The following is a 56088-nucleotide window of genomic DNA, read 5'->3' on the forward strand; positions in this document are numbered from 1 at the left end:
GGGTGGCGAACGGGCGCGCGGACGTGCCCGGCGCGGAGTCGTCACCGTGGGGGTCGACGAACAGTTCGATCACGGGGGTAGCGCCTCCAAGTTCTGTTTATGGCGTACACACGGTGTATATCATAAACAGAGGAGGAAGTATGACGCGAGGCAGAGCCGAAGATCCCGACCATGTGGTGGAGCTGCTGTGGCGCGAAGGCGCCGCGGAGCCGCGTCCGGGGCTGAGCCTCGACCGGATCGTGCGCGCGGGCGTCGAGCTGGCCGACGCCGAGGGCCTGGCGGGGCTGTCGATGCGGAAGGTGGCCGAACGGCTGGGCTTCACCACCATGTCGCTCTACCGGCACGTGCCCGGCCGCGACCAGCTCATCGACCTGATGTGCGACGAGGTGGCGGGCGAGACGGCGGGCGGGTCCGCGGCGGCGGGTGACGGATGGCGGGCGCGGCTGGAGGCGTGCGCCCGTGCGGGCTGGGAGCTGCGCCGCCGCCATCCATGGCTGGCGGAGGTGCGGGGCGGCCGGCACGTACCCGGCCCCAACATCATCGCCCGCTACGAGCAGATGCTGAGCACGGTGACCGACACCGGCCTGACCCCCGCCGAGGTGATCGCCGTGGTCGGCCTCGTCGGCAGGTTCGTCGACTCCGAGGCGCTGCTGCTGGTCGAGGCGGCCGAGACCGAGCGCCGCAGCGGCGTCAGCGAGGAGGAGTGGTGGGGAGGCCGCGACACGCTGTTCGAGCGCCTGTACGGCTACCCCACGCTGACCCGGCTGTGGGAGCAGGGCGGCTTCGACCGGCCGGAGGACCCCTTCGAGTTCGGCCTGGCGCGGCTGCTGGACGGCATCGAACTCCTGATTCGGCAGCGTTACGAATCTCGTGACGAAACAGGGGGATGTGTCGTGTGCGGCGCGCCCGTTGACCAGCCCGCGGCCGGGCGTCCCAGGGCGTACTGCTCCGCCTCCTGCCGTCAGCGCGCCTATCGCAGGCGCACCGCCGGCCAGGATTGACGTGTGTGGGGCGGCCCCCGGGGCGGCTCCACACACGTGTGTGGCGGAAATCCGCACGGGCCGCCCCTGGAGGTGCTGGCACCGGCGTACGCGCCTGCGTCGGCCCGCACCCCGTAACCGGTCACCCGCAGATCGCCGTGGCCTCACCGGCACCGTGAACCGGCTGGTCGGCGACCGCGCGCGGCACCTTCGCGCGGTCGCCGGGGGATCACGTGTCCCGGGAGCCGGAGAAGGTCCGCCGGTAGTGTTCGGCCGCCTGAGCCATATCGTTGCTGAGCAGCTCGAAGAACCGGCTCGCGGTCTTGAGCCGCACACTGGCCGGGGACTCGGCGCCGAGGACGTCGACGCCTTCCCGGATGGTGTCGGACCACAGCGCCATTGACCGGGTGCCGACCAACCACGCCCGGTACCAGACGTCGTCGTCGATGAGATACCGCTCGCGCCGGTTGTCACGCTCGCGTTTGACGAGCCCCAGTTGCTCGAGCGAGCCGACGGCCTTGGAGATCGACGCGGGGCTGACCTGCAGGCGTTCGATCAGGTCGGCGACGGTCAGGCTGCCGGTGTCGCTGGTGAGCAGGCACACCAGCACCCTGGGCGCCATCGGCGGCCACCCCCCGGAGATGATCGAGATGAGTTTCTGCTCGAACTCGCGCACCGCGCGGGGGTCGCGCGCGGCGGCCTCCGCGTCGGGCGGTGTGTGCAGCGGCGAGCTCGGCCGGCGGCGGGCGCGCCATTCGGTGGCCTGCTGCGCTCGGGCAGCGCGATAGCCGTACGGGCCGCCGTTGCGCGCGATCTCCCGGCCGATGGTCGACCTCGGCCGGCCCAGGCGGCGGGCGATCTCCGCATAGCTGAGCCTCGCCGCCAGTCCTTCGGCGATCTTGCGGCGGTCCTCGTACGTCAGGTGGCCTCCCGGCATGCGCCCTCCCTTGTCGCGGGACGCCCGAAGTATGCCGCCCGGACGCGCCTGATTGCTACACCCGGGATGGACGTTGTTGCATTTGCCGACAGCGTCCTTGCGCCAACAACCTCGCTTTGAGCTGCGGTGATGATGTTTACGACTTGCTGAATCCTCAAACGCATCCGTAGCTTTTCCACCTGCGTGAACGATCGGCGTTCACGTGGAGGAGTCTGACATGGCTGCCAAGATATGCCTTGTGACCGGTGCCTCGTCCGGCATCGGCCACGCCACCGCAATGGAGCTCCTGCGCGCGGGACACGTCGTGTACGGCGTCGCGCGGCGAGCTCACATGATGGGGCCGATCCGCGAAGCGGGAGGTCACGCCCTGCCGGTGGACGTGACCAAGGAGGAGGGCCTCCAGCGGGTCGTCCGCACCATCCTGGACGAACACCAGCGGATCGACGTCCTGGTGAACAACGCCGGAGCCGTCCTGCACGGCGCGGTCGAGGACACGCCGCTGGCGCTGGCCCGGGACGAGTTCGACGTCAACCTGTTCGCGCCGGCCCGGCTCGTCCAGCTGGTCCTGCCGCAGATGCGCCGGCAGCGATCCGGCACGATCGTCAACGTGTCGTCGATCGGCGGCGAGATCGCCCTCCCGCTCGGCGCCTGGTACTACGCCTCCAAGCACGCCCTGGAGGCCTTCTCCGACACGCTCCGCATGGAGACCCGGCAGTTCGGCATCGACGTCGTCGTCATCCAGCCCGGCATCATCAGGACCGATTTCGAGGCGGGGACCGCGCGGCAACTGCGGGAGATCTCCGGGAACGGGGCGTACCGGGAGATGGCCGAGGCCATGGCTCGCGCCGCCGAGGCGCCGGCGGGCCACCAGAGCGACCAGGCCACCGACCCCGGTGTCGTCGCGAGGGCGATCCGGGAGGCCGTCGAGTCGGACCGGCCGGAGACCCGCTACGTCCTGGGCTGGCAGGCCGAGGCTCTCCTGGAGCTCAACAGCTCGCTTTCCGACCGCGAGTTCGACGCACGGGTTACCGGAGGCCTCGCATAGCGGACCGCCGCCCGCGTCCTCTCCGGGCCTGAAGCGGCCCTGGAGCTTCCAAAGACTCGTGATTCGGAGAAATCCATGACCTCTGCCATCGCCGTTTCCGGGCTCGTCAAGGCCTACGGGCCGGTACGCGCCCTCGACGGGCTCGACCTCACCGTGGACGCCGGAGAGGTGCACGGCTTCCTCGGCCCGAACGGGGCGGGCAAGAGCACCACCATCCGCATCCTGCTGGGCCTGATCCGGGCCACCTCCGGCAGCGCCGGACTGCTGGGCGGCGACCCTTGGGCCGACGCCGTCGAGCTGCACCGGCGGCTGGCGTACGTGCCGGGCGACGTGGAGCTGTGGCCCAACCTCACCGGAGGCGAGGCCATCGACGTGCTCGGCCGGTTGCGGGGCGGGCTCAACGACAAACGCAGGAACGAGCTGATCGAGCGGTTCGAGCTCGATCCGAAGAAGAAGGCGCGGACCTACTCCAAGGGGAACCGCCAGAAGGTCGCCCTCGTCGCCGCACTCTCCGCCGACGTGGAGCTGCTCATCCTCGACGAGCCCACGAGCGGGCTCGACCCGCTGATGGAGGCGGTGTTCCAGCAGGTCGTCGCCGAAGCCAAGGCCGCGGGCCGTACCATCCTGCTGTCCAGCCACATCCTCGCCCAGGTCGAAACCCTCGCCGACCGGATCACCATCATCCGGGACGGAAAGGTCGTGGAGTCGGGCACGCTGGCGCAGATGCGGCACCTGACCCGGACGACGGTCGTGGCGGAAACCGCCAGTACGGTCACCGGCCTCGACCAGCTGCCCGGAATCCACGACCCGAAGGTCGCAGGCGGGAGGGTGCGGTTCGGGGTGGACGCCGAACACCTCGGCGCCGCCATCCGCCACCTCACCACCTTCGGCATCGACTCGCTGGTCAGCCACCCGCCGACGCTCGAGGAGCTCATGCTCCGGCACTACGCGCACAAGGAGGCGGCATGACCACCACGGTCTCCCCGGCGCGCAGCCGTACGGGATCGAAGCCGGCGGGCAGCCACCTGACCGGCACCGGCGCGATGGTACGGCTGGCGCTGCGCCGTGACCGCGTCAAGCTCACCCTCTGGCTGGTCGCCATCACGGCCCTCGTCCCGCGCTTCTACTACGCCGCCGTGACCGCGGTCGTCCCGACGCCCGAGGCCCTGGCCGAAGCCTCGCAGATGATCCGCGTCTCCTTCATGAGGGTGCTCGGCGGGCCTCTGTTCGGGGACGTCACCACGCGGAGCTACTTCCTCGCCGCCTACTGGGTCGAGTTCCTGCTGGCCGCCGCGATCATGAACATCATGCTCGTCACCCGGCACACCCGGGCGGAGGAGCAGACAGGCCGCGCCGAGCTCGTCCGGGCGGCCGTCGTGGGCCGGCACGCCCAGCTCACCGCGGCACTGATCGCCGCCCTGATCGGCAATGCCGCGCTCGCGGTGCTCACCACTGCCGCGACGATCAGCATCGGGTTTCCCTTCGGCAGCGCGCTGCTGTTCGGTGCCTCCCTCGCCGCGGTCGGGCTGGTGTTCGCCGGGGTCGCCGCGGTCACCGCCCAGGTCACCGAGCACCCGAGAGGCGCCAACGGGCTCGCGGGCATCGTGCTCGTCACAGTGTGGCTGCTGCGCGGCGCGGGAGCGATGCAGGGCCAGGAGGGCGGACCGCTGTTCTGGCTGTCCCCGATCGGCTGGTCGCAGCAGACCCGCGTGCTGGCCGGCGAGCGCTGGTGGCCGCTCGGCCTTTCGGCTCTCGTCGCCGCGCTCCTGGTCGCGGGCGCCTACTCCCTGGTGAGCCGCAGGGATCTCGGCGCCTCCTTGGTGGCCCCGCGTCCCGGCCGCGCGTCGGCGCCTTCCTGGCTGCGCTCGCCGTTCACGCTCGCCCTGCGGCTCCAGCAGGGGGCCATCGCCGGGTGGGGCGCCGCGTTCGTCGCCATCGGTTTCATCCTGGGCGCCATGACCGGAGGAATGGAACAGACCAATCTCCCCATCTTCGCCGCCGACGCGGACTTCGGACGGGCCTGGCTCAGCCTCATGGTGTTCACCGGGTCGCTCTACACCGGGGCCTTCGCGGTCCTGTCGGTCATCCGGCTCCGGGCGGAGGAGGTGCGTGGTCGCATCGCTCCCGTGCTGGCCGGGCCGACCGGCAGGCCGACGTGGTACTGGTCGTCCCTGCTGGTCACCGCGCTCGCCGTGGTCGTCCTGCCGGTGGTGTACGGCGCCGCGCTCGGCATCGGCGCCGCCGTGTCGACCGGCGACCTCGGCCTCGCGGGAGAGGTCGTCCGGGCGAGCCTGATCCGCGCCCCGGAGGTCCTGGTGCTGCTCGCCGTCCCCGCCGCTCTCCTCGGGCTCGCCCCGCGGGCCATGAACGCGGCCTGGGCCGTGCTCGTGTACAGCGGGTTCATCCAGATCCTCGGGCCCTACATGAAGCTGCCGGACTGGCTGGTGAACACCTCGGTGCTCTCCCACCTTCCCTGGCACCCGATGGGCGCCTTCGCCCCGGTGGCCACGGTGGTGCTGCTCGCGATCGCCGCTGTGCTGACGATCCTCGGTCTGTACGGCCTGCGCCGCCGCGACCTCGCCTCCGGCTGACTATCGTGACCGCGTGGATCGCATCGAGACCCCTGTGGTCGTCCTCCTCCCGCTGCACCCCGAGCACGCCGACGAGATGGCCGGCGTGCTCTCCGACCCGGGCCTGCACACGTTCATCGGCGGGGAGCCCCTCACCGCGCAGGAACTGCGCGCCCGCTACGAGCGGCTGGTCGCCGGGCCACCCGGCTGGCGCAACTGGGTGGTCTGGTCGCGCGAGGAGGAGCGCCTGGTCGGGTACGTGCAGGCGACGATCGACGGCGGGTCCGCGGAGATCGCCTGGGTGATCGGGACACCCTGGCAGGGCCGCGGGCTGGCCACCGCCGCCGCCACGGCCCTGGTCGGCCGGCTCGCGGAGCAGGGGATCGGCACGGTCGTCGCCCACATCCACCCTGACCACGCGACCTCGGCCGCCGTCGCCACCGCCGCCGGTCTGCGCCCCACCGACCGATGGCACGACGGCGAGGTCCGCTGGGAACTCAAGATTCCCTACGCTTGATCCCCTCAGAAAGACATCGCCGACATCGTCGCGTTCGTGGCCTCCGACGGCAGCCCTGTGTCGCCGTTCACGGTACGCAAGCGGAATGCTCGTAGTCGCGTTTTCGCAGGTCCGTAGGGGAGCGCGGAAACCTGGCACGGTGAAAGCACCCCGCGGTGTCCCGGGGTCCTGCCGTAGCTTCTGTGTCACGCCGCGGGTGCTTCCAGAGGCGCCGGTCGGGATCTCCCGGTGGCCGCCGATCGGCGTGCAGGCGCCCGTGAAGGCCCGGTCACCGGCGCGTCTGCCGGGGGGCGATGACGGTGGCCAGGCCGTCGAGCAGGCGTTCGAGGCCGAAGGTGAACAGTGATTCCAGGTCGAGCTCCGCGCCAGGATCCGTGACCTGGGCGATCAGCGGCCCGTCTACGGACAGCTTGGCCCTGCCCCACTGCTTGCTGGTCATCCCCGTGTCCAGCTCGGCGGCGGCCTCGCTCTCGATGTTGATCGCCGTCCCGCGCACATAGTTGACCACCGTGGCGTAGATGTGCAGCCGGGTGCCCGGGTCCAGGTCGAGGCCGTCGAGGGCGTGCAGGGTCCACAGCCCGTACGCCATCTGCCCCGGCAGCGTCACCGGCCGGGTGATGGACACCAGCCGCGGCAACCAGGGATGGCGCTGGTAGGCCGCCCATTGCAGTTGCGCGGCCACCCGCAGGTGGGAGCGCCATCCCGGCGGCGGCTCCGGATATTCGATCTCGGCGAACGCGGCGTCGGCGATCAGCTGGGTGAGCTCGGCCTTGCCTTCGAGATGCCGGTAGAGGGCCATGGTGGCGACCCCGAGGTCGGCCGCCACCGCCCGCATGGACAGCGCGGCCAGGCCGTCGGCGTCGGCGATCTCCATGGCCACGCGGACGACGCGGTCACGTTCGAGACCTCCGGCCGAGCGCGAGGGCATTCTCCGGGCGGCGATCACGGCACCGACCCGGGACGTAGACTCGATGGCGCCCGCCTGCTTGAGCGCGGCGAGCGCCTTGCTGGCCGTGGCCATCGCGACGCCCCACTCGCGCATGATCGCTCGGGTGGTGGGGACGGGGTCGCCCGGCCGCAGCTCTCCATCGGCGATGCGCCGCTCGATGTCGGCGACGATCCGGAGGTACGGCGGTTGCGGAGCGTTCACGCCGGCCATGCTGCCACTTCTCAGCGGTCAGGCATCCAGGTGCCGTGCAGGCCGAGCGGCACCCTGACAGGGAGGTGGACGCGCGCGACGGGCTCACCCGTGAAGTCCTGGGCCGGGAGGATCACCAGGTCGCTCGCGTTCCGGACAGGATTGTGCACGTACGTGAGCAGGTACCCCTCGTCCTCGCCTCGCCCCGCCGCGGCGAACACGGCCTCCCCGACCGCCTCGTCCTTGCCGAACCCGTGCACCTCGGTCGTCCCCCGTTCCAGGTCATGCTTGACCAGGGCGTTGGTGAAGGCGTCGTCCGGCGGCATGCCCTCGGGGGCGAACGGGATCCCGTACAGGGCGGTCGCGGCCGAGTAGCCGTACCGGTACGGGCGGGTGGTGCGCGCCTCGTTCACCCGAGGGAAGTCCTGCGGCCGGTCGTCGACGCGCCGCTGGTGGATCTTGTCGGGCGTGATCGTCCAGCGGTCCAGCGTGGGCCGGATCGCCCCGGGGTCGGCGGGATCGAACGGGCCCTCGGCCGTGACCAGGTCCACCACGACCGAGTCGCCGTCGTCGTAGGCGTTGAGCGTGTGGCTGACGTGGATCGGGTCGATGTCCAGCCACCGTACGTCGCCGCCCGCCCGCGGCATGACGCCCACCCGCGTCGGGTGCTCCGGCAGCCACCGGCAGTCGAACCCGTCGAAGCCCAGTGGCGTGTCCCACAACACCACGTGGTTCTCGGTGAGCGCGAAGTCGTGCATGAACGGTGTCCGCGTCATGGGGATGGCGGTGGTCTGGGTGACGGTGCCCCCGGTGTCCGTCACGATGTGCTGGACGTAGTCGTGGCCCACCATGTACGACAGCGAATGCAGCTCGCCGGTGAGCGGGTCGTGCTTGGAGTGCGCCCCCGCCGTGAACCCTTCCGCGGTCCCTCCCAGCGCGCACACGCCCACGGTGTTCAGCTCCTCGTCCAGTTCGGCGGGCGGCAGGCCGCCTTCCGCCATGGCGAAGGTGCGTTGCGCGTGCTCGATCACGTGCACCATGGGGGCGAAGCCCGGTGTGCGTACGAAACGGTTGCGGTACCACTCGGCCCGGCCGTCACGCAGCCGCACCCCGTGCACCATCCCCTGGCCCATGCCCCAGATGTGCACAACGGGGTCTTCGACGCCCAGCGGGTTGGGGCCGTTGCGCAGGTAGCGGCCGTTGAGCTCGGCCGGGATCCGCCCGGTGACGGGCAGGTCGTAGGCGGTGACTTCTTCGGTGACGGGCGCGAAGGGCCCTTGCAGGTACTTCATGTGGACACCGTACGCACGAGCGCGGCTGACCCTGGGGAAGCGGCGGGAAATGCCGTCCTCTGCACTAGTGCAACGAGCCGGGTGCCCGTTTGACGTGCCGCCGCCCGTCGCGCCAGTTCGGGGGCGGTGCCGTGGGCCACGATCCGGCGCCGTTCAGCACGAGGATGACGAAAAGGCCGGGGTCAGGGCGGGGCCGCCGCGTCTTCGGCCAGCGATGCGCGGATCTGCTTCCGCGAGACGATCCCCAGCTTCACGAACACCTTGCGCAGATGCCATTCGACGGTGTGCGGGCTGATGAACAGCTGGGAACCGATCGCGACGTTCGTCATGCCGTCACCGGCCAGGCGCGCGATCTGCGCCTCCTGAGCGGTCAGCGGCACGCTCGCCTCGAGGGAGCGCCGGCCCGCCTTCTCCCCGTACCGCGAGGCCATCGACCACCTCCGGCGCGGCCGGGCCGCCGGGTACCTCGCCCGCACCCACCTGGTGTACGGCGAGTGGCTGCGTCGCGAGAACCGGCGCGTCGACGCCCGCGAGCAGCTGCGCACCGCCCACGAGATGCCGCACCGCTTCGGCGCCGAGTCCTTCGCCGAGCGTGCCCGCCGGGAGCTCCTGGCCACCGGCGAGACCCTCCATCACCTCCCGCCATCAGCTTCCGCAGGCGCTGCCCGGCCAGGGCCACGACCTTTCCTGATCCCGACCGAATTGCTCCTTCGGGTGGTCGTTGGTTCGGCGGGGGCGTCGTCATTCTCGAATTCAGGTGGACAATGTTCCGTCTGTGCGACCATGGGCGAGTGTCTCCGGTTTCCGATGCCATCACGTGGACTGCTGTTATTGCCGCTTCGATCCAGGCGATTACAACGGTCCTTTACGTTCGTCATGGACGGAGAACGAGCGAGTACAGCTCACATTCGGCAGTGGTGAACACCCTTTGTGTCAGGCTGGTGCTGCTCGGCCTGGTGTTCGTCGCCCTGTGGGTGGTAACGGTCGGCTACGTGGTGGAACTCAGGCACGTTGAAACGCTGTCCTACGTTGTGATCCGCGACGAGCTGGACATCATGTTCGTCCGGTGGGCGCTCTTCATCGGTGACGTTGTCACCTGGGCGATTCTTTTTTCTCTGGCGCCTGCGGCACTTGGTGCGATCATCAGCAACCTGGTCACCGGACACATGAGCAGGCCGCAGGCTCTTGCCTTCATGGCGACGCTGGTCACGATCACGGCAGCCGGTGTGTCGGGGATCGCCACCAAAATGAGCATCGACAAGCACTTCGCCATTCCCTGGCTGGTGGTCGTCATCGCCGCTGTCGGTGGCCTTGCGCAAAGTGCCGGCGGTCCGGTCGGACGATCAAGTGATGGCCGGGCACATCAAAGCCCTGGCCGAGGACGGGTGTTGACCGTTCTGGGATGGACACTGGGCGCCCTGGCATTGTCGGTGGCTCTCATCGGTGGCCCGCTGTACGGGGACCTTGTGTCCGTGGCGGATCTGCCGTCGTGGGTCCCTCCGCTGATCGCGGTCGCCGTCGTGGTGCCCGCGCTTCTGCTCTCCGCTGTCAGCGCCGTTCTGCTGAAACGGGGAAGGCGGCACCGCCACCGGATCATCCCGTCTTTCGAGGAGTTGGCAGGGGAGCGCTATCTGCTCTATCTGCGGCCGTTCGCCATTGACCGTGCGATGGCCTTTCCTCCGGATGAGGCTCCAGGCTGGAGTACCCGCTCGCCCTTCGAGCTTCCCGGGACACATGAGGAATTCCTGTTGCGTCCCTTTCGACGCCTCGGCCGTGTCGTCGCTATCGGGCAACCCGGCGAGCGCCTGCCGGAACTGGGGGCGGAGCGCGGTTATCTGCCGGTCGACGACTGGCAGGACATGGTGAGCAGGCTGATCCACGGCGCACACGCAGTGATCATGACAGCGGTCCCCGGTCCCGGGACGATGTGGGAGTTCACCGAAGCGCTACGCACCACCGCACCCGTCCGGCTGCTGTTGCTCATCTACGGCGACGAGCTTTACCACGCTTTCCGGGAAGGCGCCGCTCAGGAGTACGCGTCGAGGTCGTCCGCCGAGACAGACGTCAACTGGCCACCACTACCGCATTTACCGGAGATTCCGCCGCCCGCTCCGCACACCAGGGGACTCCCATGGGACTTTCCGCTCAAAGGGATCCTGTCTTTCGACCATGAATGGCGTCCACGGTTCACGCGATTCCCGCCTGCCGTGCCGCGACTGAGGCATGTCTGGACCATACGCCGGCTGGTGCGGCGCGAACTCACGCCGGTTCTGCAGCCGTTGTCGCAATTGGCCCCAGCGCCACCATTCGCATGAGCGGCGGCGACCCGGATCTTCGCGGACCGGTTCTGCGGGCGCCCAGGTTCGCCGGCAGGTGTTCGTGGCATCCGGCCCGCACGAACACCTGCCGGCACTTCAACGAGCGGTCGAACCTCCGGCGATCGAGCGCGTCAGCAACTCGTGACGACGTCGAACCGGCCGTCGGGCGACTCCTGGAGGGTCGTGATGGTGGCGTCGCCCAGGCCCATGTAGTCCAGGGAGACATTGGCGTAGTACGGGTTGTAGGGGTTGGTCCCGTAGGAGTGGGCACGCCCGGCGGCCTTGTGCGCGGCGTTGGTCGCCGAGCCGCAGTACAGGCCGGACTCCGGGGGGTCGGTGGGTTCCTCGGTCGGAGGGTCGGTCGGCTCGGCGTCGCGGTCCACGCGCCGGTTGTTGTCGAAGAAGAAGTCCGTCACGTAGGCGGGGTAGTTGATCGAGTTCGTCGTGATGTACGACCCGCCTGAGCCCCCTCCCGCCGGCCAGTTGTGTCCCATGCCCGTGTTCTGGATCAGGGAGACGCGGGGACCATCGCCGTCGGACCACAGCGTCCCCGAGCCGGAGGTGTTGTTGCCCGCGAGCCCCGCCAGGGAGAACGAGGACTGCGAACCGGCCCCGTAGATCCCGGCCATGACCTGCGCGTTCAGGGTGTTGTACCCGGGCGCGACGGTGGTGTCGTTCGAGCCGTAGATCACCGACGTGAGCTGGGTGCCGAAGGCGGAGGAGGTGGAGCCCGAGAAGGTCCGGCACGTGTTCGTCACCTGGGCCTGGCTCACCGAGACGGAGGAGATCTGGCCGGAGGACGTGCCGACCGACGGCCCCGCGTTGATCCCGACCCCCGCGAACACGTCGGGCGCGAGGCAGCCCATCACCATGGTCTCGCCGCCGCCGGAGGAGAGGCCGGTGAGGTAGACCTGGTCCGGGTCGATCCCGAGCGAGGCGTCGGCGAGCAGGTCTTCGACGAGCTGCAGCAGGTTGTCGTCGTGGCGGCTCGGCGAGGTGCGGGAGTGGTTGCTGTCGTAGTAGTCCCAGCAGCCGAGCAGCACGCCGCCGTTGGGCGCGGCCGGGATGGCGACGACCATGCCGTGCTCGTCGGCGGTCGCGGCCCAGTTGCCGCCGTCGCGCAGCGCCGTGGAGGTCTGCACGCACCCGTGCAGGTTGACCATGAGCGCGCGCCCGGCGCCCAGCTCAGGGGCGGTGTCGGGCACGTAGAGCTGGGTGGTCATCCCGCCCGCGGACCGGGACGACCAGGCCCCGCTCGCCGGCGCGGCGTCGCCGCCACCGCTGCCGCTGCAGCCGGGCAGCGTGTCGAAGGGCGGCGGGCAGGAGATGTCGGCCGCGGCGGCGGGTGCCACCGTGAAGGCGGTGGCGCCGCCGGCCATGACCAGGCCGAGGGCGGTGAGCGCCGCGGCGAGCCGGTGGCGGAACCGGGCCGGAGCGCCCGTCCGGTGCCGCCGGGACAGTAATGGCATATCGATCCTCCACGTCGGTGGGGTGCGCAGCGGGTGCCAGACCCGCCGTCTGCCAGACAAACCGGACGTTAAATGTGACCTGAATCACCTGTCAACTATGCGATGTACGGCGAGGGAGCAGCGCCCGGTCGTGCGGAACGGGGCCGGCGAGCGGGTCCGCGTCTTGACAGCGACCGGTACGGGCCGCATCATTTCTGCAACCTGAATCGCCTCTCAGGTTTGGTGCCGGGCCCGAGTCCTGTCCGACCATGCGGAGCGGCGATGACCACCTGAAGAAGGGCAGCTGTCATGCGGTCGAGGAAGTTCTTCACGCTCGCCGCCGCTGCGGCGACGATCCTGGCGCTGACGGCGTGCGCGCCGGACGGCTCCGGCACCGGCACCGGTGCCCCCGCCGGCGGTGACGACGCGGCACCGATCCACATCGGCATCGTCTACTCGGAGTCCGGGGCACTGGCCGCCTACGGCAAGGCCTACAAGGACGGCTTCGAGGCGGGCATCGGCTACGCGACCGACGGCACCCGCGCCGTGAACGGCCGGCCGCTCGACATCACCTACCACGACGATGCGGGCGACCCCGAAAAGGCGGTCACCGCCGCCAAGGACCTCATCGGCAAGGGTTACAAGATCCTGGGCGGCACCGTCGTCTCGGGCGTGGCGCTGCCGCTCGCCGAGCAGGCCGAGCAGAACAAGGTGCTGTACGTCTCCGGCCCGGCCGCCGTCGACGCCATCACGGGCATCAACCACTACACCTTCCGCAGCGGCCGCCAGTCCCTGCAGGACGTCGCCACCGCGGGCACCTTCGTCGACACGAAGGGCGCCGACGTGCTGGTGTACGCGCAGGACAACGCGTTCGGGCAGGGCAACCTGAAGGCCGTCGAGGCCGTCCTCGGCGCGAAGGGCGCCAAGGTGAGCTCCGTGCTCGTGCCGGAGGACGCCACCGAGTTCACCCCGTCGTCCAAGAAGGTGTTCGACGCCAAGGCCGACCTCGTGTTCGTGGCGTGGGCCGGCGCGACGTCGGGCGCGATGTGGCAGGGCTTGGACCAGCAGGGAGTGCTGGACTCCACCACCGTCGTCACGGGTCTGGGAGACGTCACCACCTACGGCGCGTACGGTGACGCGGCCGAGAAGGTCTCGTTCCTCAACCACTACTTCCCGGGCGCGGCGGGCACCGAGACCGAGAAGGCCATGCTCGACGCGGTCAAGGCAGCCGGCGGCACGCCCGACCTGTTCACGCCGGACGGCTTCGTGGCCGCGCAGATGATGGTGCACGCCATCACCGAGGGCGGCGACGACGTCGAGGCGATGGTCGGCGCGCTGGAGGGCTACACGTTCGACGGCCCGAAGGGCCCGACGACGGTCCGTGCCTCCGACCACGCGCTGATCCAGCCGATGTACCAGGCCAAGCTCGTCAAGGACGGCGACGCCTGGACGCCCAAGCTGGTCAAGAAGGTCGACGGCGAGGCCGTCGCTCCGGCGGAGGTCGCCTCGTCATGACGCAGGGTGGCGAGCCGGCGGCCGCCGCCGGGCCGCAGGGCGTGCCGGCAGACGGCCCAGTGCCGGACGCCGTGTCAGACGCCGTGCTCGAAGTGGCCGGTCTCGGGCTGACCATCGGCGGCGCGAAGATCCTTCAGGGCGTGTCCCTGCAGGTGGCCCGGGGCGAACTCGTGGGCGTGATCGGGCCGAACGGCGCGGGCAAGACGACACTGTTCAACCTGATCAGCGGCGTCCATCGGCCCACGAGCGGCACGGTGCGCCTGAACGGCCGGGACGTGACCGCGACGTCGATCGCGGCCCGCGCCCGCGCCGGCCTGGGCAGGACCTTCCAGACGTCGAGCCTGTTCCCGCGCCTGACGGTCGCGGAGAACGTCCGGCTCGCCACCCAGCGCCGCCTCGGCGGCTCCCTCTCGGTGCTGTCCTTCCCGCGACGCGGCGACGCCGCGTCGCGGGAGGCCGCCGAGCACCTGGCCACGGTCGGCGTCAGCCACCGGGCCGACGTCGCCGCCGGTGACCTGTCCCACGGCGACAAGCGTAAGGTCGAGATCGCGGTGCTGCTGGCGATGGAGTCGTCGGTGGTGCTGCTGGACGAGCCGATGGCGGGCGTCGCGACCGGGGACGTCGCCGGGCTCGTCGAGGTGATCCGGTCGATCAACCGGACCGGCCGTACCGTCCTCATGGTGGAGCACCACATGGACGTGGTGCTCGGCCTGGCCGACCGCGTCGCCGTCATGCACCACGGTGAGCTGCTGACGTGCGACACCCCGGAGAAGGTGATGGCTGACGAGACCGTCCAGTCGGCGTACCTCGGCGAGGCGGGCGCGGGGGTGAGCGCCGGATGAGCGAGCACTCCCCACGCCAGGACCGGCCGCGGGAGGCCGGACCGATCCTGAGCGTGCGCGGCCTGTCCGCGCGGATCGCGGGCCAGCAGGTCGTCCACGACGTGTCGTTCGACGTCGCGGCCACCGGCGTGACCGCGCTCCTCGGCCGGAACGGCGTGGGCAAGACCTCCACCCTGAAGGCCGTCATGGGCCTGATCGAGCGGTCCGGCGAGGTGGTGCTCGACGGCGCCCGCGTGGACGCCGAGCGCACGGAGCGCATCGTCTGCCGGGGTGTCGGCTACGTGCCCGAGGACCGGGAGGTCTTCGCGGGGCTGACCGTGGCCGAGAACCTGAGGCTCGCCGAACGTACCGGCGACCACGGGACGTCGCCGGCCAGGAAACGACTCGTCGCGGACCTGTTCCCGGATCTCACCCAGCGCGCGCAGCAGCGCGCGGGCACGCTGTCGGGCGGGCAGCAGCAGATGGTGTCGCTCGCGCGCGCCCTGCTCAACGAGAACCGCATCCTGCTCGTGGACGAGCCCACCAAGGGTCTCGCGCCGCGCATCGTGTCCGAGGTGGCGGACGCCCTGGCCGCCGCCGCGCGTACCGTCCCCATCCTGCTCGTCGAGCAGAACCTGCAGGTCATCGACCGGCTGGCCGACCGCGTCGTGGTGATCGACGCCGGCCGGGTGGTCCATGCGGGCCCCGCGCGCGAGCTGCTCGACGACCAGGCGATGATCCAGCGCTTCCTCGGCGTGCACGCGGAGAGCGAGCCCGCGCCCGACCAGGTCCACAAGGCCGTCACGATCGCGGAGGGCGGCGAATGAGCACCCTGATCCTGCTGCTCGTCACCGGGGTCGGCCTCGGCGGCCTCTACTTCCTCGTGGCGTCCGGGCTCTCCCTGATCTACGGGCTGATGGGCGTGCTGAACTTCGCGCACGGCTCGTTCCTCACGCTCGGCGCGTTCGTCGGGCTGGCAGCGGCCCAAGCCGTGGGCGCCGGGACGTGGGGCGGGCTCCTGCTCGGCCTGCTCGTCGGCGCGCTCACGGGCGCGGTCGCCGCCGCGCTCACCGAGCTCGGCCTGATCCGGCCGCTGTACAACCGGCACATCGAGCAGGTGCTCGTGACGGTCGGGCTGTCGCTCGCGACCGTGGCGCTGTTCGAGGGGATCTGGGGCCCGAACCCCCGGAACATCACCACCAACGCGTGGCTCTCGGACACCACCGAGCTGCTCGGCGCCCGCATCCCGAACACGGCATTCCTCAACATCCTGGCGGCCGCGCTCGTCCTGGGCGGGATCGTCGCGTTCCTGAAACACACGCGGTACGGGCTGATCATCCGGGCGGGGGTCGAGAACCGCTCCATGGTCACCGCGCTCGGCATCGACGTGCGCAAGGCGTTCACCCTGGTGTTCGCCGTCGGCGGTGCGGCGGCCGGGCTGGGCGGGGTGCTCGCCACGCAGTCGCTGAACTACGTGTCGCCGCACATGGGCGCCAGCCTGCTGATCTTCGCGTTCATCGTGACCGTGATCGGAGGCATGGGCTCGCTCACCGGGGCGGCCGTGGCGTCCGTCGTCGTCGCCGTGCTGCAGCAGCTCGCCAACTCCTACCTGAACAACTCGGGCGACCTGATCGTGGTGCTCCTGCTCGCGATCGTCCTGCTGGTGCGCCCGTCCGGCCTGATGGGGAGGACCGCATGAACGCCGCCGACAGCGCCCGCGAGGGTGCGCGCACGCGCCGCGCCGCGATCCCGGCCGGCGGGCTCGCCCTCGTGCTGGTCCTGGGCTGCCTGCCGCTGCTCGCCCTCACGGTCCCCGGTGTCCTGCCCGGCTACACGTACGAGCCCGGCACGCTCCAGCTCCTGGCCCTGTGCTGGCTGACCGCGTCCCTGGCGCTGAGCTATCACCTGCTGTTCGGGCTGGCTGGGCTGATGAGCTTCGGGCACGCCCTGTACTTCGCGGCGGGCGTCTACGGCCTCGCGATCGTGCTCGACCGTACCGACATCCCGCTCCTGCCCGCGGCTGCCCTGGTGCTCGTGGGCGGCATCGTCCTGGCCTTCTGCGTGGGCGCGATCTCGCTGCGGGTCACGGGCATCTCGTTCGCCATGGTCACGCTCGCGTTCGCGCAGGCGGGCAACGTGCTCGCCCGCCGCGACCAGTTCGGCGTCACGGGCGGCGAGGAAGGGCTCACCCTGGACACTGACGGCGTCCCCGCCGGGCTGATCGGCGTGCTCAACACGCGCAACCTGTACTGGGTCGCCCTGGCCGTGCTTGTCGTGACGTACCTGGTGGTGCTCTGGGTCGAGCGTTCGCGGGCGGGCCACACGGCCGCCGCGGTGCGGGAGAACGAGGTGCGCGTGCGCATCATCGGCGGCCGCCCCTACGCGGTGAAGCTCGTGGTGTTCGTGCTGGCGGCGACGCTCGCCACGCTCACCGGGATGGCGTACCTGCTGCTCCAGTCCGGGGCGTCGCCCGCGACGTCGTCGTCCGACTTCACCCTGACCCTCCTGGTGATGGTGGTTCTCGGCGGGGTGGGATCGCGCTGGGGCGCGGTGGTGGGCGCCGTCGTCTACACGCTCCTGGACCAGCGGCTCAGCGCGCTCGCGAGCTCCGAGGCGGTGGCGGGCCTGCCGGCCGTCCTGCGGGTCCCGCTCAGCGAGCCGATGTTCCTGCTCGGCACGTGCTTCATCCTGGTGGTGCTGTTCCTGCCCGGCGGTCTGGCGGGCGCGGCCCAGCGCCTCGCCGCGCGCCGGCGCGGCGCGGTCCCGCCGGGTGGCGCGCCCGGCGTGGCCGAGCCGGTCGAGGAAAGGATCACGGTATGAGCGACCTGCACACCCTCGGGCGGTGGCCGCGCGACCGCGCGATCGCGACGCCCGACCGCGTCGCGGTCGACGACCGGGGCGTGGCCATGACCTACCGTGACCTCGACGCCCGGGCGACGGCGCTGGCCGGGCGGCTGCGCGAGAGCGGATACGGGGTCGGTGACCGGATCGCCACGGTCACGGGCAACAGCTCCGACCAGGTGGTGCTCTTCTTCGCGTGCGCCAAGGCGGGCCTGGTGCTCGCGCCGCTGTCGTGGCGGTTGTCCCCGCGCGAGCTCGCCGACCAGATCGACCGGTCCGACCCGGCTCTGGTGCTCGTGGAGGAGGAGTTCGCGGCGCTCGCGGACGCGGCGCTCGAACGCCTGCCGCTGCCGCCGTCGCGCACCAGCCTGGGGCGCGGGGGCGTCGAGGCGCGCGTCCCCGCGCCGACCCGGCGCAACCTGGAGGAACGGCCCCTGCTGCGTGAGGTGCGCGATGACGACCCTCTCCTGCTGGTGTTCACCTCCGGGACGGGCGGGGCGCCGAAGGGCGCGCTGCTCACTCACGCGAACTGCTTCTGGAACAACCTGTCGTTCTCCCGGATCGTCGAGCTGAACAGCGCCGACGTCGTGCTGTCGGTGCTCCCGCAGTTCCACGTGGGCGGGTGGAACATCCAGCCGCTGCTGTCCTGGTGGACGGGTGCCACCGTGGTGCTCGAGCGCACTTTCGAGCCGGAGCGCGTGCTGCGGCTCGTGGCCGACCGGCGCGTGACCACCATGATGGGCGTCCCCACCAACTACCTGCTCCTGGCGGAGCACCCCGACTTCGCCACGGCCGACCTGTCGTCACTCCGGCACGCCGTCGTGGGCGGCGCGCCGATGCCCGAGCCGCTGCTGCGCGCCTGGCACCGCCGCGGCGTCGCGCTCACCCAGGGCTACGGCCTCACCGAGGCGGGCCCCAACGTCCTGTGCCTGCCCAACGACGTGGCGCGCGACCGCGTCGGCTCCGCCGGCGTGCCCTACCCGCACGTCGAGGTCGCCGTCGCGGACCCGGCGACGGGCGAGCACCTGTGTGGGAGCGCCGACGGCGAGCTGCTGGTACGCGGGCCGAGCGTGTTCGCGGGCTACTTCCGCGACCCGGACGCTACCGCCGCGAGCTTCGCGCGTGGCTGGCTGCGCACCGGCGACCTCGTGGAGCGCGACGCCGACGGCTACTACCGCGTGGTGGACCGGCTCAAGGACATGTTCATCACGGGCGGCGAGAACGTCACGCCGGCCGAGGTCGAGGCGGTGCTCCGGCGGCACCCGGCCGTGGCGGACGCCGCCGTCGTCGGGGTTCCCGACGAGCGCTGGGGCGAGGTGGGGCACGCGTTCGTCGTCGCCCGGCCAGGGACGTTCACCGACGCCGAGGAGCTGACGGCGTTCTGCCGCGCCGAACTGGCGCACTACAAGGTGCCCCGGCACGTCGACTTCGTGCCCGACCTGCCGCGCACCGCCCTGAACAAGGTCGTACGGGCGGTGCTCCCGACAGCCGTGCCGACCGCGCCCCAAACGACCGCGCCCCTGACGACACCCCCGACGACACGGGAGGCACGATGACCGGCACGACCAACCCGCCCGTGCGGAAGCAGACCAAGGGCGAGCGGACCCGCGCCCGTCTCCTCGCCGCGGCCGAGCAGCAGTTCGCCGAGCTCGGCTACCACGACGCGTCGGTCGTGCGGATCACGGAGGCGGCGGGGGTCGGGCAGGGCACGTTCTACCTGTACTTCGCCTCGAAGCTCGAGGTGTTCGACGAGGTGGTCGAGGACCTCAACCGCCGCGTGCGGCACGCCATGATCGAGGCGTCGTCGTCGGCGCCGAACCGGATCGAGGCCGAGCGGGCGGGCTTCGCCGCGTTCTTCAGGTTCACCGCCGAGCACCCGGCGTTGTACCGGATCGTGCGGCAGGCGGAGTTCGTCTCGCCGGGCGCGCTGCAGATGCACTACACGCGGATCGTGGAGGGCTACCAGGAAGGTCTCGCCCGGGCGCAGGCGGCCGGCGAGATCGGCGACATCGACCCGGAGGTCGCCGCGTGGGCGCTGATGGGGATCGGGGAGATCATCGGCATGCGCTGGGTCCTGTGGGGACCCGACGTCGCACCGGGCGGGCCGACCTCGAAGGTGCCGCAGGAGGTGTTCGACCAGGCCATGACGTTTATCGAGCGGGCGCTCGCGCCCGAGTCCCGGCGAGGGACCCAGGGGGAGGAGACACGATGACAGCGGGATCGAGCACGACGACGGAGCCGGCCACCGCGGCGTCGCACACGTACCGGACCGAGGACGTCGCCGTCGACGGCGGGACGCTGCGGGTCGGGGTGTGGGAGCCCGACGGCGGCGCGGGCGCCGCCGGGAGCGGCGGCACGGTGCTGGCGGTGCACGGCATCACCGCCTCGCACATGGCGTGGCCCGACGTCGTCGCGGCGCTGCCCGGCCGCCGCGTGATCGCTCCCGACCTGCGCGGACGCGGACGATCGAACGGGCTCGGCGGGCCGTACGGGATGGCCAGACACGCCGACGACCTGGCTGCGGTCGTCCGGGCCCTGTGCACGGGACCCGGCGCGGGGGAGGGGGCGGCCGCGTCCGGCGGTGTCCCGCGCCCGGGCCGCGTGACCGTCGTCGGGCACTCCATGGGCGGGTTCGTGGGGCTCGTGCTGGCGCACCGGCACCCGGACCTCGTGGAGCGCCTGGTCCTGGTCGACGGCGGGTTGCCGCTGCCGCCCGTGCCCGGGGTGCCCGAGAACGCGACGGCCGAGGAACTGCTGGCGGTGCTGCTCGGGCCGGCGGCGGAGCGGCTGTCGAAGGTGTACGCCTCGCGCGAGGTGTACCGGGAGTTCTGGCGGGCGCACCCCGCCTTCGCCGACTGGACGCCCACGATCGAGCAGTACGTCGACTACGACCTCGACGAGGTGGCCACGGGCGGGGCGACCGGACCGGGCGAGACCGCCGGGGTGGCCGGGTTCCGTCCGGCGACGTCGCCGGACGCCGTGGCCGGCGACTCCGTGGACATGACCAACGGCGGCGACCTCGTCGCGGCCCTGGAGGCGCTCGCCGCCGGCGCGGTCGGCCCGGTGACGCTCTTGCGCGCCCCGCGCGGGCTCATGGCGGAGCCCGGGGGGCTGTACCCGGAGGCGGTGGCGGCCGGGTGGGCGGAGCGGATCGGGCCTCTGACGGTGCGGACCGTGGCGGATGTGAACCACTACTCGATCATCATGTCGCCCGCGGGCGTGGCGGCGATCGCCGAAGCGGCCCGCTGACCCCGGCCGGAAGGGGCGCGACGCCGGCCTCCGCGCGATGTGCCGGGAGAGCCGGGGCTGCTGTCGTAGCGCGACCTGGAGAGGAAAGTCGATGAGCAAGACCCTGGAGGGCCGGCGCGCCCTGGTGACCGGCGGCGCCGGCGGCATCGGTGCCGCCGTGGCGCGCGAGCTCGCCGCACGCGGGGCGCACGTCACGGTGGCCGACATCTCGGCCGACGGCGCCCGGGCGGTGGCCGGCGAGATCGGCGGCGAGGCGTGGGCGGTCGACCTGAGCGACACGAAGGCCCTCGACGACCTGACGCTGGACGTCGACGTGCTGGTGAACAACGCGGGGATCCAGCGCGTCAGCCCCATCGAGGAGTTCGACCCGGACGCGTTCCGTACGATCCACTCCATCATGCTCGTGGCGCCGTTCCTCCTGATCCGGGCCGCCCTGCCGGGGATGTATGCCAGGGGGTGGGGACGCGTGGTCAACATCTCCTCGGTGCACGGGCTGGTCGCGTCCCCGTTCAAGTCCGCGTACGTCTCGGCGAAGCACGGGCTGGAGGGCCTGTCGAAGGTGACGGCGCTGGAAGGCGGCGCCCACGGCGTCACCAGCGTGTGCGTCAACCCGGGATACGTCCGCACCCCGCTCGTCGAGAAGCAGATCGCCGATCAGGCGAAGGTGCACGGAATCGCCGAGGACGAGGTGGTCTCGCAGGTGATGCTCAAGGAATCGGCGGTCAAGCGGCTCGTGGAACCGGCCGAGGTGGCCTCCCTCGTGGGGTGGCTCACCGGCCCGGACGGCGCCATGGTGTCAGGTGCCTCGTGGACGATCGACGGCGGATGGAGCGCGAAGTGACCGCGGGTTCGCGGTCCGCCAGACTGAAGTGCGCCGGCCGATAGCGGCTTCACGCCCTTCTGACCAGCAGGTATCACCGAACGTGATCGTGGGTAACGACTGCTTGGAACATCGGGTGGCTGAGAGGGATGGCCATGTTCGACGGTCGTTGGATGCACGGTGTGCTGGCTGCGCTGGTCCCGCTGGTACCACTGGGCCTGACCGCGGGCCGGCCGGGCCCGCCCAGGTCTCCGGCGCGGGAGAAACCCCCGGTCGTGCTGTTTCCCGCGTTTCATTTCACCAAGCTCCAGGTGACCGTACGCGACCAGACCACCGCGCCGGGCTGCCCGCGCTCCGGCACCTTCCAGGACTGGTTCCGCAACGACCGGCCGAGCAGGTTCAGCCAGGTCTGCCGGGACCGGCTGCTCACCCTGCGCTACCGCGACGATCCGTCGCTGCCGATGCCGCGGCGCTTCGCCGAGCAACCGGGCGTCACCGTCAGAATCCTGGACTACGGCCGCACGGACAGCGCTCCGTACTACGAGGCTCTCTACCGCAGGCTGGAGACCGCCGGGTACGTCCGTGACCGTGACATCCGGGTCGCCGGCTACGACGCCCGGCTCACCCCCGACATGGGCGGCTTCCTCGAGCGCACCCGCCGGCTCATCGAGGACACCTACCGCGACAACGGCGGGCGGCCGGTGCACCTGGTCGGCCACTCCAACGGGCCGCTGTACGCCCAGTACCTGCTCACCCACACCAGCCCGGCATGGCGAGCCCGCTACATCCACGGCTTCACCCCGATCGCGGGCAACATGCCGGGGCAGGGGCTGATGTACTCCCTGATGTTCACCGGGCAGAACATCCAGGATTTCGGCTACCCCACGACGAGGCAGAACGCGCGGAGCAGCGCGCGGATGTACCAGAGCGCCCCCTCGACCTACATGAGCGCGGCCGACCCGGCGGTCTTCGGCGACCGTGAGGTCGTCATCCGCGACTCCTCAACCGGCCGCTCCTACACGCCTCGCGACTATCGGCGCCTGTTCGCCGACGCGGGGCTGCGGACGGCCGGGAAGATCGCCGCGTACTACATCGGGTTCGTCCGGTTCGCCGATCCGAAGTCGTTCCCCGACGTGGACGTCTACGGGGAGAAGGGGTCCGGCCTGCCCACGGTCGTCGGAGCCCGGCTGGCGAACCTGTCGACCGGCCAGATCGCCGACCCCGCGAGTTTCCTGCGGCGCGACGGCGACGGCAACCAGGAGGACATCACCAACAACGCCATCCTGGCCTGGCGGGCCATGCGCTGCCACCACTTCAGCCTGACGGACAATCCCGGCGTGGACCACGGCGCGCTGCCCAACGATCCCGCCCTGCTCGACCGCCTGGTCACCGTCCTGGGCCGGCCGCGCACCCGCTGCCCGTAGCCTGCTCCCGCGTGGGTCTCCGGGGGTGATGTCGCCGACCGGCTCCTTGGCAGGATGAGGACGTGATTGCCATTGATGCCGCAGGCGTTCCTGACCGGCCTCTCCGTGCTCGGCTGGCCGAGTCGCTGGAGGGCATTGCCCCCTGGGACGAGCAGGAGCGCGCGCACCTCGCCACGGCAGCGGAGTGGATCGCGAGCGGCGCTCCGCTGTATCGGACGCGGAAGCCCGATGTTCCGCCGATGCACCTGGTCAGCTACTTCGTCGCTCTCGACGACGCGCGCGCGGAGCTTCTGCTCGTCGCCCACCGCGGAGCCGGCCTGTGGCTTCCCACCGGCGGCCATGTCGAGCCGATGGAGGACCCGTGGGACACGGTCATGCGCGAGTGCGAAGAGGAGCTGCACACCGAGGCCGTCCCGTCGGCGGTCTCCGGGAGAAGCCCGTTCTTCCTGACCGTCACCCGAACGCGCGGGCACGGACCGCACGTCGACGTGTCGCTGTGGTACGTCCTGCGGTCCGAGGCAGGCGACATCACCTCCTTCGACGAGGACGAGTTCGAAGCGATCAAGTGGCTGCCGCTGCGACAGGTCCTCGCTGAGCCCGGGAACACGCTGGACCCGCACATGCACCGGTTCACCGGCAAACTCATGGCCGCCCTCGCCCGGTAGGCCGTCCGCTTCCCGCCGGCCGGGCGTGGACGACGGCCAGCGCTGCGGGGACCGTGCCGGCCGGTGCGGCGGCGCCTGATACGCGGCGGGTCGATGGGGTACGAGCCGTCCGGAGGGTGTGACCGGCCCCATCACCCGCCCGCCGCGGCACGGCGAGAGGAAGGCTCAGGATGACCAGTGAGCGGATCGCTGATATCTGGGGCGTCCGGACGCCGTATCCGGCGGGAGGCGCATGGCCGGCACGGGTCGACCGGTTCGCCGCCCCGCAAACCCTGCTCGTCGTACCATGACCCTGCGCGCCGCGACGACCCGAACGGGGTGATCGACATGGAGATCCTCCAGGCCGTCGACGTCGAGCGGATGCGGGACCTGCGTGCGCGCGGGGAGTACTTCTGGCTGGACCTCCTCGACCCGAGCGCCCCCGACCTCGACACGGTCCGCGAGTTCGTCACGATCCATCCCCTGGCGCATCAGGACACGCTCGAGTTCGGCCAGCGCGCCAAGCTCGACGGGTACCCCGACAGCGCGCTGCTGGTCTTCTACGGCGCCGAGCCGCACTCCCGGGGCCGTCCGCGCCTCGTCGAGGTCCACCTGCACATCTGCGCCGAGGCGCTTGTCACCGTGTCCCGAGAGCCGCTCACCGCCCTCGCCAAGGCACGCCACCGCCTCGCCGCCTCCCCGTCGGCGCACGGCGGCACCGCGGTCTACCAGGTGCTCGACGCGTCCGCCGACAGCTTCCTGGACTCACTGGACGGATTCGACGACACGATCGACCACCTGCAGGAAGCGCTCGTCCAGCACGCCACGACCGCTCACCGCCAGCACATCTTCCGTCTGCGGCGCCAGCTCGCCGAAATGCACCAGGTGGCCGTCCCCCAGCGCGACCTGCTCGCCTCCAGCGACGACCTCATCGACGTGATCCCCGGCCTGGAACGCGACCGCGCCCGCGAGAAGTTCCGCACTGTCCACAATCATCTCGTGCTGGCCACGGGACTCATCGACTCCTACCGGGAGCAGCTCGGGGGCCTGCTCGACCTCTACCTCACCGAGGTGTCCAACCGCCTCAACGTGATCATGAAACGCCTGACGCTGATCGCCACCGTGTTCCTGCCGCTGAGCTTCCTCACGGGATTCTTCGGCATGAACTTCGCCTGGCTCATCCGGCAGATCGCGCCGACGTGGACGTTCTTCGTCTTCGGCATCGCCCTCCTCATCGCGTCCGCGGTGGCGGTCGCTCTGTACCTCGGACGTACCGACCGCTGAGATCGTGGGCGGCTCTGTTCGCCGGGAGAGCGCCACCGAGGCGCTACTGGACGACGGGCAGCAGCCGGACCGCCGGCGGAAGCGGCGCGGGGTGGGGACCGGCACGGAACGACTGGATCATCAGCGCCGCGAACCGGCGGGACGCGGCCACGCGCAGCTCGGGCGACTCGGCGCGGATGCCGTCGTTCGCCATCATCGTCAGGATGAAATCCTCCAGGACGAAGTCCGCCCGCAGGTCGCCCGCCTCCTTCGCGCGCCGGACGAGCTGGAGCAGCAGCCGGATCGCACGGTCGCGGTCCGCGGTGAAGTAGGGCAGCCGCGAGGTGAACGCGCCGGACAGACCCCGGTCGATGGCGTGCGCCTCCACCAGCTTCTCGATCACCAGGCAGAACCCGCGCCACGGGTCGGCCTGCGCCAGCCCTTCCTCGACCACCGCCGAGCACAGGGCCGTAGGGTCGGCGAAGACCTCGGTGAGCAGCGCCTCCTTGGTCGGGAAGTGCCGGTAGACGGTGGCCGCGCCCACCTGCGCGCGCCGGGCGATCTCACGGATCGGCACACCGAGGCCCTCGGCGGCGAAGGCCGCGCGGGCGACCGCGAGGATGCGCGCGCGGTTGTCGCGGGCGTCCGAGCGCAGCTTCTGACTCACTTCGGCCGTCACCGCTCTCACTTCGACTCAACCGGACGGGGTGTTCCGTTACGTTACCGCGCATGAGAGCAGTTCAGTTTTCCGAGTACGGCCCGGCCGGCGTGGTGCACGTCACCGAGGCCGAGGAGCCGCACGCCGGGCCGGGAACGGTCCGCATCGCCGTACGGGCGTCCGGGCTGTCGGCGGGAGAGGCGCACATCCGCTCAGGCGGACTGCGTGACGTGGTGCCGGTGACGTTCCCGTACCGGACCGGGTTCGACGCCGCGGGCGTGGTGGACGAGGTCGGCGACGGCGTCACGGGCGTCGGGGCCGGCGACGAGGTCTTCGGCATGACCGCGGCGGCCGCGCGCGGCGCCAACGCCGATCACGCGGTCCTGGTGGCCTGGGCGCCGAAACCGGCCGCGTGGAGCTGGGAGGAGGCCGGTGGCGCCGCGGGCAGCGTCGAGACGGCCACCCGGGTGCTCGACCGGCTCGCGGTCGGCGCCGGGCACACCGTGCTGGTGCAGGGCGCGGCCGGCGGGGTGGGCACGATCGCCGTGCAGTTCGCGGTCGCCCGTGGCGCCGCCGTCATCGGCACGGCCAGGGAGCACAACCACGACTTCCTGCGCTCGCTCGGCGCGGAGCCGACGACGTACGGGCCGGGGCTGGTCGAACGGGTCCGCGCGCTGGCGCCGGGCGGGGTGGACGCGGTGTTCGACTGCGCCGGAGGGGCGCTGCCCGACCTGATCGCCGTCGCCGGGGACCCGGCGCGCGTGGTGACCATCGCCCCCGACCTCACCGCGGCGACCCTCGGCGTGCACATGTCACACGGTGCGCAGGTCGACGATGCGGCGGCGGGCATCGGCGCCGCCGATCCGCCGGCGGTGCACGGACTCGGCATCGCGGTCGAGCTCGCCGGACAGGGCCGACTGCGGGTGCCGGTCGCGGCGGCGTTCCCGCTCACCGAGGCGGCGGCAGCGCACGAGTTGAGCGAGAGCCGCCACGCCCGCGGGAAGATCGTGCTGGTGAACTGACCGGCCCCGCCACCGTCTCGGCCCCCGGTCAGGCGGACTCCGGAACGCGATCAGGGCGGCGTCGGTGCCCCGGCGGGCGAAGCACGGTCATGGTTCGGGATGGTCGGCGAGCCATTGCTGAGCCGTCTCGGAGTAGACGCCGGGCACCTCCGCGACGGCGCCGAGGAGCTGTCGTGCCTCGTGGATCCTTCCGGACGCCGCGAGAACCATTCCCCGGATGAACATCGAGGCCATGACGATGCCCACCTCGAGGGAGTGGTAACCGAGCATGGCGAATTCATACGCCTGGGCCGGCTCGCCCCGGCGGAGATGGAGATCGGCGAGCACCACTCCCGCGGCCTCGGTCACCGTGCCGTGGTTCCCCCGCGCGAGCTGGGTCAGGTAGGCCATCTGGGTCTCCTGCCTACCGAGCTCGGCTTCGCGGAGCGCCAGGAGGTAGAGGGCTTCGGGGGACCCCTGGTCGCCGCCGGCCCTCGCGCTGAGCAGGAGCTCGTCGTGGTAGAGCTCCGGCATGTCCCTGTGCTGGGCCACGAGCGCGAGCCCGAGGTGCGCCAGGGCCCGGGTGTCGGATCGGCGGGAGTCCAGCGCCTTCCTGAACCACTTCTCCGCCTCCTCGGCGTCGGACGCCAACAGCATCGCGCCGATCCGGCGGGCAGCCGCGAACCCCACCTCCGGCGGGCCGGTGCGTTCGGCACGTCGCAGCGTGGACAGGGCGAGGTCGGGCTCGTCGGCGTCGGCGAGGACCTCGCCTATGCGCAGCAGCCGCTCCGGGTCCTGTTCGGCGCCGAAGTCGCCGCGGGCCCGCTCCTTGCCGAGGGCGCACATCCGCCTGAGCGCGGCGGCGTTCGCCGTGCGCGCCTGCGAGCCGTCGATCCAGTTCAGGAAGATGCCCAGGCTGGAGCGGTGCAGGGATTCGAGCCCCTTGACGTCCGAGCCCGGCAGGTCGATCAGCGCGGCCTGGAGCGCACCGATGCCGTACCCCGTTCTCTCGGCGGCCGCCTCATCGGCCGGCTCGGGCCCGAACATCAGCAGTTGCCGGCGTTCCGTGGCGGCCTCGGCGAGTCGCGGCAACCGGACTCCGGGAACGTCGGCGAGGCTCTCGTCGGCGTCCAGCGGGTTCAGCGGAAGGTGGGAGAGCTGCCGCGAGGTCGCCGCCGCCCGCGCGAAAGCGGCCTCCGCCTCGTCGAGCGAGCCCGCCGCCACGGCGTGCTTGCCGTAGGCGACCCAGTAGTCGGGGCTGCGCACCTCCGCGAGCGGCGCTCGTCGCAGGACGTCGAACGCCTCGCCGGGCCGGTCCTCCCGCGCGTACGCCGCGGCGACCTGCAGCAGGTTCATCACGGCGAGATGGCCGCTCGGAACCTCCGCCATCAGGTGACCGCGAAGGGAGGCGAGTATCCGTCCGCCGAGCGCGATCAGCTCCCTCAGGGCGGGCACGCCCGCGACCACGAAGTACGGGCCGTGCCGGGCCAGGTCACGCGCCTCCGGCGGCATGGCGTCCAGGCAGTTCACCAGCGTTTCGTCGTATTCGTCCATCAACGTGGCGCGGTCTTCGTCGGCCACGAAGAAGAGGGCTTCCGTGGCCGCGTCACGGCAGATCAGGGGCAGCCATCTCCTGGCCCCGCAACCGCACGCCACCGGCCTCCGGGGCAGGTCCGGGTCTTCGAGGAGCCTTCGGGTCTCCCCGCTCGAGTCGGAGGTGTCGAAGAAGACGCGGCCCGACAGCGGCAGCACGTCCCCGCATCCCGGGCAACGGGCCGGGGCCGCCTCGTCGAACGTCATCGCGTCCCCCCCTGGTCCGCCTCCCTGGCGGCGCGGAGCAGCTCGCCCGGGTCGGTGATCGTGAACGCGAGCTCGAAGGGCCGGCTCCGCCAGACCTCCAGATGCGAGCCGCCCGGTTCGCGCCACCGTACATGCAGGGACAGCTGATAGATCCACCCCTCCGCCGCATGGATCTGGAGGCTGTAGCCCTCGGTCTCCTGGGGCTGCAGCATGTGCGCGTGGTCGAGCAACTCGTACACGCCCGGCGACGGATCGATCTCGACCGAGAGGGAGAACTGCTCGGGCAGCCCTTCCGGCAGGTCATGGTGCGGCGCGACGATCCTGCGGCACGAGATCACCTCCAGGCCCATGGAAACCAGCTTGACGAGCGCGCCGCCGGCGTTGGTCACGGTGAACAGGACGCCGGCCGGGCGGCGTGAAGGCGTGCGCTCCCTGATCGCGTCGATGTCGACGATGACCCCGCTGTCATGGGCCTGGCCCGCCGACCGGAGGATGTCGCGCCACTGCGGATCGCTGTCACCGTGCCGGGCGTTGGCCTCCTTGAGGCCCGGCATCACGGCGAAGGCCGCCCTCACGGGGATGCCCCATCCTCCGCCCCGCTCGCCCCGGCTCGTCTTGACGACCCCGGCGACGACGCCGCCGGCCAGGTCGAGCAGCGGCGAGCCGCTCATGCCCGCGACCGCGTCGCCCGACGTCAGCTTCAGCAGCTGCCCGCCCGCGACATCGTGCAGCCCTTCGTACGTGAACGTGCTCGGCTCCTCCGACGGCATCGGTGACAAGGTCGTCGTGTAACCACGCGTGTACAGCCGCTGATCGATGGCGGGAATCCGCTCGTCCAGCACCACGCACGGATGCTCCTCGTAGCCGCCGATCCGCAGCAGGCACAGGTCGGGATAGGGGTAGAAGGCGTCCTCGCCGCCCGCCGCCGGGAACCGGGATTCCACCTCGGCGTCCAGCGCGACACCCAGGTGCCGCACTTCGACGACCTCTCCGATCGGCTCTTCGACGACATGCGCGCACGTGAGGACGGTGCCCGGCGCGACGAGGAAGCCGGTGCCCCCGACTGCGGAGTTGACGAGCACCAGGCGAGGCTTCAGCAGCTGGTCGATGCTACGCGTCAGGCTCACCCGTGACCTCGCCCTCTCCCTCGCCCCCGTCGCTGTCGTCGTCCTCGCCGTCACTGCCCGCCGCACCGCGCACCTGCTTGCCGGGCGCCGTGTCCCAGGTCAACGTGAGCTTGAGGCTCGCCTTGCCGCCGGCCTCCGCCAGCACGCTCGCGACCTTGCCGCTCTTGAGCGCGATCTCGATACCGAACTCCACGCTGACCTGGTCGGGCCGTACCGACTCGACCGCGTCGGCGACCGTTCCGGCGACACCGGCGACGACCTTCTTGAGGTCGTCGGCCGGCAGCTTCCGCAGGACCCGGGTCACGCCGACATCGGACGGGCCTTCGACGCGGACCCGGGCGAGAATGACCTCACCGTCCGGCAGCTCGATGGGGACCACGTTCGACATGCCCGATCACTCCTCTTCCTACGGCGAGGCGTCTCCACGCCCGGAGATCGCCATTTCATCATGATCACTGGACCATGCGCGCCGGCCCGGAACGCCGGGCACCCACAGCGCGCGGAGAGCCGGCGTCCGGGCTCGTTTCGGCCGTTCGAGCTGTACGTCGCATTGCTGCTTCCGGGCCTTGGCCATCAGGCTCTACGTTGGACGAGGAACATGGTGTGCATGTCCGTGCCGGGTTGCCGGATCGTCAGCCCTTCCCCTCACGTCCCCGGGAGAGAAGTCATGCCGAGCAAGAAGATGCCTCCGGGCGCTGGGCTCAGCTTCGGGATCAGTCTCGGTCTTGTCTTCGGCGCCGTCCTCGGGATCGCCTTGGACGACCTCGCCATCGGCATCGCGCTGGGCGTCGCCCTGGGTGTGGCCTTCGGCTCCGCCTTCAGCGTGCGGAAAAAGGACGAAGGCGAATCCTGAGCGGCACTTCGGAGCTCTCCGAGCATGCCGTGGCTGGTGGAGTACGGAAGGACGGCTTGCCGGATCAGGTCTCGTGATCAGGGCACGAGCAAGTTGATCACGATGCCGATGGGAATGGACACGGCCGCGCCCAGCGCGAAGAACATCCACTGCTGACGCCGCTCCGCACGAATGGTGGCCTTCGTCTCGCTGACGAGGATGTGCCGTATCTTCTCCGCCTGGTCCTGGTTGATCTCCAGGAGACGCTGCTGTTCCTCGGCCTGGGCGAGCAGTGCCGCGCCGGCGGCCTGCTGTGCCTCAAGGTCGCGTTGAAGACCCTGCATCTCGGATGCGGCGGTGGCCACGGCCTCGTTCACGCGCTCGACTCTGCGACGAAGCACCTCCTTCGGGTCCTCCTTGGCGTCCGAGAGCGCCTGCTTTCTTCGCTTGCCCTCATAGGACGTGGCGTGGAGGGCAAGGACGGAGCCGATTATCAAACTCGGCACCATGATCAGGGGGCCCGATGAGCGGTCGAGGTATCCCAGGCTGGTGAGGATGACGGTGCCCAGCGGGCCCAGGCCCACGCAGATGAGGGCCGCCGCAAGCCAAAGCGTTCTCACGAGGTCATTACAGCGTCGTCGCTCAGGCTCGTCCCGCTTTCGCCTGATCTGTGACCGAGAGATCGCTGATCTGTGGCTGGGCCCGGACGGTCGCCGGCAGGTTCTACCCCGCGGGCACCGGCACCCGGTTCACGCCGGGCGGCCGGTGAGGAGCAGGAGCTTGCCGTGCGCGTGGCCGCTCCGGCTGATCTCGAGCGCCCTCTCCCATGCGTCGAGGGGGAAGGCCCGGGCGATCGGTACCGTGAACCTGCCGTCGGCGGCCAGCTGCGCGAACTCGGGGAAGGCGCCGAAGCGCTCCTCGTCGGTCCGCATCGCGGGGTCCTCGCGGAAGCTGTCGCGCACGCCGAGCCCTGGTGCTGCGGTGGGGTCGGAGCAGGTCAGGACGCGCATGGGGTCGCCGCCGGCGATCTGGACGAGCCCGGGCAGCGCGCCGCTGGGTGGTGCGGTGTCGAAGACCATGTCGACCGGGGTGGCGCTGATGGCCTTGACCCGGTTGGCCAGGCCGTCACCGTAGCCGATCACCGTGGCTCCGAGGGCGCGCAACTGCCCGGCGTAGGTGTCGCCGGCGGTGGCGATCACCCGCGCTCCGCGGATGAGGGCGATCTGCACGGCCGCGTAGCCGATGGTGGTTCCGGCGCCGTTGACGAGGATCGTGCGGTTCGCGGACAGGCCAAGCCGCGCGAGATGCCAGGAGGCGGTGCTCAGCGCCATGGGGAGCGCGGCGGCCTGCGTGAGGTCCAGGCCTTCGGGGACGGCGAACCAGTGGTCCATGATGGCGCGGTCGGCCGCACCGGCGCTGGACTGGTTGGCGTAGTCGGCGGTGCCGAACACGAGGTCACCCGGCTCGACGTCCGTGACGCCCTCGCCGACGGCCTCGACCGTGCCCGAGACGTCGCACCCGATGCCCCGGGGCAGCTTCCCCGGGAAGAGGCCCCGGCACAATGCCCAGTCGGCCGGTGCCAGCCCGCAGGCATGGACGGTGACGCGGATACGGCCGGGCCCCGGTGCCGGCACGGGCGCGGTCTCCAGGCGCAGGACGGCAGCGGGCTCGCCGTACTCATGGAAGCGCACGGTCCGCATGGTCTCGATCGTGGAGTCGCCATGATCGACGCGGGCAAGATCCCTCACACCGAGACCCGCGAGGAGCTCCTCGCGGCGATCACCGCCATCCTCGACGCCGGCAGCGCCGCCGGCGACCTGCGTGACGACGTCAGCGCCGAGGACATCGCCGCCGGCCTCATCGGCATCTTCACCGTCGCCGGCAGGCCTGAGCAGCACGCCCAGGCCGCGCGACTCCTGAACCTCCTCATGGACGGCCTCAGAGTCCAAAGGCCGCAGCAGGCCCTGAGCCGAGCAGCGCCATAAGTCCTCGCTGCCCCCGGTGCCGCCGTCCGAGCTGGAACCGCATCGGCGGGCCATCGTCACCGGAGGACGCATGACGGCGGCCTCGGGTACGGCAGGCCCGGGAAGCGGGCGCGGCCTGCGGTGCCCGCGTCCGCCGCTGGGGGAGGTCGTCGCAGGCGGCGACGACGGCGTGCCAGGCGCCGCCGTCGCGGGTCGGTCAACCACGGCCAACGCCGCCTTCTTGAAGGCGTTGCGGCAAGAGCACGGCCCCGCCTCGCCGTGAACAGGTGGCGAAGGCGGGGCCGGATGCTTGATCCGAAGAGCGGGGCGGCGGTCTTCCCGGCCGTCAGGTCACTCGACCATGACCTGATGGAGGGCCTTGGCCGGCCCGGCGGCTCAGGACACTAGGCGGTGTAAGGGAGCTGCTCGAACAGCACCTGGCCGCGCAGTGGGTGCCCGGCCACGAAGCGCTCGATCTCGGTGACCGCGAACTCGCCGAGCTCGCGCAGCTCGCGTCCCTGAGCCCCGGCGAGGTGCGGGGTGATGAGCACGTTGGGCAGGCCGAGGAGCGGGTGTCCGGGCGGCAGCGGTTCGGGGTCGGTGACGTCGAGGACGGCCGAGATGCGCCCGGAGACGCATTCCTCGGTGAGCGCCTCGGTGTCGACCAGGGAGCCGCGGGCGGTGTTGATCAGCAGGGTCCGGTCGGGCAGGAGACCGAGGCGGCGCCGGTCGAGCAGGTGATGGGTCTCCGTGAGCGCGGGCGCGTGGACGGTGACCAGGTCGCTGCGCCGGCACAGCTCGTCGACGTCCACGAGTTCGGCCCCCAGCAGTGCCGCCTCGCCGGGGGTGAGCGTGGGGTCGTACAGCAGGACGCGTACGTCGAAGGCCCGCAGGCGGTGCAGGACGAGGCGGCCGACGCGGGATGCGCCGATGACCCCGACGGTGCAGTCGTGCAGCCCCGTGTCCGGGCCCGGCCGCCACATGGCCGGGTCGCGGCCGTCGGCGTAGTGGCGTGCCCGGCTGAAGGCCCGCTTGGCGCCGAGCACGAGCGCGGCGACGGTGTAGTCGGCGACGGGCACGGCGTTGGCTTGCGCCGCCGACGATACGACGATCCCCCGCTCGAAGACGACCGGATCGACGATGCTCTTGACCGTGCCGGCGGCGTGCACGACCGCCCGCAGGCCGGGCGCGGTGGCCAGTACGGAGGCGTCGATGCGCGGGCAGCCCCACCCGGTGATCAGGATCTCCGCCCGGCCCAGGGCCGTGGCCGCGTCGGAGCCGTCGAAGGAGGCGTCGAAGGAGGTGAGCGTCATCCTGCTGTCGGCGTCCACCACCCGGTGCAGGCGGAGGAGGACGTCGGGCGGGAAGACGCCGGTGAAGGCCCAGGGCGCGATTGCGAAGACCGCGATGGGTCGCCGTGGCACGGAGTGGTCTCCTTCGTTGGAGGGGGAGGCGTGCGAGCCAAGAGACGTAAACGGTTTCTACCAATGACATCACTTTAGGCCACCGAAATGAAGAGCAGGTTCATGACGCCCTGTCCAACAGGGGGTTTCGCCGTGCGGAGCCCTTGACGCTGGTGTGTAAGCGTTTTATCTTTCGTGAACGCCGTGTTACGGCGACCTTCGTCGGCGCCGCGAGAGAGGGCCCAGAACGTGATCATGACGCGCGCCCGCGCCACCCCGGACGCCGGGACCGGTGGTTCCGTCGGGACGCCGGACGCGCCTCGACCACCGAACCGGGTTAGGGAGCGATTCCGCGCCAGCCGGGTGCTGTGGCTGCTCGCGCTCCCCGGCCTGGCGTACTTCCTGTTCTTCCACTACGGGGCGCTGTTCGGGAACGTACTGGCGTTCATGAACTACGTTCCGTTCCTCGGGATCTCAGGCAGCGAGTGGGTGGGCCTGGCGCACTTCGAGCGCATGCTGACCGATCCGGAGTTCTGGAACGCGGTGACGAACACCCTCGTCATCGCGCTGTTGCAGCTCGTCTTCTTCTTCCCGGCCCCGCTGGCGCTGGCGCTGCTGCTGCACAGCATCGTGGGCGACACGGTCAGGAAGTTCGTGCAGAGCGTGGTCTACCTGCCGCACTTCCTGTCGTGGGTGATCGTGCTGGCGCTGTTCCAGCAGATGCTGGGCGGCGCGGGCGTGGTGAACGGCTGGCTGTCCGACCTCGGCGCGAGCCCGCTGGCGATCATCGGCAATCCCGACGTGTACGGGCCGCTGGTGGTCGCGCAGCTCATCTGGAAGGAATGCGGCTGGGCCACGATCATCTTCCTCGCCGCGCTGTCACAGGTGGACGAGCAGCAGTACGAGGCCGCCGCGATCGACGGGGCGAGCTGGGGCCGCCGGCTCTGGCACGTGACGCTGCCCGCGATCCGGCCCGTGATCGTGCTGCTGCTGGTGCTGCGGCTGGGGGAGTTCCTGTCGATCGGGTTCGAGCAGTTCTTCCTGCAGCGCCAGTCGGTCGGCCCGGAGACCGGCGAGGTGCTGGAGACGTTCGTCTATTTCACCGGCTTCGCCGGCGGAGACTTCGGTTACGCCGCCGCCGTGGGGCTGTTCAAGGGCGTGATCGGCATCGTCCTCATCTACACCGCCAACAAGGTCGCGCACCGCCTCGGCGAGCAGGGGGTCTACAAGTCATGAGCAGCAGCGCACCCGCATGGATGGGACGGCCGGGTCCGGCCGTCCGGGCCGCCAAGGCGATCGCGCTCACCGTGGTCGTGATCCTGGTGCTCTTCCCGCTGTGGACGGTGCTGGCGACCAGCCTGGCCGGCCCGCAGGAGGTCATCTCCAACGGCGGCTGGGTCGTCTGGCCGAGGCTGTTGTCGTTCGATGCCTACGCCGACATCCTCGAAGGCGGCATCATCACCCGCGCCCTGGTCGTCAGCGGCGGGGTCACCCTGGTCGGCACCGCGCTCAGCCTCGTCTGCACGATCGCCCTGGCGTACACGCTGAGCAGGCCCGACGTCTACGGCGGCAAGCCGATGCTGCTGCTGGTGCTGTTCACCTTCTTGTTCCCGCCCGGCATGGTGCCGCTCTTCCTGGTGGTGCACAGCGCGGGCCTGGTCGACAACTACGCGGCGCTGATCCTGCCGTTCCTGATCAACGTGTTCAACCTCGTCGTGATGCGGGGCTTCTTCCAGTCGATCCCGAAGGAGCTGATCGAGGCCGCCCGCATGGACGGCGCCGGCGAGCTGACGGTGCTGCGCAAGGTCGTGCTGCCGCTGTCCAAGGCGGTGATCGCGGTGATCGGCCTGTTCTATGCCGTCGCGTACTGGAATCGGTTCTTCGAGGCGATCATCTACTTCAACGACCAGACCATGTGGCCGATCGGCACCGTGCTCCGGCAGTACGTCACCGGCGGCGCGTCCCTCTCGGAGGCATCCGGCGAGCTGGCCGCCACCTCGCCGCAGTCCGTGCAGATGGCCGTGGTCATCCTCGCCACGCTCCCGATCGTGGTCGTCTACCCCTTCCTGCAGCGCTATTTCGCCAAGGGCGTGCTGACCGGCGCACTCAAGGCCTGAACCACCCCCGTCAAAAGGAACCTCGTCATGGACAACACCATGGATCGCCGTGCCCTGTTCAGGGGCGCCCTCGGCGTCGCCGCCGCCTCGGTGCTCACCGCCTGCGGAGGTGGCGGCAGCTCGTCGGGAGGCGGCGTCTCCAACGCCGGCAAGCAGCTCGTGCCGTGGCCGGCGTACGTTCCGTTCGCCGGTCCCAAGCCGGACGCCGCCGGCGACGACACCGGCGTGCAGAACCTCTACCTGAAGTACCCCGAGACCCTCGTCCAGTCGGTCAACGACACCGTGGGCGACGGCTCCAAGGTGACCGCGCTCGTGGTGACCTACGGCCCGCCGCCCACGCCCGTCACGCAGAACAGGTACTGGCAGGCCGTCAACAAGGCGCTCAACGTCGACCTGCAGGTCACGGTCGTGCCCGACCCCGAGTACGGCCAGAAGATGACCACGCTGATGGCCTCGGGCAGTGACCTGCCGGACATCATCATGTTCACCAACCTCGCGCTGCCGCACTCGCTGGAGTTCATCCAGGCGAGCTGCGCCGATCTGTCGGAGTTCGTCGGGGGCGACGCCGTCAAGCAGTACCCGAACCTGGCCAACATCCCGACCTACGCGTGGAAGGGCATGGGCCGCATCAACGGCAAGATCTACGGCATCCCGCTGGAGCGGCCCACCCCGGCCAACAGCCTCTTCGTCAATCGCACCGCCATGAACGAGGCGGACATCCCCGAGACCTGGACCACCGAGCAGTACCTGGAGGCGATGAAGGAGCTCAGCGGCGACCGCAAGTGGGGGCTCGGCTGGTTCAAGACCCTGTTCGGCGGGCTCGGCTCGATCACCTACCACGCCGGCTCGCTCGGCGCCCCCAACACCTGGTCACTGTCGGGCGGCCAGTTCACCACCACCCTGGGCACACCCCAGTTCGAGCAGGCACTGGAGGTCATGCGCAAGCTCGTCGAGGCCAAGACGGTCTACCCCGACAGCCTCACCGTCAGCTCCACCGACATGCAGACCCACTTCCACAACGGCACAGTCGCCTCCATGCAGGACGGCTTCGGCTCCATGTCGCTGGCCACCCTCACCAAGATCAACGGCAGGTTCGAGCTGGGCATGGGCTACCCGTACGGGCCGTCCCCCACGCCGTGGCAGGGCCCCGGCATGTTCGGCTACGTCACCTTCAAGAAGGCGGCCCCCGAGCGGATCAAGATGCTGCTGCGCATCAGCGACTACCTCAGCGCCCCGTTCGGTACCAAGGAGTACGAACTGGCCAACTACGGCGTCGAGGGCGTGCACTTCACCAAGGAGGACGGCGGCATCAAGACCCTCGAGCTGTTCCAGACCGAGAACAACAGCACCCTGCCCTTCCGCTACATCGGCACCGCGCCGTCGGTCATCTACCTGCCCGGCCACCCGGAGACGGCCCGAGCCGTCTATGACTGGCAGAAGGCGACCCTGCCCAAGAGCATCGCCGACCCGGCCAACGGGCTGCGCTCGGCCACCGCGGTCAGCAAGGGGGCCCAGATAGGCCGGATCGCGGGGGACGGCATCGCGGCGGTCGTCTTCGGCCGCAAGCCGCCGTCGGCGTGGAAGGACATCGTGACGCAGTGGCGGAACGCGGGTGGCGATCAGGTCGCCGAGGAGCTCGCGAAGGAGCACGCCGCCGCTCAATGAGGGCGGCCACCCGGATTTGACGCGCACAGAGGCGTCGGCCATCATCCCGTTCAAGCGGTTACATCGGCTTTACGGGACGCAGGAGGTAGCATGCCTCGCCAGGCCAGACCTGACGACGGGCAGCCGCGCCCCTCGACGATCCGCGACGTGGCCAGGCACGCCGGCGTCTCGGTCGCCACCGTCTCGCGCATCCTGTCCGGCACCTACCCCAGCGCCCCCGCCACCCGCACCAAGGTCATGAAGGCGGTGCGGGAGCTCGACTACGTGGCCAACGCCCACGCCCGAGGGCTGGCCGGCGTGCGGCCCAAGAGCGTGGCGATCGTCGTCAACTCCGTCGTCTCCCCGCACTACGCCCACGTCGCCCAGGGCGTGCAGGACCAGGCCGTCCGCGAGGGCCGGCTGTGCATCGTCGGCACCACCGGCGGCGACCCCGAGCATGAGCTGGCGACGGTCCAGCTCATGCGCGAGGAGCACGCCGAAGCCGTCATCCTGGTCGGCAACATCGTCGCCGATGACGCCTACCGCGAACGCATGGCCGACTACGCTCGCGCGCTCGCCCTGGCCGGCTCCCAGCTCGTGCTCTGCGGCCGGCCGCCGCTCGGCGACGACGTGCCGGCCGTCGTGGTCGAGTACGACAACGTCGGGGGCGCCCACGCCATCACGAGTCACCTGCTCTCGGCCGGGCACAAGCGCATCCTGTTCCTCGGCCGGTACGACGGCTACAGCACGCCTGACAGCCGTCTCGCCGGCTACCGGCGCGCGCTCGCCGACCACCGCGTCCCGCACGATCCGGGGCTGGAGGTGCAGGGCAGGATGCAGCGGTCCGCGGGCTACCGCATGATGATCGAGCGGCTGGACGCGGGGCCGCGCGACTTCACCGCCGTCTTCGCGGCGAACGACCAGATCGCCGCCGGCGCCCGCGCCGCGCTGCGTGAACGCGGGCTCCGCGTGCCCGACGACGTCTCGCTGGTCGGCTTCGACGATCTCTCCCCGGCCGAGGACATCGACCTCACCACCGTGCACGTGCCGCACGAGGAGCTCGGCCGCACCGCCGTACGCCTCGCTCTGGGGAGCGAGAAACCGGGCACCGCCCAGCACGTGCTGCTCGGCACGCACATCATCGTGCGCGACTCGGTCCGTCCCTACCTGGACCGTTGAAACGGTTACCACAAACAGCGAATAACCCTGGGAAGCCAGAGGTGAACGCCGTAGTATCCGTTTCATGCGATCTTCGCTACCCCTCCCACCTGCCGACCCTCACCTCGCCGGTTGGACGGGCTGGACCCGCACTCACTGCGCCACTCCGCCACGCCGTACCTGATCAGCGCCGCCCACCCGGGAGGCACCGCCGTGTACGTCAGCCTGGTCCTGCTCGCCGCGGCCGGTGAGCAGCCCTTCGTGCCGCAGGTCCGGGTGGACGGCGACGAGGTGACCCTGACGCCGGCCGCCGGCCATCCGATCACCGTCCGTCTCGGCCGGCTGCGTCTACAGCCGCACGGTAGAGGTCCAGCGGCCGGTCGGCCTTGTGGTCGCCGACCAGGTCATTCGTCACCTTGTAGGAGACCCAACGCCCTGCCGGACACACCTGAGGAGAGACCTTGACGACATCTGACGATGCCCCACGCGTTCTGCTTGCGGGTGACTCGACGGTGGCCGCTTGCCCGGCCCATGAGACGCCGATGTCCGGGTGGGGCCCGCACCTCGGCGCTCCGCTCAACGCGCGGTTGGGCGCCGCCCTGGCCGGACGCGGGCTCCCGGCGCCTACCGTGGCCGTGCTCAACACCGCCAGAGGTGGCGCCACCACCGAGAGCCATCGCGCCGAAGGACTGTGGGACGCGCTCCTGACCGAGATGCGCCCGGCTGACGTCGTCCTCCTGCAATTCGGGCACAACGATCAGAAACATCCCCATCTGGCGGCCCGGGATGGCTACACCGCCAACCTCGAACGAGCCTGTGATGAGGTGCTCGAACGCCGGGGCAGGCCAGTGCTGTGCACCCCGGTGGCCCGCAGGAGATTCGTCGACGGGCGGCCGGCATCGACGCACGGCGACTACCCGCAAGCCGTCCGGACACTGGCCAAGCTGCGCGGACTGCCCTGCATCGACCTCACCCACAGCACCGCGGCGCTCTACAACCGCCTGGGGGAGGACGCCTCACGAGCCCTGTTCACCCACTTCGAGCCCGGCGTCCATCCCCTCTACCCCGATGGCTGCGCCGACGACACCCACTTCTCCTTCGCCGGCGCCGTGCAGGTGGCCGACCAGGTCGCGTCGGCGTTGGTGCGGCTCTGGCTCGAGAACACGTGGTACCGCCCGTCCCCCTGACCGGCCGAGTCAGCCGCCGACCACCTCGACTGCCGCGGCCACGAGATCGTCGACGACGGGGCAGGCAGGGGCGTCGCCCCAGGCGTGCTCCGTGGCCCGCCCGTCGCCGGTGCGGACCAGGATCGGCCGGACGCCGGCGGCCTGCGCGGCCGCGATGTCCGATGGCCGGTCGCCGATCAGATAGCTCGTGGACAGGTCGAGGTTCAGCTCGGCGGCCGCGCGTCTGATCATGGCCGGGCTGGGCTTCGGCGCGTCACCCACGTTGTAGCGTTCGGAGATCGCGTGTTTCCCGGCCACCGGACTGCTGTAGATCGCATCGACGGTGACGCCTTCGTCGGCCAGCAGCTCGGACATGCGGTCATGCACCTCGTCGAGGGTTCCCGGCTCCGCGTAGCCGAGGCCGACGCAGGACTGGTTCGTCACGACGATCAGGGCGTAGCCGCGGTCGCGCAGAAGCCGGAGCGCGGGTGCCGCGGCCGGCAGCAGGTGCATCGCCTCCGGGCCCTGCCTGTAGGTCGCAAGCGTGTTGATGCAGCCGTCCCGATCGAGGAACACCGCCTTCCGGGCGGGTGCGTCACCTGCGAGATCGACCTGTGTATGCCGGACGGCGGCGATCGATCCGGCATCGAGCGCGATGTCGAAGATCCGGTACGGGTGGGGATGCTCGACCAGTGCCGGCGTGACGCTGAACGTGGTCGATCCGATCGTGGTCGGCTCGGCCCCCGGATGATAGTGCCCGGACAGGGACAGGACGACCCGGCCGGAGTCGCTGGTCCGCTGCTGGAGCTCCTCGCCTTCCGCGTAGGTGTGCGGGTAGCCCTCGTCCAGACGTGGCGTGATGACGAAGTGCTGGAGATGGACCTGCGGACGCGGGCCTGGGTCGAGCAGCGACGAGTCGAACCGCTCCCGTTCGGTCAGCGTGCGGCGAGGCACGTTGCCGGTCGACTCGCGATCCCAGAAGCTGACGAAGCGTAGCCCCCCGACGTCACGGACGAACGGTCCGGATCCCAGTTCCTCGGCGTGGACGCGGTAGCTGTCGTGATTGCCGGGTATGGCGATCCACCCGATGCCGCAGTCGTCCAGCATCCGCCGCACGAGGCGATAGTCCTCTCGTACCCGTTGCCAGACCAGCCTGTCGCGGGCCGCGTCACGCTCGGGATCGAACAGGTATCCCGGCACGTCCACCACGTCACCGGTGATCACGATGAGGTCGGCGCCACGACGGCGGGCGTCGTCGAGCGCGGCTGCCAACAGCTCGGGAGCCGTACGGCTCCGCCGGACCGGCAGTGCGGAGTGCCCAGGAATATGGCTTCGGAGGTGTATGTCGGTGATGTGGGCGATGCGCATCGGGGATGCTTCTCCTGTCATGCCAGCGCGTGACTCGGACAGCCTGCGTCCGTCGCGTGACGTTGGTCGACACTGGCTGGTGCTGTGGGGATGTGTCTGTCCGGCGAGGGCAAGCCGGACGTGCTGATGGTCCGCCTTCTCCTACGGGAGGGCCCTGGACCGAGCCGGTGAGATCACCCGGCCGGCGGGGCCGTCGACTTCCGGACCTCGAGCTCGACGGGAAGCTCCCGATGAGGTCTGTCGATCTCTTCCCCGTTCAGGGCGCCGATCAGCATCGTCGCCGCCTGCCGTCCGATCTCGCACCGGTCGAGCGCGATCGTCGTCAGTGGCGGGCCGAGCAGATGCGATGTCGGAAGATCGTCATGACCGACGACGCTGAGGTCGTGGGGAATCCGGAGCCCGGTCTCGATCGCGGCATCGTAGACGTAGTGGGCCAGCAGGTCGCTGTCGGTGATGATGGCGGTCGGACGGTCGTCTCTGGTGAGTGCGCGAACCACGCGCTCGACCGTTTCGTCGGCGGTGCTGCCGGAGATGACCCGGGACGGAAGCCCCGCGGCCCTCACCATCCGGCGGAACAGGGCCACCCGTTCCGACGCCGACGACAGCCCCGGGTTGGTGAGCAGGCCGATGCGGCGATGCCCGAGCTCGAGAAGATGGTCAACGGCCAGCCGGACCGCTTGGGACGCGTTGCCGCGGATGCTCATCGCACCGGATGACCTCGCGCTGCGCGCCGAGTTGACCAGCACCAGGGGGCGCTCGGATTCGCCCTGCCAGGTCGCCAGCACGGCCTCGCCGTCGATCGGCGCGATCGCCAATCCGTCGAGCTGCCGGTTCGTCATGGCCCTGATCATGTTGGTCTCGCGCGACCGGTCGAGATCCGAGGTGCCGACCAGGACCTGGTAGCCCTGCTCCTCGGCGGCACCGCTGAAGCCGTCGATCAGGCGCAGGTAGCCGGGGTTGCTCAGGTTGCGGCTGATCAGCCCGAGCATGTTGGAGCGCTCGACCCGGAGCGCGCGTGCGGCGAAGTTGGGGCGGTAGCCCTGCTCCTCGGCGATGGCCCGCACGCGCTTGCGGAGCTCGTCACTCACCCCCGGGCGACCGTTCAGGGCCATGCTGACCGCGGTCGGGCTGATGCCGATGATCGTCGCCAGCTGTTTGAGGGTGGGACCGCTGGACATCCTCGGCATCAGACGCCCCGGCTCGCCATCGGCTCGCCATCGTCGGCGTACGAGTGTCCCGCGTTGGGTCCCAGCACGGCTTCTATTGTGCCACTTCGCTCGATGATCGGCAGCGTCGGCGAGCTGAATGAGTTGCCGCTGACGACGGTCGCCGCGATCTCCCCGCCGACCGCGGCGTCCAGGTGGACGGCGGGTCCGCTGGTGCAGTTCACCACGTTTCCGGTGATCGCGACGCCGGTCACCTGCCGGTCGCCGCCGGTCCTGATCCGGATCCCGGCGGCAGTGCCGGAGAAGGCGTTCGCGGTGATCGAGACGGTGCTGGTGTTCGTCAGGTTGACCGCCCAGCACGACAGGTCGGTGGCGGTGTTGTTCGCGATCACGACCGAGCTGTGCTGGAGACTCGGATGCCCCGTGTGGCAGCCGACGAAGGTCGGGTAGCCGGAGCAGAAGTTGTCGATCACGCGGACGTGACTGGCGTGCGTGTCGTCCTCGGCGCCCCAGGCCGTCAGCCCCGGTGCGGCCAGGTCGAGGCTGACCGCCTCCGTCTGGTAGGCGTGCGGTTCGCGAGCGATGCCGGCGACGAAGCGGCATCCGGAGATCGTCACGTTGTAGGTCGAGTTCGTCTCGATCGCGTGCCACTCGGGCATGTTCCGAATTTCGAGATCACGAACCTGGACATCCCTCGCATGGTTGAACACCATGCCGAAGGACGGCCGGGGATTCTCGAAGCCGTTCACATCCCAGATTCCGCCCTCGACCATGATGTTTCCGGGCCCGTCATGGGCGCCGACGGTTCGTCCTGCGCCGTACGGACCGTTGATCAACATCGTCTGGATCGGTCCGGTCCGCACGATGCGCGTCGCGGGCGTGAGCGTCAGACGAGTGCCGGCGTGCACCCGCAACGGCGCCTCGCGGAGCTGCCACTCCCCGGGTCCGACGATCACCTGCCCACCGGCGGATCCGGCCACCTCGTCCAGTGCTTCCTGCAACACGCGCTCGTCCTGAGCCCCGCTCTGCCGAACGATCTCGACCACGGCTCGACCTCTCACGTACGCCTCCGTCTTGCCGAAACTGTTATTTACGGCTCGTCCCGCCAGTGTTAACGTGCCAACTGTAACGTTGAAGTTCGTGATGGTCGAGACAGAGGATGATGCCGTGACGTCCGTTCAGAGGAGGGACACGATGGATCGTGAGGCCGCCGTCACTCACCGCGAGGCGACCTCGATCCGTTCGGACCCGCGGTCATCCCCGCCCTCCGGACGGATGCGACGACTTGGGCAGGCACTGCGACAGCACAAGGTGATCTATTTCCTGCTGTTGCCGGGAATGCTCTACTTCCTGGCGTTTCACTACCTTCCGTTGGGCGGCATCTCGATCGCCTTCATGGACTACTCGCCGTTCCTGGGGCTGAGCGGCTCGACGTGGTCCGGACTGGACAACTTCGCCAGGCTGTTCGACGATCCGGAGTTCGTCAGTACCGTTCGCAACACTTTGATCATCTCGTTCCTGCAGATCGCGTTCGCGTTTCCTGCTCCGATCCTGCTGGCACTGCTGCTCAACTCGCTGCTCAACGAGCGGGTGAAGCGCATGGTGCAGACCGTCGTGTACCTGCCGCACTTCTTGTCGTGGGTGATCGTGATCGCCGTCTGGCTACAGGTTCTAGGCGGTGCGGGAGCCCTGGCCGACCTGTTCCAGCAGTTAGGGCTCGGCGGTGTCAACGTGATGGCGAACGCCGAGACGTTCAAGATCCTGCTGACCTCACAGGTGATCTGGAAGGACGTGGGGTGGGGAACGATCATCTTCTTCGCCGCCATCTCCTCGATCCCCACCGAGCTGTATGAGTCGGCTGCGGTGGACGGGGCGGGCTCCCTGCGACGCATCTGGCACATCACCCTTCCGGGGATCCTGCCTGTGATCGTGCTGCTGCTCATCCTCAAACTGGGCGACGTTCTGTCCGTCGGTTTCGAGCAGATCCTGTTGCAACAGCCCTCCGTCGGAGCCGAAGCGGCGCAGGTGCTGGACACATTCGTCTATTTCCGCGGCGTGCTCGGCGGTGACTGGGGTATCGGCGCGGCCGCCGGCCTGCTCAAGGGGGCCATCGGCACCCTGATGATCGTCGCCGCGAACCGGATCGCGCGCCGCGCCGGCAGTGAAGGACTGTTCTGATGATGTCATCCCGTCGGCCGGCCTGGGTCGAAGCGCCGAACCCTGTTGTGACGACGGCCAAGGGGGTCGTGATCGGCCTGATCCTGCTGATCATGATCTACCCGTTGGCGTACGTGATCCTCAACTCGTTCGCCAGCCCGGAGGCCACCACGACAGCCGGGCTGATCCCGAGCGAGTGGAGCTTCTCGGCGTACAGCACGATCTTCAAGGGCGGGATCGTGCAGCGGTCGTTGATCGTCTCGATTCTGGTCACCCTGGTCGGGACAGCGCTGTCATTGGCCGTCACCGCGACCCTCGCCTACGCGCTCACCAAGACCCGGCAGGTCCCGGGAATGCGGCTGGCCCTCTACCTGGTCCTGCTGACGATGCTCTTCAGCGCCGGCATCATTCCGAACTACCTGGTGGTGAAGGCGTTCGGACTGCTCGACTCCTACTGGTCGCTGATCATCCCCGTGCTGGCGTCGGCCTTCAACGTGGTGGTGATGCGGAACTTCTTCATGCAGTTGCCGCGGGAACTCTTCGAGGCCGCGCGGATGGACGGCGCAGGGGAACTGCACATCTTCATCAAGATCGTGCTGCCACTGTCCAAGGCGGTGCTGGCGGTGATCGGCCTCTTCTACGCGGTGTCCTACTGGAACTCGTTCTTCAACGCGATGCTCTATCTCAACGACTCTTCCAAGTGGCCGATTCAGCTGGTGCTGAACTCGTACGTCCTCCAGGGCAGTGCGATGAGCTCGATGAACAACACCGATATGTACAACCTGCCCTCCAGCCAGTCCGTGCAGATGGCTGTCGTGGTGATGGCCACGGTCCCGATCCTGATCGTCTACCCGTTCCTGCAGAAGTACTTCACCAAGGGCGTGCTGACCGGCGCCATCAAGGGCTGACCACCCGTAGCGTCGCCGCCACCATTCACCGGTTCGCGCCCCCTGATCAACCTGTTGGGAGTTCAGCATGTCCTCATTCAAGTATCCGCGTGCCGGAGGCGGCATCCCCATGATGAGCCGGCGGGCCGCATTCGGCCTGGGGCTCGGAGCCGTCGCCGGAGCGGCCCTGACCGGCTGCGGATCCGGCGGCGCGCCATCGTCCGGTGCGAAGAAGGCCGCGGTGCCGCCGCCGACGTACGTCGCACCGCCGGTCTATCCGGGGGCCGTCGTTCCAGATGTGCTCGGTGTCCCGACGGCCTATCCTTCGGTGCCGAAGAAGCTGGCCAAGACCGTCACCGAGACGCCGGGCCGCGGCGGCGTCGTCCGGCATTTCCACCTGACCTGGGGTCCACCGGCGACCCCGCTCGCCGACAATCCATGGTGGCAGGGACTCAACGAACGTCTCGGCGTCGAGGTCAAGGTGACGGAGGTGTCGGCCGGCAACTACGACGCGAAGTTCGCCACCATGCTGGCCGGAGGTGATCTTCCCGAGGTCGTCCAGCTGGCGGGCGGCCGGTACGGCGAGATCTTCTCCGCAGGCTGTCTGAAGGCCATCAAGCAGGGCGCGTTCGCCGATCTGAGCGAAATCCTGTCCGGCGACAAGGTCATGGAGTACCCCAACCTGGCCAACGTTCGTACCGAGCAGTGGCAGGCCTGCACCATCAACGGCGGGTTGTGGGGCGTCCCGATCGACATACCCGTCGAGCACCTCGAGTACCGGTATCGGAAGGACTGGGCGGAGAAGCTCGGCTTCCCCAAGCCGCCGGCAGACGCGGACGAGACGGCTGAGCTCCTCGTCGCGATGACGAAGGGGAATCCGGAAGGGTCCAAGAAGACCTGGGGGTTGACGGCATTCCCAGGGATGGCCCTTGAACTGGCCTACGCCATGTTCGGCGTACCCAACAACTGGAAGTACGAGGGCGGCACGCTCACCCACGCCACCGAGACTCCGCAGTTCGAGGCGGCGATCGCCTGGCTGGCCAAGCTGTGGAAGAGCGGCGGGATGCATCCCGACGCGCTGGCGCTGGGCACCCAGACCGACCGTTACCGGGGCTTCGTCGTACAGGGCCAGGTAGGCATGGCGGTGGACTCGGCGGCGAACTTCCATTTCCCGACCTCCCAGTACGGCAAGGTGGTCGCCAAGCTGGACGGCGCCTTCGCCGCGTTCATTCCGCCAGGTCATGACGGGTCGAGCAAGGCGACCTTTCGGAAGACGGCCGGGGTCTTCGGCATCAACGCGATCTCGGCCCAGGCCGCCAAGGACAAGGATCGACTGGCCGAGCTCCTCCGGCTGTTCAACTGGCGGCGCGGACCCGTGGGCAGCGAGGAGTGGTACTACCAGAGGTGGGGAGCCGACGGCGAGTACTTCACCCGTGGGGCCGATGGGGAGCCGGTCGCGGTCGAGGGCACCAACCTCGACGCGGACAGGGGAGCCATCGCCTACGGACTCACACCGCAGACCTGGGTCTTCCCGACCGCCAAGGAATGTGTGGAGACCAACTCCCAGATGGTCCGCCAGTCGGTCGCCAGCCCGGTCGAAAGGTTCCGGTCGGACACTCTGTCCGCGCGGGGCGCCCAGCTCGATCAGCTCTTCGTCACCTACATCTACCAGATCGTGGTCGGCTCCCGGCCGCTGAGCGACATCGAGAAGTATCGCGAGGCCTGGCGCAGTCAGGGCGGCGACCAGATTCGCCGCGAGTTCCAGGAGCAGCTGAAGCGGAATTGACCCCCAACATTTTCCACCTCAGAAGGGGAAACGACATGACAGTGAGTCGACGGGCCGCACTCGCGGCCGGTGTACTGGGCGGCGCAACGGTGTTGACAGCCGGCGGCACCTCGGCGGCCCAGGCCGCGGCGAGCGGGCCCGGGCCGAATCCGCCGGTCCCGGGTGAGTCCGACGCCCTGCGCAGACTGCGCCGGCAGCTCAACCTCGCCGCTCTCGGCGACCGGAGCTTAGAGCGTGACGGCGGTGGGCGTTGTGTCGTGGTCGCCCCGGCGGGCGTCCACGTGCTGAAGCGGCCCCTGGTGATCGGCGGCGACACCACGCTGCGGGCGGACGGCGCGACCTTCACCTCCGACATAGCGGTGCAGCCACAGACGTACTACAAGGACAAGAACCAGCACTCCCCGGAGCCGACCTACCCGGACTCGTTCATCAGCGTCGGGGCGGTGAACACCCGCGATGCGACGTTGTTGATCAACCACGTTCCCGACGACTGCACCGGCCACCAGGCAGCCGGCAACATCCGGCTGGAGGGCGGCATCTGGGACCCGACGGCCCACTTCGTACGGAACGCGACCGGTGATGACCGCGCGCGGGCAACGGCCGCGCCGCCGATGAACGCGATCACCTTCGAGCACACGCACCACGTCGAGCTGTCCGGAGTCACCGTACGGAACGTCAAGTGGTGGCACGGAGTCGAGTTGAACGCCGTCCGTACGGCGACCGTCAGCGAGTGCCGGTTCGAAGGCTGGGTCGAGGCGCCGACGGCCGGGCTGTGGCACGGTGAGGCGGTCCAACTCGACGTGGCGACCACCGGCACCACCTGGGGTGGGGTTGCCGACAACACGCCGAGCACCGACATCCGCGTCATCGACAGCTACTGCGGTGCGTCGCAGGACTATCCGGGCTGGGGCAAGATCATCGGCTCGCACACCGGCGCTCCCGACGCGGTGCACAGCGACATATGGATCGAACGCAACCTGATCGAGAACGCGAAGTGGGACGCGATCGGACCGATGAACACCTCCCGGGTCGTCATCCGGGAGAACACGATCAGGTCGAGCTGGGGCGGCATCTACGTGAAGTCGATCAGCCCGAACCCGAACGAAACGGTCGACATCATGGGCAACGACATCACGCTGGTCGACGGGTCGACCCGTCCCGCGGTCGGCGTGAACGCCACCAACGCCCAGCTGCCGGTCAGCGATGTCGCGGTCTACGCGAACACCGTACGAGGCGGTGGGTTCAGCTACAGCGCGAACGTCACCTTCAGGCGCGAGCCACAACGGTGATGTCCCACTTCGGGGCGGGTCGCACGACTCTCCCGTTGTGCCGTTCGAAGGCCGTGGCGACGGGTTCCCGAGCCGGGGTTTCGGCGGGCTCGAGCACGTGACACGCGCTTCAGGGCCGGGCGGTACGCGGTGTTCGCGTTCCGCCCGGCCCGTGTTCAGCGCTGGTCCTTCGGCGCTGTCAGGGCTGATCCTTCAGGGTGACGACGGTTCCGGTGAGGCGGGCTTCCTCCGCCGCCCACGCGATCTCGTGACTGTGCAGGCTTTCACGGGGGTCTGAGAGGATCGAAGCGGGGTCGTTCCGGCTGAGGGCGTCCAGGAACGCGGTGACCACGCCCTGGTCGCCGCCGCTGTGCCCCTCCTTGGGCGGCTTCGTGTCGATGACTTCGACGTCTCCGGTCACGAAGTCGGTCACGGTGAGCAGAGCGCCGTCCCCCTCAAGCGAGCCGCGCGTGCCGAAGATGCGGGTCTTGCGGGGGGCGTTCGGGGTGAAGGCGGTCATGGTGAACGAGGCGGTCGCTCCGCCCTCGAAGTCCAGGTTGACGACCTGGTGGTCGACCACGTCGTTGTCGCACGCGTACACGCACCTGCCGTAGGGGCCCTCGCGCAGCGCGCGCAGCACGCCCGCCTCCGTGGTGTCCTCGCTCAGCACGGCCAGGGGCCAGCGCTCCTCGCCGCCCACGAAGGGCAGGTAGATGCGCTTGGCGTCGTAGGGGCAGGTGTTCGCGACGGCGCAGTCCAGGCAGCGCTCCGCCGCGCCCGCCGGCTGGTTCTCGGCCGTGAAGTGCTTCAGCCCTCCGAACGACGACACCCGGGTGACCCGGCGGCCCATCACGTACGTCAGCCAGTCAAGGTCGTGACACGATTTGGCCAGCAGCATGAAGGTGGCCTGATCGGTACGACGCCAGTTCCCGCGTACATAGGAGTGGGCGTGATGCCACCAGCCGACAGGCTCCAGGTGCTCGATGGTCACGATCTCGCCGAGTCGCCCGCTGTCGAGCACGTCCTTCACCCCGCGGGTGTAGGACGTGTAGCGCATCACGTGGCAGACGGCGAACAGCACGCCCGCCCGTTCGGCGGCCGCGACGATTCTCCGGCAGTCCTCCAGCCGGATCGCCATCGGCTTCTCCAGCAGGATGTGGTAGCCGAGCTCGGCGAAGCGCACCGCCGGTTCCACGTGGTCGGCGTCCAGCGTCGCGATCACCACCGCGTCCGCGAGCCGCGGCCGCTCGGCGAGTTCGCGCCAGTCGGTGAAGCCGACGGCCTCCGGGTGCTCGGCGAGCAGTCCTTCCCGGCGTCGTGGATCGGGATCGGCCACGGCGGCGAGCCTGGCGCGACCGTCCATCGTCGCGTACCTCGTGTATCTCGTTCCTCGGTCGCCCGCACCGACCAGGGCCAGATCAACTTGCGGCATGTTCTCAGCTCCAATTATGAGAAGACGCGACGTAAAGCTAGAGTTGGCCCAGTCCAAACGTCAAGAGGCATTATGAGAACTCTCGGTGTTACTAACGACACCGCCCTGCTGCGCCGCCTTAACACCCGCGCCACCCTGCACGCCCTGCGCCAGGGCGGGCCGCAGACGCTGACCCAGCTCGCGCGTGCCGCCGGCCTGTCACGGCAGACCGCCGAGGTGGCGCTCTCCGATCTGGCCGAGCGGGGGCTGGCGGAGGAGTCCTCGCCGACCGGGGGCACGGCGGGGCGGCCGGCCCGGCGCTTCAGGTTCAGGGCCGAAGCGGGTCACGTCGTCGGCCTGGACGTGGGGCCACGGCGGATCCTCGCCATGCTGGCCGACCTCGACGGCGACGTGATCGAGGAGCGGCGGCTCGACGCGGACGAGCACATGCCCGCCGCCGAACGCCTCGCGCTGGCCGAGCGGGCCGCCACCGCATGCGTGCGGGCGGCGGGGCTGGCGCGTGGAGGCGTGTGGGCGGCCACGGTGGGCACCTCGGGTGTCGTGGACCGGTCCGGCAGGGTGTCGGTCTCGACCCTCATCCCCGGCTGGAGCGGGCTCGACCTCGCCGGCCAGGTGGGGCGATGGTTCGGCTGCCCCGGGTTCGCGGCCAACGACGCCAACCTCGCGGCCGTCGCCGAGCACTGGCGGGGCAGCGCACGCCACGTCGAGGACCTGGTCTACGTGCTCTCCGGATACCGGGCGGGACACGGCCTGCTGCTCGACGGCCGGTTGCGTACCGGCCGCACCGGCAGCGCCGGCGAGCTGGGCAGATTGCCGCTCATCGGCTGGGAGGATTCGTCCGTCGTGCTCGACAGGGCGGGACGGGACGCGGAGGAGATCTTCCAGGCGGCGCGGGCGGGCGACGAGGAGGCGCTCGCGGTGGTGGACAGGCTCGCTCATGGGCTCGCGCAGGGCGCGGCGGCGCTCGTTCTCGTGGTGGACCCCGAGCTGGTCGTCGTGGGCGGTGGATTCTCGCGCGCGGGCGAGTTGCTGCTGGACAGGATGCGGGCCCACCTGACCGAGATGTGCCGCAACCCTCCTGAGGTCGCGCTGTCCACGTTCGGCGAGGAGAGCATCGCGCTCGGCGCGGTACGCATGGCGCTGGACCACGTCGAGCGGGAACGGCTCGGGCTGTGACAGGAGAAGGCGGCCTCCCGTGTCCCTAGAGGTCCTGCTCGCAGCCGTCTTCGCCCTGGTCACGGGTGTCAACGACGGTGGCGCTCTGCTGGCTCCCGGCCACAAGCTGCCCACGGTACGACCACGGACCGGCATCGCCGTGCTCGTCGCGATGAACGCGCTGGTCCCCCTGCTGACTCAGGACGTGGCACAGACCTTCACGCGGCGCCTGGCCACGCCGCAAGGCCCGCACGCCCGGCACGTCGTGGCGGTCGCGATGATCGCGGCGCTGGTCGTGGTCCTCACGCTCACCCATTTCGGCAAGCCCACCAGCCTCACTCTGGCCATCGTCGGAGGACTCACCGGGGCCGGGATCGGCTGGGGCATTCCCGTGGCGGCCGGGCCGGTGGCGCTCGTGCTGGCGGTGGGGCTGGCCGCGCCGTTCGCCGGGGCGCTGGTGGCGCCGGTGATATCGCGGCTGCTGGGCGCCGTGACCGCGAGCCGGGGGCTGGCGCGCTGGCACTGGGCCGGGTTCGCCGTGCAGAGCCTCGCCTACGCCGCCAACGACGGCCAGAAGATGGCGGCCGTCTTCATCCTCGCGCTGGGCGTCCCGGACGCGCCGCTTCCCGTCACGCTGACGACCGCGACCCTGTTCGGCATCGGAGCGCTGTACGGCCTGCCCAGAGCGGGCCGCACGCTGAGCATCGAGATCATCTCGGTCCGGCCCCTGTACGGCGTGGCCGCCCAGGCCGGCTCCGGCCTCACGGTGATCGGCTGCGCCGCGGCCGGCATGCCGGTGAGCATGACCCAGGCGGTCGCGGGCGGGCTGATCGGATCGGCGATGGCGGAGGGCGGCGGCAAGGTGCGCTGGCACGCGGCCGTCAAGATCGTGCTGGCCTGGCTGCTGACGTTGCCGACGAGCGCCGTGCTGGCGGGGCTGGCGGCCTTCGGGTTGGGGATGGTGGTATGAGGCGGCTGAGCCGGGTTCGTGATCTGCTGGCCGGGCGCATGGACACCGCGCTGACGGAGGCTCTGGCAGGACAGCTGGGCGCGACCAAGGAGGGCGCCCACCTCGCGATGGCCATGGTGGCGGGCGAGATCGACAACACGGGCGCGCACCAACGGATGCGGGCGATCGAGCATCTCGGCGACACCCAGCGGGCCCGGCTGGTGGTGGAGCTGGAGTCCGTCCTGATCACCCCGATCGACCGGGAGGACCTGTTCCGGCTCTCGCGCGCCATCGACGACGTGCTCGACGCGCTGCGCGACTTCGTCAGGGGAGCCCACCTCTACCGGTTGCCCGGGCAGACCGGATTCACCCCGCTGCTCGACCAGGTGATCGCGGGCATCGAGGCGCTGGACGAAGCGGTACGCGCTCTGGCGTCGAAACCCTCGGCAGCCGTAGGAGACGCGCTGGCGGCCAAGAAGGCCGGTGGTGCGGTGCGCAGGATGTACCAGTACGAGATCGCCCGGATCTTCACCGGCGAGCTGACGGCGGACAAGATGAAGGAACTGGAGCTCGCCCGCCGCCTCGAGATCGCGGGCACCGCCATCGCCACCGCGGCCGACGCCGCGGCCGAGGGGGCGATGAAGCGCTGATCCGGCTGCGGTTCATGACCCGTGCCATTGGCCATCAGGCGTGCCAGAGGGCGGCGAGCTGCCGGGTGGCCAGCCAGGACGGCACGGCACGGAGCAGCGTGTCGCGCAGCCACGCGGTGGCGCCGGTCCGGGAGGTCAGCCGCGACTGCCTCGACGCCGCGCGCATGATGCGGTTGGCTTCGGGCCTGCGCTCGGCGTCATAGCGCAGGAGCCGTTGGGCGACGTCGGCCGGTTCCGCGCCCATCAGATGGCGGGTCAGCGCGGCGGCGTCCTCGAAGGCCTGGCTGGCGCCCTGGCCGAGGTCGGGTGGCATGGCGTGCGCGGCGTCGCCGAGGAGCGCGATCCGGCCGGCCACGAACGAGGGCAGCGGTTCGGCGAGGCCGGCGATCGGGTCGACGTAGATGGCGTCGGGCGGGGTCGCCTCGATCAGCGCGGTGACGAGGGGGTGCCAGTCGGCCATCAAGGACAGCATCTGCCGGCGTGCCTCGTCCGCGCCGGGCGGCGGGCCGTGCAGGGCGGAGTCGGTGAACCAGTAGAGGCGGTCGTCGCCGACGGGGAACAGGCCGAACATCGCGCCGCTGCGGCGGTCGACCAACTGGCCGTTGAGCAGGTCCGTTGCCGTGCCGGGAGGGCGGGGCAGCATGCCGCGCAGGTCCATCCGGCCGGTCCGCCGTAGCCCGGGGTGGCCGGGCATGAGTTGCGCGCGCAGCTTGCTGCCGATGCCGTCGGCCGCGATCACGGCGTCCGCTCTGGCGACGGGCTCGCCGCCGCTGATCACGGTCACCCCCTCGGGGTCGGGCTCCAGACGTTCGACCGGGGTCGCGGCCCGTACAAGCTCGGCGGGCAGCGGGGCGCGGAGCAACCGGTGCAGTTCCGTCCGGTCGATCATGGCGGGCGTCCCGACCTGCCGCTGTGCCTGGACCAGGTCGGTGATCAGCAGCGGCCGTCCGCGCCAGTCCCGCAGCCCGAAGTGGCCGCCCCGCAGGTCGTGCCCGCGGATGTCCTCGGCCAGTCCCAGCGCGTCCAGCGCGCGAAGCCCGACGGGCATGATCACGATCCCGGTGCCCGCCTCGCGCAACTCGGGGGCGCGTTCGAAGAGCGTCACCTCATGGCCGGTGCGGTGCAGCCCCGCCGCCGCCGCCACCCCTCCGAGCCCGGCGCCCACCACCACGATCCTCATCGGACCTCCTCATTCACTACGATCGTACTAGTACGGATATTGGTACCATGAGCTCATGCCGCCCATGAATCCGGCCCGCCGCCGCGCCCTGGCCGACACCGCCATCGAGCTGCTGGCGTCCTCGGGCGTGCATGGCGTGACCCATCGCGCGGTGGAGAAGGAAGCGGGCCTTCCGCCGGGCACGGCCTCCAACTATTTCCGCAGCCGGGAAGCCCTGCTGGTGGCCGCCGCGGAGCGCATCGTCGAGCTGCATCACGCCGACACCGACCGTGCGACCGAGCAAGCGACCGCGCAGCCTGTGACCCTGGTCGACCTGCTGACCGAATCACTGTTCACAGCGGCGACCACCCTGCGCAGCCGCTATCTGGCGATCTTCGAGCTGCAACTGGAGGCCACGCGCCGGCCGGTGCTCGCCTCGGCGCTCGCCGCTCTGCAGGGCGCGGCGGTGCAGGTCACCGCTGGGCACCACGGCAAACTCGGCCTCACCACCCCCCACGCGACGATCTCCGCTCTGATCACGTTCTACGAGGGTGCGCTGTTCACCCTGCTCACCGCGCCGCCAGGGAGCGTCAGCAGGGATGCGGTCCAGGACATGGTCCGGGTCGTCGTGCACGGCTGCGGCATACCCGAGGAAGCCTTCGCACCTGCCGGGCCGGCGGACGCGCATCCGGCCGACCGGCCCGCGCCTTCAAGCTGAACCCAGCGTTGTTCGACACTGATATGGCTAATACGCTCTGACTCGATCAAGTGAAGAAAGGCGGCCATGACCGAAACCTGTACGTTCTGCGGCATCGTTGCTGGAGACGTCCCTGCGGAGATCGTCTACTCCGACGAGAATGTGGTCGCCTTCCTTGACATCTCGCAGGCGACTCGCGGTCACACCCTGGTCGTCCCCCGCGAGCACTGTCGCGATCTGACCGACATCGGCCCGGACCGCGCGGGCCTGCTGATGCGGGGTGCTGTGCACACCGCCGCCCTGCTGCGGCGCGCGCTGGAACCGGGCGGGATGAACATCTGGCACGCCACCGGCCCTACGGCCTGGCAGACCGTGTTCCACTTCCACCTTCACCTGCTTCCCCGCTACACCCCCGAGGACCTCAAGCAGGCATGGACGCATCGCGACCTGCCGCTGTCGTCGCTGTCGCCACTGGCCGACCAGATCAGGACCGTCGAATGATTCGCTTCTACGGTTGTTGACGCCTTCGGTCCGGCCGTTGTGGTGCGGAAGGACGAAGGCGGCGTTCACGGCGTCACGGTCGGGTTCAAGGCCGTTGGCGAAGCCTGCAGATGGGGGTTCAGGGACAGGTTCAGGCGGCGGGAGCCCAGCCACTACGTCGAACCATCCTTCTCCCGGTCAAATGCGGATGCCGACGGGTGGCGGGTGCTTGCCCGTGTGTCATCCACCGGCGCCCTGCGCACGGCCCGGCGGGGGGCGGTTGTGACAACCATGTGACCGTCTCACCCGTACGCTGGCGTTCCGGATCGGAGGCGGACAGGGGCAGGCGGGGGAGGCGGATGAGGGTCCTGGTGGTCGAGGATCACGTGCGGCTCGCCGATTCGGTGGCGCGGGTTCTGCGGCGCGAGGGCATGGCGGTCGACGTGGCGCATGAAGGGACGGGAGCCCTCGAGCGCGCCGTCGAGGTCGAGTATGACGTGGTGGTCCTCGACCGTGATTTGCCGGGTGTCTCCGGCGACGAGGTGTGCCGCCGGCTGATGGGGGAGCCGCTGCGCACCCGGGTGCTCATGCTGACCGCGGCCGGCACCATCGCCGACCGGGTGCAGGGCCTCACCATCGGTGCGGACGACTACCTGCCGAAGCCGTTCGCCTATCCCGAACTGGTGGCCCGCATCCGGGCGCTCGGCCGGCGTTCCCAGCCCGCCGTGCCGCCCGGCCTGGTGCGCGGTGACCTGGTGCTCGACCCGGCTCGGCGAGTCGCCACCCGGGCCGGGACGCCGCTGCCACTCAACCCCAAGGAACTGGCCGTCCTTGAATACCTGCTCACCGCGCAGGGCCGGGTGGTCTCCGCTGAGGAACTCCTGGAACGGGTGTGGGACGAGGCCACCGACCCGTTCACGACGACGGTGAAGGCGACCATGAACCGCCTCCGGTCGAAGCTCGGTGAGCCCCCCGTCATTGAGACCGTTCCGCGGGCCGGCTATCGAATCTGAACGGGACGGGATCCTCATGGGCCTGAAGTCCAAGATCGCCGGCATGCGGGTCCGGCTGCGGCTCACCCTCCTTTACGGCGTGCTCTTCCTGCTCTCAGGCGCCGTTCTGCTGGCCATGACGTATCTGCTGGTCGCACACAGCGGGCCTAACGTCGCGATGTCGACGACCAGCACGACGCCGTCCGGTGGGCGGAGCGTCAGCATCTACCTGGGGGACGACCTGCCGGCG

55 protein-coding genes (2 of these 55 running past the window's edge) are annotated in these 56088 nt (G+C 70.2%); 37 read left to right on the forward strand and 18 right to left on the reverse strand.

Annotated elements, in window-relative coordinates:
- Positions 1-73: the beginning of a right-handed parallel beta-helix repeat-containing protein gene (locus FH608_RS38730; protein WP_139635382.1), read on the reverse strand. It extends 1655 nt beyond the left edge of the window; the window shows 73 of its 1728 coding nt (coding positions 1-73); the start codon lies at positions 71-73; the stop codon falls past the left edge of the window.
- A 67-nt stretch (positions 74-140) separates the two neighbouring features.
- Here FH608_RS38730 and FH608_RS38735 point away from each other — a divergent pair, with 67 nt between their 5' ends.
- Positions 141-1001: a TetR/AcrR family transcriptional regulator gene (locus FH608_RS38735; protein WP_139635383.1), complete on the forward strand. Its 861-nt coding sequence runs from the start codon at positions 141-143 to the stop codon at positions 999-1001.
- 208 nt (positions 1002-1209) lie between these two features.
- Here FH608_RS38735 and FH608_RS54535 read toward each other — a convergent pair whose 3' ends face one another.
- Positions 1210-1917 (reverse strand): helix-turn-helix domain-containing protein, encoded by a 708-nt coding sequence (locus FH608_RS54535; RefSeq protein ID WP_139635384.1) that lies wholly within the window; start codon positions 1915-1917, stop codon positions 1210-1212.
- A gap of 217 nt (positions 1918-2134) precedes the next feature.
- On the opposite strand from FH608_RS54535, the gene FH608_RS38745 reads away from it, so the two are divergent.
- The 4 genes from FH608_RS38745 to FH608_RS38760 all read left to right on the forward strand — a co-directional run bounded on the left by FH608_RS38745 (position 2135) and on the right by FH608_RS38760 (position 6049).
- Positions 2135-2962, forward strand: a complete 828-nt coding sequence (locus FH608_RS38745; RefSeq protein ID WP_139635385.1) for an oxidoreductase — start codon at positions 2135-2137, stop codon at positions 2960-2962.
- 75 nt (positions 2963-3037) lie between these two features.
- The gene (locus FH608_RS38750) at positions 3038-3931 is read left to right on the forward strand and encodes an ABC transporter ATP-binding protein (protein ID WP_139635386.1); all 894 of its coding nucleotides are present in this window, start codon (positions 3038-3040) and stop codon (positions 3929-3931) included.
- Positions 3928-5553, forward strand: a complete 1626-nt coding sequence (locus tag FH608_RS38755; protein WP_139635387.1) for an ABC transporter permease — start codon at positions 3928-3930, stop codon at positions 5551-5553. The genes FH608_RS38750 and FH608_RS38755 overlap by 4 nt, the downstream gene beginning before the upstream one ends.
- A gap of 13 nt (positions 5554-5566) precedes the next feature.
- Positions 5567-6049, forward strand: coding sequence for a GNAT family N-acetyltransferase (locus FH608_RS38760; protein ID WP_226900278.1), 483 nt, complete (start codon positions 5567-5569; stop codon positions 6047-6049).
- Positions 6050-6317: 268 nt separating this feature from the next.
- Here FH608_RS38760 and FH608_RS38765 read toward each other — a convergent pair whose 3' ends face one another.
- From FH608_RS38765 to FH608_RS38775, 3 genes are all read right to left on the reverse strand, one after another.
- A complete protein-coding gene (locus FH608_RS38765; RefSeq protein WP_139635388.1) occupies positions 6318-7199 on the reverse strand; it encodes a GntR family transcriptional regulator in 882 nt (293 codons plus the stop codon).
- A 20-nt stretch (positions 7200-7219) separates the two neighbouring features.
- A complete protein-coding gene (locus tag FH608_RS38770) occupies positions 7220-8479 on the reverse strand; it encodes a carotenoid oxygenase family protein (RefSeq protein ID WP_139635389.1) in 1260 nt (419 codons plus the stop codon).
- A 182-nt stretch (positions 8480-8661) separates the two neighbouring features.
- Positions 8662-8910 carry a helix-turn-helix domain-containing protein gene (locus tag FH608_RS38775; RefSeq protein ID WP_226900279.1) on the reverse strand — a complete coding sequence of 83 codons (249 nt, stop codon included), beginning with the start codon at positions 8908-8910 and terminating at the stop codon, positions 8662-8664.
- A 483-nt stretch (positions 8911-9393) separates the two neighbouring features.
- Here FH608_RS38775 and FH608_RS38785 point away from each other — a divergent pair, with 483 nt between their 5' ends.
- The gene (locus tag FH608_RS38785) at positions 9394-10794 is read left to right on the forward strand and encodes a hypothetical protein (protein WP_139635390.1); all 1401 of its coding nucleotides are present in this window, start codon (positions 9394-9396) and stop codon (positions 10792-10794) included.
- A 134-nt stretch (positions 10795-10928) separates the two neighbouring features.
- Here FH608_RS38785 and FH608_RS38790 read toward each other — a convergent pair whose 3' ends face one another.
- Positions 10929-12266, reverse strand: a complete 1338-nt coding sequence (locus FH608_RS38790; protein ID WP_226900280.1) for an extracellular catalytic domain type 1 short-chain-length polyhydroxyalkanoate depolymerase — start codon at positions 12264-12266, stop codon at positions 10929-10931.
- Positions 12267-12554: 288 nt separating this feature from the next.
- On the opposite strand from FH608_RS38790, the gene FH608_RS38795 reads away from it, so the two are divergent.
- From FH608_RS38795 to FH608_RS38850, 12 genes are all read left to right on the forward strand, one after another.
- A complete protein-coding gene (locus FH608_RS38795; RefSeq protein WP_139635391.1) occupies positions 12555-13760 on the forward strand; it encodes a substrate-binding domain-containing protein in 1206 nt (401 codons plus the stop codon).
- On the forward strand, positions 13757-14602 hold the full coding sequence (locus tag FH608_RS38800; RefSeq protein ID WP_139635392.1) for an ABC transporter ATP-binding protein: 846 nt from the start codon (positions 13757-13759) through the stop codon (positions 14600-14602). Before FH608_RS38795 ends, FH608_RS38800 begins: the two co-directional genes overlap by 4 nt.
- Positions 14599-15408, forward strand: coding sequence for an ABC transporter ATP-binding protein (locus tag FH608_RS38805; RefSeq protein ID WP_139635393.1), 810 nt, complete (start codon positions 14599-14601; stop codon positions 15406-15408). Before FH608_RS38800 ends, FH608_RS38805 begins: the two co-directional genes overlap by 4 nt.
- Positions 15405-16280 (forward strand): branched-chain amino acid ABC transporter permease, encoded by an 876-nt coding sequence (locus FH608_RS38810; protein ID WP_139635394.1) that lies wholly within the window; start codon positions 15405-15407, stop codon positions 16278-16280. Before FH608_RS38805 ends, FH608_RS38810 begins: the two co-directional genes overlap by 4 nt.
- Positions 16277-17401, forward strand: coding sequence for a branched-chain amino acid ABC transporter permease (locus FH608_RS38815; protein WP_139635395.1), 1125 nt, complete (start codon positions 16277-16279; stop codon positions 17399-17401). The genes FH608_RS38810 and FH608_RS38815 overlap by 4 nt, the downstream gene beginning before the upstream one ends.
- Complete coding sequence (locus tag FH608_RS38820) at positions 17398-18978, forward strand: class I adenylate-forming enzyme family protein (protein WP_139635396.1); 1581 nt, start codon at positions 17398-17400, stop codon at positions 18976-18978. Before FH608_RS38815 ends, FH608_RS38820 begins: the two co-directional genes overlap by 4 nt.
- Positions 18975-19634 carry a TetR/AcrR family transcriptional regulator gene (locus FH608_RS38825; RefSeq protein ID WP_139635397.1) on the forward strand — a complete coding sequence of 220 codons (660 nt, stop codon included), beginning with the start codon at positions 18975-18977 and terminating at the stop codon, positions 19632-19634. Before FH608_RS38820 ends, FH608_RS38825 begins: the two co-directional genes overlap by 4 nt.
- The gene (locus tag FH608_RS38830; RefSeq protein WP_139635398.1) at positions 19631-20671 is read left to right on the forward strand and encodes an alpha/beta fold hydrolase; all 1041 of its coding nucleotides are present in this window, start codon (positions 19631-19633) and stop codon (positions 20669-20671) included. Before FH608_RS38825 ends, FH608_RS38830 begins: the two co-directional genes overlap by 4 nt.
- A gap of 91 nt (positions 20672-20762) precedes the next feature.
- Positions 20763-21512 (forward strand): 3-hydroxybutyrate dehydrogenase, encoded by a 750-nt coding sequence (locus FH608_RS38835; RefSeq protein ID WP_139635399.1) that lies wholly within the window; start codon positions 20763-20765, stop codon positions 21510-21512.
- Positions 21513-21664: 152 nt separating this feature from the next.
- Positions 21665-22915 carry a lipase/acyltransferase domain-containing protein gene (locus tag FH608_RS38840; protein WP_226900281.1) on the forward strand — a complete coding sequence of 417 codons (1251 nt, stop codon included), beginning with the start codon at positions 21665-21667 and terminating at the stop codon, positions 22913-22915.
- Positions 22916-22977: 62 nt separating this feature from the next.
- Positions 22978-23580: an NUDIX domain-containing protein gene (locus FH608_RS38845; RefSeq protein ID WP_139635401.1), complete on the forward strand. Its 603-nt coding sequence runs from the start codon at positions 22978-22980 to the stop codon at positions 23578-23580.
- Between the two features lie 327 nt (positions 23581-23907).
- Positions 23908-24843: a magnesium transporter CorA family protein gene (locus FH608_RS38850; RefSeq protein WP_139635402.1), complete on the forward strand. Its 936-nt coding sequence runs from the start codon at positions 23908-23910 to the stop codon at positions 24841-24843.
- 43 nt (positions 24844-24886) lie between these two features.
- Here the strand turns inward: FH608_RS38850 and FH608_RS38855 are convergent, their stop codons facing one another.
- Positions 24887-25501 (reverse strand): TetR/AcrR family transcriptional regulator, encoded by a 615-nt coding sequence (locus FH608_RS38855; RefSeq protein ID WP_139635403.1) that lies wholly within the window; start codon positions 25499-25501, stop codon positions 24887-24889.
- A 50-nt stretch (positions 25502-25551) separates the two neighbouring features.
- On the opposite strand from FH608_RS38855, the gene FH608_RS38860 reads away from it, so the two are divergent.
- A complete protein-coding gene (locus FH608_RS38860; RefSeq protein WP_139635404.1) occupies positions 25552-26502 on the forward strand; it encodes an NADP-dependent oxidoreductase in 951 nt (316 codons plus the stop codon).
- Between the two features lie 87 nt (positions 26503-26589).
- On the opposite strand, the gene FH608_RS38865 is transcribed toward FH608_RS38860, so the two are convergent.
- Genes FH608_RS38865 through FH608_RS38875 form a run of 3 tightly spaced genes read right to left on the reverse strand, consistent with a single transcriptional unit; the run spans position 26590 to position 29796 of the window.
- Entirely contained in the window at positions 26590-28281 is a 1692-nt protein-coding gene (locus FH608_RS38865) for a tetratricopeptide repeat protein (protein WP_139635405.1), read from the reverse strand.
- Positions 28278-29408, reverse strand: coding sequence for a S1 family peptidase (locus tag FH608_RS38870; protein WP_193318867.1), 1131 nt, complete (start codon positions 29406-29408; stop codon positions 28278-28280). Before FH608_RS38870 ends, FH608_RS38865 begins: the two co-directional genes overlap by 4 nt.
- Positions 29392-29796, reverse strand: a complete 405-nt coding sequence (locus FH608_RS38875) for a CU044_2847 family protein (RefSeq protein ID WP_139635407.1) — start codon at positions 29794-29796, stop codon at positions 29392-29394. Before FH608_RS38875 ends, FH608_RS38870 begins: the two co-directional genes overlap by 17 nt.
- A 279-nt stretch (positions 29797-30075) precedes the next feature.
- Between FH608_RS38875 and FH608_RS38880 the strand changes: the two genes are divergently transcribed.
- Complete coding sequence (locus FH608_RS38880) at positions 30076-30261, forward strand: hypothetical protein (RefSeq protein WP_226900282.1); 186 nt, start codon at positions 30076-30078, stop codon at positions 30259-30261.
- 77 nt (positions 30262-30338) lie between these two features.
- Here the strand turns inward: FH608_RS38880 and FH608_RS38885 are convergent, their stop codons facing one another.
- Positions 30339-30860, reverse strand: a complete 522-nt coding sequence (locus tag FH608_RS38885) for a hypothetical protein (RefSeq protein ID WP_139635408.1) — start codon at positions 30858-30860, stop codon at positions 30339-30341.
- 129 nt (positions 30861-30989) lie between these two features.
- Positions 30990-31940 (reverse strand): NADP-dependent oxidoreductase, encoded by a 951-nt coding sequence (locus FH608_RS38890; RefSeq protein ID WP_139635409.1) that lies wholly within the window; start codon positions 31938-31940, stop codon positions 30990-30992.
- Positions 31941-31961: 21 nt separating this feature from the next.
- Between FH608_RS38890 and FH608_RS38895 the strand changes: the two genes are divergently transcribed.
- The gene (locus tag FH608_RS38895) at positions 31962-32225 is read left to right on the forward strand and encodes an SbtR family transcriptional regulator (RefSeq protein WP_226900283.1); all 264 of its coding nucleotides are present in this window, start codon (positions 31962-31964) and stop codon (positions 32223-32225) included.
- A 383-nt stretch (positions 32226-32608) separates the two neighbouring features.
- Here the strand turns inward: FH608_RS38895 and FH608_RS38900 are convergent, their stop codons facing one another.
- Positions 32609-33628: a hydroxyacid dehydrogenase gene (locus FH608_RS38900; protein WP_226900284.1), complete on the reverse strand. Its 1020-nt coding sequence runs from the start codon at positions 33626-33628 to the stop codon at positions 32609-32611.
- A gap of 234 nt (positions 33629-33862) precedes the next feature.
- Here FH608_RS38900 and FH608_RS38905 point away from each other — a divergent pair, with 234 nt between their 5' ends.
- From FH608_RS38905 to FH608_RS38925, 5 genes are all read left to right on the forward strand, one after another.
- Positions 33863-34843: an ABC transporter permease gene (locus tag FH608_RS38905; protein WP_139635410.1), complete on the forward strand. Its 981-nt coding sequence runs from the start codon at positions 33863-33865 to the stop codon at positions 34841-34843.
- Positions 34840-35724, forward strand: a complete 885-nt coding sequence (locus FH608_RS38910; protein ID WP_139635411.1) for a carbohydrate ABC transporter permease — start codon at positions 34840-34842, stop codon at positions 35722-35724. The genes FH608_RS38905 and FH608_RS38910 overlap by 4 nt, the downstream gene beginning before the upstream one ends.
- 27 nt (positions 35725-35751) lie before the next feature.
- On the forward strand, positions 35752-37389 hold the full coding sequence (locus FH608_RS38915) for an extracellular solute-binding protein (protein WP_139635412.1): 1638 nt from the start codon (positions 35752-35754) through the stop codon (positions 37387-37389).
- A gap of 90 nt (positions 37390-37479) precedes the next feature.
- Positions 37480-38547, forward strand: coding sequence for a LacI family DNA-binding transcriptional regulator (locus FH608_RS38920; protein ID WP_139635413.1), 1068 nt, complete (start codon positions 37480-37482; stop codon positions 38545-38547).
- Between the two features lie 440 nt (positions 38548-38987).
- Positions 38988-39713 carry a rhamnogalacturonan acetylesterase gene (locus FH608_RS38925; RefSeq protein WP_394367728.1) on the forward strand — a complete coding sequence of 242 codons (726 nt, stop codon included), beginning with the start codon at positions 38988-38990 and terminating at the stop codon, positions 39711-39713.
- A 9-nt stretch (positions 39714-39722) separates the two neighbouring features.
- Here the strand turns inward: FH608_RS38925 and FH608_RS38930 are convergent, their stop codons facing one another.
- From FH608_RS38930 to FH608_RS38940, 3 genes are all read right to left on the reverse strand, one after another.
- Complete coding sequence (locus FH608_RS38930; protein WP_193318868.1) at positions 39723-41060, reverse strand: HAD-IIIA family hydrolase; 1338 nt, start codon at positions 41058-41060, stop codon at positions 39723-39725.
- Positions 41061-41233: 173 nt separating this feature from the next.
- A complete protein-coding gene (locus FH608_RS38935; RefSeq protein WP_139635416.1) occupies positions 41234-42247 on the reverse strand; it encodes a LacI family DNA-binding transcriptional regulator in 1014 nt (337 codons plus the stop codon).
- On the reverse strand, positions 42247-43272 hold the full coding sequence (locus FH608_RS38940; RefSeq protein WP_139635418.1) for a right-handed parallel beta-helix repeat-containing protein: 1026 nt from the start codon (positions 43270-43272) through the stop codon (positions 42247-42249). Before FH608_RS38940 ends, FH608_RS38935 begins: the two co-directional genes overlap by 1 nt.
- 148 nt (positions 43273-43420) lie before the next feature.
- Between FH608_RS38940 and FH608_RS38945 the strand changes: the two genes are divergently transcribed.
- The 4 genes from FH608_RS38945 to FH608_RS38960 all read left to right on the forward strand — a co-directional run bounded on the left by FH608_RS38945 (position 43421) and on the right by FH608_RS38960 (position 48345).
- The gene (locus tag FH608_RS38945) at positions 43421-44404 is read left to right on the forward strand and encodes an ABC transporter permease (RefSeq protein ID WP_139635419.1); all 984 of its coding nucleotides are present in this window, start codon (positions 43421-43423) and stop codon (positions 44402-44404) included.
- Complete coding sequence (locus tag FH608_RS38950) at positions 44404-45291, forward strand: carbohydrate ABC transporter permease (RefSeq protein ID WP_226900285.1); 888 nt, start codon at positions 44404-44406, stop codon at positions 45289-45291. Before FH608_RS38945 ends, FH608_RS38950 begins: the two co-directional genes overlap by 1 nt.
- A gap of 67 nt (positions 45292-45358) precedes the next feature.
- Complete coding sequence (locus FH608_RS38955) at positions 45359-47056, forward strand: extracellular solute-binding protein (RefSeq protein ID WP_139635420.1); 1698 nt, start codon at positions 45359-45361, stop codon at positions 47054-47056.
- Between the two features lie 35 nt (positions 47057-47091).
- Positions 47092-48345, forward strand: coding sequence for a glycoside hydrolase family protein (locus FH608_RS38960; protein ID WP_193318870.1), 1254 nt, complete (start codon positions 47092-47094; stop codon positions 48343-48345).
- A 178-nt stretch (positions 48346-48523) separates the two neighbouring features.
- Here the strand turns inward: FH608_RS38960 and FH608_RS38965 are convergent, their stop codons facing one another.
- On the reverse strand, positions 48524-49756 hold the full coding sequence (locus FH608_RS38965) for a Gfo/Idh/MocA family protein (protein ID WP_139635423.1): 1233 nt from the start codon (positions 49754-49756) through the stop codon (positions 48524-48526).
- 72 nt (positions 49757-49828) lie between these two features.
- Between FH608_RS38965 and FH608_RS38970 the strand changes: the two genes are divergently transcribed.
- Genes FH608_RS38970 through FH608_RS38980 form a run of 3 tightly spaced genes read left to right on the forward strand, consistent with a single transcriptional unit; the run spans position 49829 to position 52510 of the window.
- A complete protein-coding gene (locus tag FH608_RS38970) occupies positions 49829-50932 on the forward strand; it encodes an ROK family transcriptional regulator (protein ID WP_139635424.1) in 1104 nt (367 codons plus the stop codon).
- A gap of 19 nt (positions 50933-50951) precedes the next feature.
- Positions 50952-51881: an inorganic phosphate transporter gene (locus FH608_RS38975; RefSeq protein WP_139635425.1), complete on the forward strand. Its 930-nt coding sequence runs from the start codon at positions 50952-50954 to the stop codon at positions 51879-51881.
- Positions 51878-52510: a DUF47 domain-containing protein gene (locus tag FH608_RS38980; protein ID WP_139635426.1), complete on the forward strand. Its 633-nt coding sequence runs from the start codon at positions 51878-51880 to the stop codon at positions 52508-52510. Before FH608_RS38975 ends, FH608_RS38980 begins: the two co-directional genes overlap by 4 nt.
- A gap of 34 nt (positions 52511-52544) precedes the next feature.
- On the opposite strand, the gene FH608_RS38985 is transcribed toward FH608_RS38980, so the two are convergent.
- A complete protein-coding gene (locus FH608_RS38985) occupies positions 52545-53690 on the reverse strand; it encodes an FAD-dependent oxidoreductase (protein ID WP_139635427.1) in 1146 nt (381 codons plus the stop codon).
- A 55-nt stretch (positions 53691-53745) separates the two neighbouring features.
- Between FH608_RS38985 and FH608_RS38990 the strand changes: the two genes are divergently transcribed.
- From FH608_RS38990 to FH608_RS39005, 4 genes are all read left to right on the forward strand, one after another.
- Positions 53746-54387, forward strand: a complete 642-nt coding sequence (locus FH608_RS38990; RefSeq protein ID WP_139635429.1) for a TetR/AcrR family transcriptional regulator — start codon at positions 53746-53748, stop codon at positions 54385-54387.
- 66 nt (positions 54388-54453) lie between these two features.
- A complete protein-coding gene (locus tag FH608_RS38995) occupies positions 54454-54867 on the forward strand; it encodes an HIT family protein (protein WP_139635430.1) in 414 nt (137 codons plus the stop codon).
- A 338-nt stretch (positions 54868-55205) separates the two neighbouring features.
- Positions 55206-55859 (forward strand): response regulator transcription factor, encoded by a 654-nt coding sequence (locus FH608_RS39000; protein ID WP_139635432.1) that lies wholly within the window; start codon positions 55206-55208, stop codon positions 55857-55859.
- A 16-nt stretch (positions 55860-55875) separates the two neighbouring features.
- Positions 55876-56088, forward strand: partial view of a sensor histidine kinase gene (locus tag FH608_RS39005; protein WP_226900286.1) — the beginning only. Its footprint extends 993 nt past the window's final position; 213 of the gene's 1206 nt are visible here — the first part of the coding sequence; the start codon lies at positions 55876-55878; the stop codon falls past the right edge of the window.

The sequence above is a fragment of the Nonomuraea phyllanthi genome, from assembly GCF_006334985.2.
GTDB lineage: Bacteria > Actinomycetota > Actinomycetes > Streptosporangiales > Streptosporangiaceae > Nonomuraea > Nonomuraea phyllanthi.

Coding starts and splice junctions, on each gene's coding strand:
- FH608_RS38770 (WP_139635389.1), bottom strand. CDS start 8,479: ATGAAGTACCTGCAAGGGCCCTTCGCGCCCGTCACCGAAGAAGTCACC.
- FH608_RS38970 (WP_139635424.1), top strand. CDS start 49,829: ATGAGAACTCTCGGTGTTACTAACGACACCGCCCTGCTGCGCCGCCTT.
- FH608_RS38890 (WP_139635409.1), bottom strand. CDS start 31,940: ATGCGGACCGTGCGCTTCCATGAGTACGGCGAGCCCGCTGCCGTCCTG.
- FH608_RS38875 (WP_139635407.1), bottom strand. CDS start 29,796: ATGTCGAACGTGGTCCCCATCGAGCTGCCGGACGGTGAGGTCATTCTC.
- FH608_RS38895 (WP_226900283.1), top strand. CDS start 31,962: ATGATCGACGCGGGCAAGATCCCTCACACCGAGACCCGCGAGGAGCTC.
- FH608_RS38995 (WP_139635430.1), top strand. CDS start 54,454: ATGACCGAAACCTGTACGTTCTGCGGCATCGTTGCTGGAGACGTCCCT.
- FH608_RS38850 (WP_139635402.1), top strand. CDS start 23,908: ATGGAGATCCTCCAGGCCGTCGACGTCGAGCGGATGCGGGACCTGCGT.
- FH608_RS38755 (WP_139635387.1), top strand. CDS start 3,928: ATGACCACCACGGTCTCCCCGGCGCGCAGCCGTACGGGATCGAAGCCG.
- FH608_RS38955 (WP_139635420.1), top strand. CDS start 45,359: ATGTCCTCATTCAAGTATCCGCGTGCCGGAGGCGGCATCCCCATGATG.
- FH608_RS38880 (WP_226900282.1), top strand. CDS start 30,076: ATGCCGAGCAAGAAGATGCCTCCGGGCGCTGGGCTCAGCTTCGGGATC.
- FH608_RS38860 (WP_139635404.1), top strand. CDS start 25,552: ATGAGAGCAGTTCAGTTTTCCGAGTACGGCCCGGCCGGCGTGGTGCAC.
- FH608_RS54535 (WP_139635384.1), bottom strand. CDS start 1,917: ATGCCGGGAGGCCACCTGACGTACGAGGACCGCCGCAAGATCGCCGAA.
- FH608_RS38930 (WP_193318868.1), bottom strand. CDS start 41,060: ATGCGCATCGCCCACATCACCGACATACACCTCCGAAGCCATATTCCT.
- FH608_RS38825 (WP_139635397.1), top strand. CDS start 18,975: ATGACCGGCACGACCAACCCGCCCGTGCGGAAGCAGACCAAGGGCGAG.
- FH608_RS38830 (WP_139635398.1), top strand. CDS start 19,631: ATGACAGCGGGATCGAGCACGACGACGGAGCCGGCCACCGCGGCGTCG.
- FH608_RS38920 (WP_139635413.1), top strand. CDS start 37,480: ATGCCTCGCCAGGCCAGACCTGACGACGGGCAGCCGCGCCCCTCGACG.
- FH608_RS38835 (WP_139635399.1), top strand. CDS start 20,763: ATGAGCAAGACCCTGGAGGGCCGGCGCGCCCTGGTGACCGGCGGCGCC.
- FH608_RS38965 (WP_139635423.1), bottom strand. CDS start 49,756: ATGCCGCAAGTTGATCTGGCCCTGGTCGGTGCGGGCGACCGAGGAACG.
- FH608_RS38935 (WP_139635416.1), bottom strand. CDS start 42,247: ATGCCGAGGATGTCCAGCGGTCCCACCCTCAAACAGCTGGCGACGATC.
- FH608_RS38750 (WP_139635386.1), top strand. CDS start 3,038: ATGACCTCTGCCATCGCCGTTTCCGGGCTCGTCAAGGCCTACGGGCCG.
- FH608_RS38980 (WP_139635426.1), top strand. CDS start 51,878: ATGAGGCGGCTGAGCCGGGTTCGTGATCTGCTGGCCGGGCGCATGGAC.
- FH608_RS38800 (WP_139635392.1), top strand. CDS start 13,757: ATGACGCAGGGTGGCGAGCCGGCGGCCGCCGCCGGGCCGCAGGGCGTG.
- FH608_RS38985 (WP_139635427.1), bottom strand. CDS start 53,690: ATGAGGATCGTGGTGGTGGGCGCCGGGCTCGGAGGGGTGGCGGCGGCG.
- FH608_RS38735 (WP_139635383.1), top strand. CDS start 141: ATGACGCGAGGCAGAGCCGAAGATCCCGACCATGTGGTGGAGCTGCTG.
- FH608_RS38865 (WP_139635405.1), bottom strand. CDS start 28,281: ATGACGTTCGACGAGGCGGCCCCGGCCCGTTGCCCGGGATGCGGGGAC.
- FH608_RS38820 (WP_139635396.1), top strand. CDS start 17,398: ATGAGCGACCTGCACACCCTCGGGCGGTGGCCGCGCGACCGCGCGATC.
- FH608_RS38805 (WP_139635393.1), top strand. CDS start 14,599: ATGAGCGAGCACTCCCCACGCCAGGACCGGCCGCGGGAGGCCGGACCG.
- FH608_RS38795 (WP_139635391.1), top strand. CDS start 12,555: ATGCGGTCGAGGAAGTTCTTCACGCTCGCCGCCGCTGCGGCGACGATC.
- FH608_RS38810 (WP_139635394.1), top strand. CDS start 15,405: ATGAGCACCCTGATCCTGCTGCTCGTCACCGGGGTCGGCCTCGGCGGC.
- FH608_RS38790 (WP_226900280.1), bottom strand. CDS start 12,266: ATGCCATTACTGTCCCGGCGGCACCGGACGGGCGCTCCGGCCCGGTTC.
- FH608_RS38745 (WP_139635385.1), top strand. CDS start 2,135: ATGGCTGCCAAGATATGCCTTGTGACCGGTGCCTCGTCCGGCATCGGC.
- FH608_RS38815 (WP_139635395.1), top strand. CDS start 16,277: ATGAACGCCGCCGACAGCGCCCGCGAGGGTGCGCGCACGCGCCGCGCC.
- FH608_RS38775 (WP_226900279.1), bottom strand. CDS start 8,910: ATGGCCTCGCGGTACGGGGAGAAGGCGGGCCGGCGCTCCCTCGAGGCG.
- FH608_RS38840 (WP_226900281.1), top strand. CDS start 21,665: ATGCACGGTGTGCTGGCTGCGCTGGTCCCGCTGGTACCACTGGGCCTG.
- FH608_RS38950 (WP_226900285.1), top strand. CDS start 44,404: ATGATGTCATCCCGTCGGCCGGCCTGGGTCGAAGCGCCGAACCCTGTT.
- FH608_RS38945 (WP_139635419.1), top strand. CDS start 43,421: ATGGATCGTGAGGCCGCCGTCACTCACCGCGAGGCGACCTCGATCCGT.
- FH608_RS39000 (WP_139635432.1), top strand. CDS start 55,206: ATGAGGGTCCTGGTGGTCGAGGATCACGTGCGGCTCGCCGATTCGGTG.
- FH608_RS38905 (WP_139635410.1), top strand. CDS start 33,863: ATGACGCGCGCCCGCGCCACCCCGGACGCCGGGACCGGTGGTTCCGTC.
- FH608_RS38910 (WP_139635411.1), top strand. CDS start 34,840: ATGAGCAGCAGCGCACCCGCATGGATGGGACGGCCGGGTCCGGCCGTC.
- FH608_RS38960 (WP_193318870.1), top strand. CDS start 47,092: ATGACAGTGAGTCGACGGGCCGCACTCGCGGCCGGTGTACTGGGCGGC.
- FH608_RS38990 (WP_139635429.1), top strand. CDS start 53,746: ATGCCGCCCATGAATCCGGCCCGCCGCCGCGCCCTGGCCGACACCGCC.
- FH608_RS38915 (WP_139635412.1), top strand. CDS start 35,752: ATGGACAACACCATGGATCGCCGTGCCCTGTTCAGGGGCGCCCTCGGC.